The sequence below is a fragment of the Roseibium sp. genome (genome assembly GCF_048261595.1).
In the GTDB taxonomy this organism is placed as follows: domain Bacteria; phylum Pseudomonadota; class Alphaproteobacteria; order Rhizobiales; family Stappiaceae; genus Roseibium.
Map to the genome: position 1 here is coordinate 529,785 of NZ_JBLXFW010000001.1, position 56,690 is coordinate 586,474.

51 protein-coding genes, 1 tRNA gene and 1 pseudogene (2 of these 53 cut by a window edge) are annotated in these 56,690 nt (G+C 60.0%); 29 read left to right on the plus strand and 24 right to left on the minus strand.

Translation table 11 applies throughout. The features are described from left to right. Positions 1-24: the end of a TIGR00730 family Rossman fold protein gene (locus ACN0SY_RS02325; RefSeq protein WP_417684146.1), read on the plus strand. The gene continues 588 nt to the left of window position 1, outside the view; the window shows 24 of its 612 coding nt (coding positions 589-612); its start codon lies beyond the left edge, outside the window; the stop codon is at positions 22-24. On the opposite strand, the gene rarD is transcribed toward ACN0SY_RS02325, so the two are convergent. From rarD to cysS, 5 genes are all read right to left on the minus strand, one after another. Further along, positions 21-968 (minus strand): EamA family transporter RarD, encoded by a 948-nt coding sequence (gene rarD / locus ACN0SY_RS02330; RefSeq protein ID WP_417684147.1) that lies wholly within the window; start codon positions 966-968, stop codon positions 21-23. The genes ACN0SY_RS02325 and rarD overlap by 4 nt on opposite strands. Positions 969-993: 25 nt before the next feature. Continuing rightward, positions 994-2,589 (minus strand): citramalate synthase, encoded by a 1,596-nt coding sequence (gene cimA, locus ACN0SY_RS02335; protein WP_417684148.1) that lies wholly within the window; start codon positions 2,587-2,589, stop codon positions 994-996. Between the two features lie 3 nt (positions 2,590-2,592). After that, on the minus strand, positions 2,593-3,072 hold the full coding sequence (locus tag ACN0SY_RS02340) for a GFA family protein (protein WP_417684149.1): 480 nt from the start codon (positions 3,070-3,072) through the stop codon (positions 2,593-2,595). Beyond that, positions 3,069-3,479 carry an endonuclease domain-containing protein gene (locus tag ACN0SY_RS02345; protein WP_417684150.1) on the minus strand — a complete coding sequence of 137 codons (411 nt, stop codon included), beginning with the start codon at positions 3,477-3,479 and terminating at the stop codon, positions 3,069-3,071. The genes ACN0SY_RS02340 and ACN0SY_RS02345 overlap by 4 nt, the downstream gene beginning before the upstream one ends. 170 nt (positions 3,480-3,649) lie before the next feature. Next, on the minus strand, positions 3,650-5,077 hold the full coding sequence (gene cysS / locus ACN0SY_RS02350; RefSeq protein ID WP_417684151.1) for a cysteine--tRNA ligase: 1,428 nt from the start codon (positions 5,075-5,077) through the stop codon (positions 3,650-3,652). A 344-nt stretch (positions 5,078-5,421) separates the two neighbouring features. Between cysS and ACN0SY_RS02355 the strand changes: the two genes are divergently transcribed. From ACN0SY_RS02355 to ACN0SY_RS02365, 3 genes are all read left to right on the plus strand, one after another. After that, a complete protein-coding gene (locus tag ACN0SY_RS02355) occupies positions 5,422-7,053 on the plus strand; it encodes a L,D-transpeptidase family protein (protein WP_417684152.1) in 1,632 nt (543 codons plus the stop codon). A 139-nt stretch (positions 7,054-7,192) separates the two neighbouring features. After that, positions 7,193-7,381: a sugar transporter gene (locus ACN0SY_RS02360; RefSeq protein ID WP_417684153.1), complete on the plus strand. Its 189-nt coding sequence runs from the start codon at positions 7,193-7,195 to the stop codon at positions 7,379-7,381. A gap of 97 nt (positions 7,382-7,478) precedes the next feature. Continuing rightward, positions 7,479-7,823, plus strand: coding sequence for an ArsR/SmtB family transcription factor (locus ACN0SY_RS02365; RefSeq protein WP_417684154.1), 345 nt, complete (start codon positions 7,479-7,481; stop codon positions 7,821-7,823). Positions 7,824-7,908: 85 nt separating this feature from the next. Here the strand turns inward: ACN0SY_RS02365 and ACN0SY_RS02370 are convergent, their stop codons facing one another. Both ACN0SY_RS02370 and ACN0SY_RS02375 read right to left on the minus strand, forming a co-directional pair. Next, positions 7,909-8,427 carry a CreA family protein gene (locus ACN0SY_RS02370; protein ID WP_417684155.1) on the minus strand — a complete coding sequence of 173 codons (519 nt, stop codon included), beginning with the start codon at positions 8,425-8,427 and terminating at the stop codon, positions 7,909-7,911. A gap of 387 nt (positions 8,428-8,814) precedes the next feature. Next, positions 8,815-9,762 (minus strand): annotated as a pseudogene (locus ACN0SY_RS02375) (MBL fold metallo-hydrolase); the annotation flags it as partial. Here ACN0SY_RS02375 and ACN0SY_RS02380 point away from each other — a divergent pair. The 3 genes from ACN0SY_RS02380 to ACN0SY_RS02390 all read left to right on the plus strand — a co-directional run bounded on the left by ACN0SY_RS02380 (position 9,761) and on the right by ACN0SY_RS02390 (position 12,213). After that, entirely contained in the window at positions 9,761-9,910 is a 150-nt protein-coding gene (locus tag ACN0SY_RS02380) for a hypothetical protein (RefSeq protein WP_417684156.1), read from the plus strand. The pseudogene ACN0SY_RS02375 and the gene ACN0SY_RS02380 overlap by 2 nt on opposite strands. Before the next feature lie 274 nt (positions 9,911-10,184). Further along, positions 10,185-10,688: a MarR family winged helix-turn-helix transcriptional regulator gene (locus tag ACN0SY_RS02385; RefSeq protein WP_417684157.1), complete on the plus strand. Its 504-nt coding sequence runs from the start codon at positions 10,185-10,187 to the stop codon at positions 10,686-10,688. Between the two features lie 130 nt (positions 10,689-10,818). After that, on the plus strand, positions 10,819-12,213 hold the full coding sequence (locus tag ACN0SY_RS02390) for a DUF2865 domain-containing protein (RefSeq protein WP_417684158.1): 1,395 nt from the start codon (positions 10,819-10,821) through the stop codon (positions 12,211-12,213). Here the strand turns inward: ACN0SY_RS02390 and gltX are convergent. The 5 genes from gltX to ACN0SY_RS02415 all read right to left on the minus strand — a co-directional run bounded on the left by gltX (position 12,173) and on the right by ACN0SY_RS02415 (position 18,828). Beyond that, on the minus strand, positions 12,173-13,537 hold the full coding sequence (gltX, locus tag ACN0SY_RS02395) for a glutamate--tRNA ligase (RefSeq protein ID WP_417684159.1): 1,365 nt from the start codon (positions 13,535-13,537) through the stop codon (positions 12,173-12,175). The genes ACN0SY_RS02390 and gltX overlap by 41 nt on opposite strands. 68 nt (positions 13,538-13,605) lie before the next feature. After that, positions 13,606-14,853, minus strand: a complete 1,248-nt coding sequence (locus ACN0SY_RS02400) for an MFS transporter (RefSeq protein WP_417684160.1) — start codon at positions 14,851-14,853, stop codon at positions 13,606-13,608. Between the two features lie 155 nt (positions 14,854-15,008). Then, complete coding sequence (locus ACN0SY_RS02405) at positions 15,009-16,703, minus strand: NAD+ synthase (RefSeq protein ID WP_417684161.1); 1,695 nt, start codon at positions 16,701-16,703, stop codon at positions 15,009-15,011. 48 nt (positions 16,704-16,751) lie between these two features. Beyond that, positions 16,752-17,294: a response regulator gene (locus ACN0SY_RS02410; RefSeq protein ID WP_417684162.1), complete on the minus strand. Its 543-nt coding sequence runs from the start codon at positions 17,292-17,294 to the stop codon at positions 16,752-16,754. 151 nt (positions 17,295-17,445) lie between these two features. Further along, positions 17,446-18,828 carry a class II 3-deoxy-7-phosphoheptulonate synthase gene (locus ACN0SY_RS02415; protein ID WP_417684163.1) on the minus strand — a complete coding sequence of 461 codons (1,383 nt, stop codon included), beginning with the start codon at positions 18,826-18,828 and terminating at the stop codon, positions 17,446-17,448. Between the two features lie 426 nt (positions 18,829-19,254). On the opposite strand from ACN0SY_RS02415, the gene ACN0SY_RS02420 reads away from it, so the two are divergent. Further along, positions 19,255-19,977 carry a VIT1/CCC1 transporter family protein gene (locus ACN0SY_RS02420; protein WP_417684164.1) on the plus strand — a complete coding sequence of 241 codons (723 nt, stop codon included), beginning with the start codon at positions 19,255-19,257 and terminating at the stop codon, positions 19,975-19,977. Positions 19,978-19,979: 2 nt separating this feature from the next. On the opposite strand, the gene ACN0SY_RS02425 is transcribed toward ACN0SY_RS02420, so the two are convergent. Beyond that, entirely contained in the window at positions 19,980-20,576 is a 597-nt protein-coding gene (locus ACN0SY_RS02425) for a gamma-glutamylcyclotransferase family protein (RefSeq protein ID WP_417684165.1), read from the minus strand. A gap of 64 nt (positions 20,577-20,640) precedes the next feature. Between ACN0SY_RS02425 and ACN0SY_RS02430 the strand changes: the two genes are divergently transcribed. The 4 genes from ACN0SY_RS02430 (at position 20,641) to ACN0SY_RS02445 (ending at position 26,570) form a co-directional block, all read left to right on the plus strand. After that, entirely contained in the window at positions 20,641-21,861 is a 1,221-nt protein-coding gene (locus ACN0SY_RS02430; RefSeq protein ID WP_417684166.1) for an aminotransferase class V-fold PLP-dependent enzyme, read from the plus strand. A 111-nt stretch (positions 21,862-21,972) separates the two neighbouring features. Then, positions 21,973-23,460, plus strand: coding sequence for a diguanylate cyclase domain-containing protein (locus ACN0SY_RS02435; RefSeq protein ID WP_417684167.1), 1,488 nt, complete (start codon positions 21,973-21,975; stop codon positions 23,458-23,460). Then, a complete protein-coding gene (locus ACN0SY_RS02440; RefSeq protein WP_417684168.1) occupies positions 23,450-24,817 on the plus strand; it encodes a flavin monoamine oxidase family protein in 1,368 nt (455 codons plus the stop codon). The genes ACN0SY_RS02435 and ACN0SY_RS02440 overlap by 11 nt, the downstream gene beginning before the upstream one ends. Before the next feature lie 217 nt (positions 24,818-25,034). After that, positions 25,035-26,570 carry a diguanylate cyclase domain-containing protein gene (locus tag ACN0SY_RS02445; RefSeq protein WP_417684169.1) on the plus strand — a complete coding sequence of 512 codons (1,536 nt, stop codon included), beginning with the start codon at positions 25,035-25,037 and terminating at the stop codon, positions 26,568-26,570. Positions 26,571-26,667: 97 nt separating this feature from the next. Here ACN0SY_RS02445 and gor read toward each other — a convergent pair whose 3' ends face one another. The 3 genes from gor to rpiA form a co-directional block, all read right to left on the minus strand. Then, entirely contained in the window at positions 26,668-28,044 is a 1,377-nt protein-coding gene (gene gor, locus ACN0SY_RS02450; RefSeq protein WP_417684170.1) for a glutathione-disulfide reductase, read from the minus strand. Positions 28,045-28,199: 155 nt separating this feature from the next. Then, positions 28,200-28,709 (minus strand): DUF2059 domain-containing protein, encoded by a 510-nt coding sequence (locus ACN0SY_RS02455; RefSeq protein ID WP_417684171.1) that lies wholly within the window; start codon positions 28,707-28,709, stop codon positions 28,200-28,202. A 73-nt stretch (positions 28,710-28,782) separates the two neighbouring features. Beyond that, positions 28,783-29,478, minus strand: coding sequence for a ribose-5-phosphate isomerase RpiA (rpiA, locus tag ACN0SY_RS02460; RefSeq protein ID WP_417684172.1), 696 nt, complete (start codon positions 29,476-29,478; stop codon positions 28,783-28,785). A 365-nt stretch (positions 29,479-29,843) separates the two neighbouring features. On the opposite strand from rpiA, the gene ACN0SY_RS02465 reads away from it, so the two are divergent. The 7 genes from ACN0SY_RS02465 (at position 29,844) to neuC (ending at position 37,465) form a co-directional block, all read left to right on the plus strand. After that, positions 29,844-31,598 (plus strand): methyl-accepting chemotaxis protein, encoded by a 1,755-nt coding sequence (locus ACN0SY_RS02465; protein ID WP_417684173.1) that lies wholly within the window; start codon positions 29,844-29,846, stop codon positions 31,596-31,598. A 94-nt stretch (positions 31,599-31,692) separates the two neighbouring features. Then, complete coding sequence (gene gph / locus ACN0SY_RS02470; protein ID WP_417684174.1) at positions 31,693-32,361, plus strand: phosphoglycolate phosphatase; 669 nt, start codon at positions 31,693-31,695, stop codon at positions 32,359-32,361. Positions 32,362-32,500: 139 nt separating this feature from the next. Next, positions 32,501-32,575: transfer RNA gene (locus ACN0SY_RS02475), tRNA-Val, on the plus strand. A 173-nt stretch (positions 32,576-32,748) separates the two neighbouring features. Beyond that, positions 32,749-34,608: a tetratricopeptide repeat protein gene (locus tag ACN0SY_RS02480; RefSeq protein WP_417684175.1), complete on the plus strand. Its 1,860-nt coding sequence runs from the start codon at positions 32,749-32,751 to the stop codon at positions 34,606-34,608. A gap of 4 nt (positions 34,609-34,612) precedes the next feature. Then, entirely contained in the window at positions 34,613-35,299 is a 687-nt protein-coding gene (locus ACN0SY_RS02485; RefSeq protein WP_417684176.1) for a cytidylyltransferase domain-containing protein, read from the plus strand. Then, positions 35,299-36,330, plus strand: coding sequence for an N-acetylneuraminate synthase family protein (locus tag ACN0SY_RS02490; RefSeq protein ID WP_417684177.1), 1,032 nt, complete (start codon positions 35,299-35,301; stop codon positions 36,328-36,330). The genes ACN0SY_RS02485 and ACN0SY_RS02490 overlap by 1 nt, the downstream gene beginning before the upstream one ends. Positions 36,331-36,346: 16 nt before the next feature. Then, positions 36,347-37,465 (plus strand): UDP-N-acetylglucosamine 2-epimerase, encoded by a 1,119-nt coding sequence (gene neuC, locus ACN0SY_RS02495; RefSeq protein ID WP_417684178.1) that lies wholly within the window; start codon positions 36,347-36,349, stop codon positions 37,463-37,465. A gap of 21 nt (positions 37,466-37,486) precedes the next feature. Here neuC and ACN0SY_RS02500 read toward each other — a convergent pair whose 3' ends face one another. Both ACN0SY_RS02500 and ACN0SY_RS02505 read right to left on the minus strand, forming a co-directional pair. Then, a complete protein-coding gene (locus ACN0SY_RS02500) occupies positions 37,487-38,191 on the minus strand; it encodes a class I SAM-dependent methyltransferase (RefSeq protein WP_417684179.1) in 705 nt (234 codons plus the stop codon). Then, the gene (locus ACN0SY_RS02505; RefSeq protein ID WP_417684180.1) at positions 38,192-39,892 is read right to left on the minus strand and encodes an MBL fold metallo-hydrolase; all 1,701 of its coding nucleotides are present in this window, start codon (positions 39,890-39,892) and stop codon (positions 38,192-38,194) included. A 299-nt stretch (positions 39,893-40,191) separates the two neighbouring features. Here ACN0SY_RS02505 and ACN0SY_RS02510 point away from each other — a divergent pair, with 299 nt between their 5' ends. Next, positions 40,192-40,863, plus strand: a complete 672-nt coding sequence (locus ACN0SY_RS02510; protein WP_417684181.1) for a TylF/MycF/NovP-related O-methyltransferase — start codon at positions 40,192-40,194, stop codon at positions 40,861-40,863. Between the two features lie 67 nt (positions 40,864-40,930). Here the strand turns inward: ACN0SY_RS02510 and ACN0SY_RS02515 are convergent, their stop codons facing one another. Further along, complete coding sequence (locus ACN0SY_RS02515; protein WP_417684182.1) at positions 40,931-41,743, minus strand: ferredoxin--NADP reductase; 813 nt, start codon at positions 41,741-41,743, stop codon at positions 40,931-40,933. Between the two features lie 439 nt (positions 41,744-42,182). Here ACN0SY_RS02515 and ACN0SY_RS02520 point away from each other — a divergent pair, with 439 nt between their 5' ends. Further along, entirely contained in the window at positions 42,183-43,205 is a 1,023-nt protein-coding gene (locus ACN0SY_RS02520; RefSeq protein ID WP_417684183.1) for a GlxA family transcriptional regulator, read from the plus strand. A gap of 35 nt (positions 43,206-43,240) precedes the next feature. Here the strand turns inward: ACN0SY_RS02520 and ACN0SY_RS02525 are convergent, their stop codons facing one another. After that, entirely contained in the window at positions 43,241-43,990 is a 750-nt protein-coding gene (locus ACN0SY_RS02525) for a sulfite exporter TauE/SafE family protein (RefSeq protein WP_417684184.1), read from the minus strand. A 98-nt stretch (positions 43,991-44,088) separates the two neighbouring features. On the opposite strand from ACN0SY_RS02525, the gene ACN0SY_RS02530 reads away from it, so the two are divergent. The 8 genes from ACN0SY_RS02530 to ACN0SY_RS02565 all read left to right on the plus strand — a co-directional run bounded on the left by ACN0SY_RS02530 (position 44,089) and on the right by ACN0SY_RS02565 (position 53,229). After that, complete coding sequence (locus ACN0SY_RS02530) at positions 44,089-45,321, plus strand: winged helix-turn-helix domain-containing protein (RefSeq protein WP_417685851.1); 1,233 nt, start codon at positions 44,089-44,091, stop codon at positions 45,319-45,321. 150 nt (positions 45,322-45,471) lie between these two features. Further along, entirely contained in the window at positions 45,472-47,142 is a 1,671-nt protein-coding gene (locus tag ACN0SY_RS02535) for a formate--tetrahydrofolate ligase (RefSeq protein ID WP_417684185.1), read from the plus strand. A 149-nt stretch (positions 47,143-47,291) separates the two neighbouring features. Then, positions 47,292-47,993, plus strand: a complete 702-nt coding sequence (locus ACN0SY_RS02540) for a corrinoid protein (protein WP_417684186.1) — start codon at positions 47,292-47,294, stop codon at positions 47,991-47,993. 78 nt (positions 47,994-48,071) lie between these two features. After that, positions 48,072-48,683, plus strand: a complete 612-nt coding sequence (locus ACN0SY_RS02545) for a DUF1638 domain-containing protein (RefSeq protein WP_417684187.1) — start codon at positions 48,072-48,074, stop codon at positions 48,681-48,683. Positions 48,684-48,787: 104 nt separating this feature from the next. Next, positions 48,788-49,099, plus strand: coding sequence for a virulence factor (locus tag ACN0SY_RS02550; RefSeq protein ID WP_417684188.1), 312 nt, complete (start codon positions 48,788-48,790; stop codon positions 49,097-49,099). Then, complete coding sequence (locus ACN0SY_RS02555; RefSeq protein ID WP_417684189.1) at positions 49,096-49,992, plus strand: methylenetetrahydrofolate reductase; 897 nt, start codon at positions 49,096-49,098, stop codon at positions 49,990-49,992. The genes ACN0SY_RS02550 and ACN0SY_RS02555 overlap by 4 nt, the downstream gene beginning before the upstream one ends. Next, complete coding sequence (locus ACN0SY_RS02560) at positions 49,989-50,942, plus strand: methyltetrahydrofolate cobalamin methyltransferase (RefSeq protein ID WP_417684190.1); 954 nt, start codon at positions 49,989-49,991, stop codon at positions 50,940-50,942. Before ACN0SY_RS02555 ends, ACN0SY_RS02560 begins: the two co-directional genes overlap by 4 nt. A 253-nt stretch (positions 50,943-51,195) precedes the next feature. Then, positions 51,196-53,229, plus strand: coding sequence for an ASKHA domain-containing protein (locus tag ACN0SY_RS02565; protein WP_417684191.1), 2,034 nt, complete (start codon positions 51,196-51,198; stop codon positions 53,227-53,229). A gap of 23 nt (positions 53,230-53,252) precedes the next feature. Here ACN0SY_RS02565 and ACN0SY_RS02570 read toward each other — a convergent pair whose 3' ends face one another. The 4 genes from ACN0SY_RS02570 to ACN0SY_RS02585 form a co-directional block, all read right to left on the minus strand. Next, positions 53,253-54,485: an APC family permease gene (locus ACN0SY_RS02570; protein WP_417684192.1), complete on the minus strand. Its 1,233-nt coding sequence runs from the start codon at positions 54,483-54,485 to the stop codon at positions 53,253-53,255. An 83-nt stretch (positions 54,486-54,568) separates the two neighbouring features. Further along, positions 54,569-55,393 carry a DUF1194 domain-containing protein gene (locus tag ACN0SY_RS02575; RefSeq protein ID WP_417684193.1) on the minus strand — a complete coding sequence of 275 codons (825 nt, stop codon included), beginning with the start codon at positions 55,391-55,393 and terminating at the stop codon, positions 54,569-54,571. 96 nt (positions 55,394-55,489) lie between these two features. Continuing rightward, positions 55,490-56,497 (minus strand): betaine--homocysteine S-methyltransferase, encoded by a 1,008-nt coding sequence (gene bmt, locus ACN0SY_RS02580; RefSeq protein WP_417684194.1) that lies wholly within the window; start codon positions 56,495-56,497, stop codon positions 55,490-55,492. Between the two features lie 62 nt (positions 56,498-56,559). Next, on the minus strand, positions 56,560-56,690 hold the end of the coding sequence (locus ACN0SY_RS02585; RefSeq protein ID WP_417684195.1) for a GcvT family protein. Its footprint extends 2,431 nt past the window's final position; only the last 131 of its 2,562 coding nucleotides appear in the window; the start codon falls outside the window, past its right edge; the stop codon is at positions 56,560-56,562.

A 56,690-nucleotide genomic window follows, 5' to 3' on the forward strand; every position in this document is an offset into this window, starting at 1 on the left:
GGCGCTCCACTCGCCAGGTTCTAGGGCTTTGCCATAACTGCCGCGTTCCTTGCCTCGCGCCGGCCCTTGCGCCAGCGCGACAGGGAATCGAAGCTGAAGATCGCCAAGGCGCACCAGATGATGACGAAGGTCACCAGCGTGGCCGAATTGAGCGGTTCACCCCAAACGAACACGGCCATGATGAAATGCAGCGACGGTGCGAGGTACTGCATCAGGCCGATCAGCACCATCGGCAGCCGCCGCGCAGCTGCTGAGAACATCACCAGAGGCACCGCGGTGACAGCACCTGTTCCGACCAGCGCGGCGAGGACGAGAGGCTCCTTGAGCGAAAACGTGTCAACGCCCCAGGACAGGGTCAGCAGAAGATAGCCGACCGACAGCGGCAGGAGCAGCAGCGTCTCGACGAAGAGGCCGGGTGTCGCCCGCACCGGCGTCACCTTCCGGACATAGCTGTAGCCGGCAAAGGTAAAGGCAAGGAACAGCGACACCCAGGGCAGCCCTCCGGCAAGTCCCGCCTGGATCGCAACGCCAAGCGCGGCAAGGCCAACGGCGACACCCTGCAGCCGTGTCAGCTTCTCGCGCAGGACCACGAGCCCAACGACGATGCTGACCAGTGGATTGATGAAGTAGCCGAGCGAGACGTCCAGGACCTTGTGCTCGTTGATCGCCCAGATGAAGACCAGCCAGTTGGCGGCGATCAGACCGGCGGATAGCGCCAGAAAGCCGACGATCCGCGGCTTGCGGACAATCTCCACGACCTCACCGAAACGGCGCACCACCACCAGGAACAGCGCGACAAGCACGACAGACCAGACGATGCGATGGGCAACGACCAGGTCCGCACTGACCGTATCGGTCAGCTTGTAGTAGGCCGGCAGGAAGCCCCACATGCCATAGGCGCCAAGCGCCAATAGCAGGCCGCCCTTTACATCGCCGGTTTCGCCGGAAGTCTGCGGCTCCTGGCTCATGGTCACTGCCTTTCGCGGGTGCGCGTCAGGCGACTTTCGCCTTCAGGAGCGCATAATTGATTGAATCGACCAGGGCCTGGAAGGATGCATCGACAATGTTGCTGGACACACCGATGGTGAACCAGCGCCGATGGCTCGTCGTGTCATGGCTCTCGATGAGAACCCGGGTCACAGCCCCTGTGCCGCCGTTGAGGATTCTCACCTTGTAGTCGATCAGCTCCAGTCCGTCGATGGCTGCCTGGTACTTTCCAAGATCCTTGCGCAAGGCCGTGTCCAGTGCGTTGACCGGGCCGTTGCCTTCGGCGACCGACATGCGGGTCTCGCCGTCGATGTCTACCTTCACGACCGCTTCCGACATGGTCACAAGTTCACCGATCGCGTTGTGACGCCGCTCGACCATGACGCGGAAGGAGTTGACCTCGAAGAACTTCGGCACTTCACCGAGCGCCCTGCGCGCCAGAAGCTCGAACGATGCATCGGCCGCCTCATAAGCATATCCCTCGGCTTCCTTCTGCTTCACGTCGGCCAGCAGCCGGTCTAGCCGGGCATCGGATTTCTCGACCGAAATGCCGAGGCGTTCCAGTTCGCCCAGAAGGTTGCTCTTGCCCGCCTGATCTGAGACGAGGACACGGCGGCGATTGCCGACGGCTTCAGGCGGAACGTGTTCATAGGTCTGCGGATCCTTCAGGATCGCCGAGGCATGAATGCCCGCCTTGGTCGCGAAGGCCGTTTCGCCGACATAAGGCGCATGACGGTTGGGCGAGCGGTTCAGGATCTCGTCGAAGGCGTGGGACACCGACGTGATTTCCCTGAGTTGCTCGAGGGTGACGCCGATCTCGAAACGGTCGGCATAGGACGGTTTGAGAAGAAGCGTCGGGATCAGCGTAATCAGGTTGGCGTTGCCGCAACGCTCGCCGATGCCGTTGAGCGTTCCCTGGATCTGGCGCACGCCCGCATCAACCGCTGCCAGGGCGTTGGCAATCGCGTGGCCCGTGTCGTCATGGGTATGGATGCCGAGATGATCGCCTGGAACCACTTCCCTCACCTTGGCGACGATCTCCTTCACTTCGTCCGGAAGCGTGCCGCCATTGGTATCGCACAGGACGACCCAACGGGCTCCCGCTTCATATGCCGTCCTTGCGCAGGCGAGCGCATATTCGGGATTGGCCTTGTACCCGTCGAAGAAGTGCTCGCAGTCGATCATCGCCTCGGCGCCGGTCGCCACCGCCGCCTTCACCGTGTCCTCGATGCTTTCCAGGTTTTCCTCGTTGGTGCAGCCGAGCGCCACGTCCACGTGATAGTCCCAGGACTTGGCAACGAAGCAAAAGGCATCGACCTCGGCGGCCAGGATCTGCTGAAGACCCGGATCGTTGGAAACCGAGCGCCCCGCCCGCTTGGTCATGCCGAATGCGGTGAACTTCGCCTTTTTCGTCCGCTTCTCGGCGAAGAACTCCGTGTCAGTCGGGTTCGCGCCCGGATAGCCGCCTTCGGCATAGTCGACACCGAGCCGGTCCAGCAGCTCGGCAATCACGATCTTCTCGGTGACGGAAAAATCGATGCCGCTGGTCTGGGCACCGTCGCGAAGGGTCGTGTCGAAGAGGTAAAGGCGTTCCCTGGTCATTCTTCAGTCCTTGTCACCGGCGTCTTGAACGGGCCAGCTTTCGGTATCGCAATCGGGATGTTGATTGGAAACGAGTGTTGCGTAGAGCGCCTCGGCAGCTCCGTCTTCCTCGCTTGTGCGTGATGGCATCGTCGCAATCGCCTCGCACCATGGCAAACGCCCCTCGGTTCCGACCTGGATAACCGGCGGCGCAACCGAGGGATCGTCGAGGGTGCAAAGAGCTATCTCGGTCCCCAGCCCCTCGAATTCATAGGTCAGCGGAGTGCCGCAATCGGCGCAAAATCCGCGCTGCACCTCGTTCGAGCTCTGGAAACGCTTCGGTTCACCGCGTGTCCAGTTCAGTCCCTTCGAGGTCACCAGCGGTGCAAAGGCGTTGCCGAAGGCCTTCTGGCACATGCGGCAATGGCAGATCGATGCGCGGCCGAACCCGCTGAGCGAATAGCGGACAGAGCCGCACTGGCAACCGCCTGAATAGGTCGTCATGCTTGGACCTCCCGCCCACAGGCGCTCATGATCTTCCGGCACACGCCATCGAGATCCAAGACAACTTCAGAGTTCCAGAAACGCAGGACATTCCAGCCAAGTCGAGACAGTGTCACGTCACGTTCGCGGTCGAGCAGCATACCTTGTTCTGCGCCATGCTGTGATCCGTCCAGCTCGACGATCAGCCGATGTGCGGGTGCTGCGAAATCCACGATATATCCGGCAATCGGCATTTGGCGGCGAAACGCGATGCCATCAAGGCGATGAGCCCTGATGACCTGCAACAGGCGCTTTTCCTCCGGCGTCATATCCTTGCGCAGGCGCTTGGCGTAGTTGCGCATGTAGCCGGGCTGACGGTGCCGGGGCATTGCGCCGTACTCCCCCCCTCTGTCAGCTGACGCTGACATCTCCCCCTCCAGGGGGGAGACAGGAGTATGTTGCAACGGCCGAATTTCTTCAACTTTCGAGCGCATTTGACGCTCAGATAGACCACACGGCACAGCCCCCTCTCCCCCCGGGAGGGGGAGATGTCCCTTCAAGGGACAGAGGGGGGGAAATGCTGCGAGGGCCAGATCCATCAGCGCTTCACTTCCCAGGTCGTGACGCGCTTGCCGGTTTCGGAGTCTTTTGAATCCTTTAGCAGAATTCCTTCAGACGCCAGTTGATCGCGGATTGCATCCGCGCCGGACCAGTCCTTGGCCTCCAGCAGCGCCAGGCGCTCGGCCACACGGGCGTCGATCGACGCCGTGTCGATATCGCTCGTATCAACAGCCACCGGCGCAAGTCCCAGCAAGGTAGCGCTGGCCGAATAGGCCGCCGCCTTTGCCGCATCGTTGGCAGCATCGCCTGCAAGCTGGTGGATCGCCTGAATGGCCGCGACCGTATTGAGATCATCGCCGAGCGCATCCAGAACTTCGGCCGCCGGGGCAGCTCCGGTCGATTGAACCTCAGGCCACTTCGCCAGCATGCGCTCAGCCTCTTCGAGCTTCCGGACAGAAAAGTCGATCGGCTCGCGGTAGTGAGTCATCAGCATGGCAAGGCGCAGGACCTCGCCCGGCCATTTCCGGCCGCCGAAGACATCCGTCTCCAGCAGATCGTGGATCGTGACGAAGTTGCCCTCGGATTTGGACATCTTCTTACCTTCCACCTGAACAAAACCGTTGTGGAGCCAGTAGGTCGCCATCTTGTCAGTGCCATGGGCGCAGCAGGACTGGGCGATCTCGTTCTCATGGTGCGGGAAGATCAGGTCCAGCCCGCCGCCATGGATGTCGAAGGTCTCTCCCAGATGCCTTGCGCTCATGACCGAGCACTCGATGTGCCAGCCCGGACGGCCACGGCCCCATGGGCTGTCCCAGCCCGGCTCCTCCAGTGACGACAGCTTCCAGAGCACGAAGTCGCCCGGGTTCTTCTTGTGGCTGTCGACGGCAATGCGGGCGCCCGCCTTCTGGTCCTCCAGCTTGCGCTTGGACAGGCCGCCATAAGCCGGCATGGAGGCCGTGTCGAACAACACCTCGCCGCCCTGTTCCGTTGCGGCCTCATAGGCATGGCCCTTTTCGATGAGAGTTTGAATCATCGAGATCATGCCGTCGATATGCTGGGTCGCGCGCGGCTCGACATCCGGCTCAAGGCACCCGAGCGCCTTGACATCGGCATGGAACTGGTTGGCGGTCTTTTCCGTCACCTTCGCAATCGCGTCGTTCAGCGGCAGGTCCGGATAATCGCGCAGGGCCCGGGCGTTGATCTTGTCATCCACGTCGGTGATGTTGCGCACATAGGTGACATGGTCGGCGCCATAAAGATGGCGCAGCAGGCGGGCGAGCACGTCGAAAACAATCACCGGGCGGGCATTGCCGATATGGGCGAAGTCATAGACCGTCGGACCACAGACGTACATGCGGACGTTGCTGTCATCGGCAGGAACGAAATCCTCCTTCTGACGCGTCAGCGTGTTCGTCAGCTTCAAGCCCTTGAAAGTGCCGGTGCTTGCTGTGTCGGCGGCGCTCATGTCAAACGGTCTCCTGGCCGGCTGGCCGGGCGGTCCGTCTTTAAGATGCGGTGAGCAAAGAGGGAACGGCCACAGCCAGCGGTGTCGCTAGCTGCAAATAATGGTAATCGCGATGATGTTCACGTTGGCCGTCATCATGGTCGATGTTTTGACCGCTTTCCGGAACCCGGTCAAGTCCGCTGTCCCGACAATCGGAGGTTCGCGGACAACCGACCTGATTTTTGGCCAGCTTCCATGCCCTTTGGTCTTGGAGTGGAGTTGCCAACACCGTACCCTTGCGGAACGAGATTCGCCCGCGCCGGTTGGGCCGGGCGGCAGCATCATCCGTGATGGGGGGAACCAGGATGTTGGGGTCAGGTTTTGGGACTGCCGCAGTGCGGCGGATCGAGCAGTTCACCGTCGTCGCAATTGCGATGCTGATGGTCCAGGCCGCGCTTGTTCAAACAGCGATCGGTCAAGCGCCGGGCAATCCGCTTCACCTTGCGATCCTGGGCCAACTTCAAAACGATTCACGCCTTGGCAAAGTCGCATCGTTCTACGAGCAAAGAGGCTATGCGCCCATCTGGCTCAACGAGAACGGCCTGACCGAGCAGGCTCATCTCACCCTCGCCGCCTTTGCCGATGCCAATTCCCACGCCCTTAACCCGGAGAACTATGATCCGCTCGGCTTCGCCCGTCGCAGCGAGACTGCGGCGACCATCGAGGACTGGGCAAGCCTGGAAACGGATCTGTCCCGTCAGTTCGTCCGGTATGCCACCCATCTGTCCTCAGGACGCGTTCAACCAAACGAAGTCGACAAGGCGCTCAACATCTTCCCGCATGTGCCGGATCCCGATGACCTTCTGGCTGCCGTCACCGATAGCGCAGATTTCAGCACCTTCCTTGAAGCCCTGTCGCCCAACACGCCGAATTACGCCCGGCTTCAGCGCCGCCTCGCCCAGTACCGGGAGAAGGCTGCGAACGGTGGCTTCACCCCCATCCCGGAGGGCGATGCCCTGAAGCCCGGCATGGAAGACATTCGCGTGCCTCTTCTTCGCCAGCGGATGACCGAGGAAGACTACCTTCAGGTCACGGATCATTCAGGGGGCGCCTACGACGGTGCACTCGTCGAGGCAGTGAAGACCTTTCAGGAGTATCACGGTCTGGCCGTTGATGGTGTCATCGGCGCCAATACGCTTGCCGAGATCAACGTGCCGATCGAGCAACGGCTTATCCAGATGGAGCTCAACATGGAGCGCCGCCGCTGGATGCCAGACTATCTGGGCCACACCTATATCTTCGTCAATCTGGCGGATCAGAACCTCAAGTTCGTCAAAAACGGCAAGACCTGGCACACTACGCGTGTCGTCGTCGGCAAACCGTATTACGCAACGCCCGTCTTTTCCGACGAGATGACCTACGTCGAGATCAACCCCTACTGGAACGTGCCCTACTCCATCGCCACGAAGGAGTATCTGCCCAAACTGCACAAGAATGCGAACATCCTCGCCAAGGACAATATCCGCGTCTTCAATGGCGAAAGCGAAGTCGCGCCCACGCAGATTGCCTGGAACAGCTACTCGTCTGGCAACTTTCCCTTCAAGCTGCGGCAGGACCCTGGCGACGGCAATGCACTGGGCCGGATCAAGTTCATGTTCCCCAACAGGTTCAACATCTACATCCACGACACGCCGTCCAAGGGCCTGTTCGATCGGGTGCAACGCGATTTCTCTCATGGCTGTATACGGGTCTCAGATCCCTTCGCCCTTGGTGAGGTGCTGCTGGCAGACGAGGGCTATGACAGAGCTCGCCTTGAACAGATCCGGGACAGCGGCGAACGTCAGGTCGTGACCCTCAAGGAACCGGTCCCGGTCCACCTGACCTATCTCACGGCCTGGATGAACAAGGATGGCTCGACGCACTTCCGGCGGGATATCTACGACCGCGACGAGGTCCTGCTGAAGGCCCTTGCGCGCGCGATGACAGACAACCTTTGACAGAGCACAACATGGTTTGCAGGCGTTTACGACCCTGAACGCCTGCTGAATGCCCCTCTCAGAACAGGTTCAAGCGCTCTCTCCTATGGTCCTCTTCACCGGGTCAATGTTCCCGGGCGAGATGTCTGGAGAGCCTGAGATGTTGAACCGTTTGTTTGCAGTAGCGTTCGTATCCGCCATTTTCCTGGCACCTTTTGCGGGCATGGCCAGCATGGCCGGCGGCGGGATCAGTTCGGCGAGCCAGAGCCAGCAGAAAAGCCTGTGCATTGTCGCCGGCGTCGGCTGCGGATCCGGTCACGTGCTGCTGCCTGCCATCGGCCGCTTCTAGTCGATTGGGCAGGTCGCTGCTGCGATGTTTTAAATCGATTTACCGTGTCAAAGATCTGTAGTTGCGATTTCTTGAATTATTTGACATATTGCGACGCATGAACAAGCAAGCTCTTGAATACAAGGCAGAAGATGCCGCCCGCTTCCTGAAGATGCTGGCTTCCGGTCCGCGCCTTCTCCTGATGTGCCATATGTTCGACGGCGAATGCAGCGTCGGCGATCTGGCAGAGAAAACGGGTATGCGCATGCCGACCGTCTCGCAGCAGCTCTCGCTCTTGCGGGCGCAGGGGCTCGTGGAAACGCGCCGCGAAGGCACCACGATCTACTACCGCCTCGTCAGTACAGCTGCCCAGGAAGTGATGGGTGTGCTCTACAAGCATTTTTGCGCAGAGGATGCGGACCAGGCGGCAACAGGTCTTCTGGCGATGGCCGGAACGGACTGACCCCAACTGCCGGGTTGAACGCAAAAGGGCCGCGCGAGCGGCCCTTTGTCATTTCCGGTAAGGTTGCAGTGGTACGAATACCCGCCTAGTCCTTCATGAAGTCTTCGCAGCGCGGGGGCATCTGGTCTCCCCAGGGCATGAGCGGCACCGTCGAGGTCGAGTTCTTGGGGCTGCCCTCTACGAGCCTGTCGGAATAGACCAGATAAACCAGCGTGTTTCGCTTGGCATCGCAGCCACGAACGATCTGCATCTTCTTGAAGAAGAGCGAGCGGCGCTGGCGGAACATTTCGTCGCCCTGCTCAAACTTTTCCTTGATGGTTACGGGGCCGACCTGCCGGCAGGCGAGAGAGACGTCCGAGACTTCCTCAGCGACCCCGATCCAGCCGGAGATGCCACCCTTCTCGGGAACGGTAAAGTGGCAGGCGACACCGTCCACGACCGGATCATCTATGGCATATGTCGCAAGCTTGTGGTCGGGCGTCAGGAACTTCCAGACGGTAGATTTCTTGAAGATCAGATCCGGTTCGTCCGCAGCCGATGCCGCGATCGGCATCAGGACCGCAAGCGACAGCAAGAAGGAGGAAGCTAGAGACGCGAAGCGCATTTGGACAATACCGTTTTCAGTTGGTTGCAAATCCCATTTGGGAGTTCAACGCGGCAATGTCCAGTACGTTCCGGCTCAGACGGTCTCGGGCTGACGTTGCACTTCCTCGTTCTCAGACCTTTCCTCATCACCCTCGCCAGGTTCCGAAATCGCATCGGCAAGGGCCGCCAGATCGATCACGTCCTCTTCGTCCTCGGCTTCACCTTCGAGAGTGGCCTCTGTATCAGCAGAAGGCTCAAATGCACTTTCCGCATGCGTGTCCGCATCCGTCTGCACCTGCTCGTGCTCTTCAGCTTCCGGCACTGCTTCAGCGACAGGTTCCTCGGCTTCAGGCTCTTCGAGGACGTCCTCCACAGATGAGGCCTGTGGTGCCGGGGCCGGCACCCGCCCATGGATTGCGTCCCAGAGATCGCTGTCCCGTTCCGCCGTCCAGACCTGCGGAATATCGAGGCCGTGGGCTTCGTCGTAGGCGCGCGCCACGTTGAACGGCAGACAATGCTCGTAGATGGCATAGTCGGCAAACAGCGGGTCCATCACCTCCTTGACCGCACGATAAGTCTCCCGGATGCCCATTCCGTTGGAAACACAGTTGGCAGTCGTATCGCGCAAGGTCGTGAGGAACTGCTCGGTCAAGGCAAGTGCTTCACTGACCTTTTCGCGGCCGATCAGGGCGTCGCCACGCCCCGGCATGAGGGCCTCCGGCCGGAAGGCGGAGATCCGGGTCAGCGCTCTTGGCCAATCCGCCAGATGCGCATCGCCGCAATAGCAAGCGGATTTGTACTCGACCAGATCGCCGGAATACATCACGGCCGCATCGGGAACCCAGACCACGGCATCGCCCATGGTGTGCCCCCGGCCCAGATGCATGATCCGGACTTCGCGGTTGCCAAGATTTACGGACATTGACGAGGCGAAGGTCATCGTCGGGCGTGTCAGGCCAGGGATCGTGTCGGCATCACGGAAAAGACGCGGGAAGCGCGCGTATTCGGACTGCCAGTCAGCCTCTCCCCGCTCGTCGATGAGCCGTCTTGTCAGATCGGATGCAATGATTTCGCTGGCTCCGTAGGCGCTAGCACCCAGAACGCGCACTGCATGGTAGTGAGTAAGGACCAGATGCTTGATCGGCTTGTCCGTGACGGAACGGATTTTTTCAATCACCTTCCCCGCCATTGCCGGGGTTGCCTGGGCGTCAACGACAAGGACGGCATCGTCTCCGATGATCACGCCGGTGTTGGGATCGCCTTCCGCCGTAAAGGCATAGCATCCACGGCCAATTTCAGTGAATGAGATCTTCTTGTCTTCGGTGTCTGCAACAGAGGCGAAGTCGTGACTCATGACAGCACTTTCATCTACCGGGTCCAGCCAGCTTCTCGTGGCCGTCACCTCGCGGTTGGGACGGACTTCTCTCCGTCAGCTGCGCAGCGATCTGCTGCGAGGTCTTTGCCCGCTCTGGCACCGGGCCGCGATCGTAAATACGCCCTGAAACGGTCGCAGCTAATCGGTGCGATTCGCAAATTTTGCGCGCATCCGCGCGTCACAATTGCCTGCTTTTCAACAGATTGATGACGAATTCTGATCAAATACAATATATTGTTGCCGGTGCAGTGAAAATCATCCGGAACTCCGGCCATGAAATTCATTGCCGGGACTGATAAGTCTTGGAGCACACTTCGCTGGACGGGTCACAAGCTACTCATCAGTGACAGAGCGGAACAGTACAACGGGCACCAAGAGGCAGCCGCCGGGAAAGAAATGAAATGACCAGACAGTCGGATCAAACGACCCAAATGGCTGAAGCTCCGGCCAATCCAGCGTCGGAGGGCACCCTCGTGCTGGATCAGTTCCTGCCCTATCGGCTCAACCTTGTGTCGGAAACCGTCAGCCGTTCCTTTGCCCGTCTCTATGCGCAACAATTCGCCATGGACAGGCCGGAGTGGCGTGTCATTGCCATCGTCGGGCAATTCGGCCGTGTCACCGCCAAGACGGTGAGCGAACGCAGCACGATGCACAAGACCAAGGTAAGCCGTGCGGTGGCAGCTCTCGAGAAAAAAGGCTTCATCGAAAGAACACCCAATCCCGAAGATCTGCGTGAGATCTTTTTGGACCTGACGCCAGAAGGCCGCCGGGCCTATGACACGCTCGTCCCGCAGGCGCTCACCTTTTCGCGCCACCTCATGGACACGCTTTCGCCGACAGAACGCGCACAACTCGAAACAATCCTTGGCAAATTGACAGAAGCAGCGGCGACTTTCGACGTCTGATCGCTTGCGCATTAACCCCAATTCAGCGGTTTCCTTGCTAAACTCCGCAGCTGAGTAATAGTGACGATGTCAGGCTGCATCTGTTCAGCTGGCATAAGGATGCGGCGGGGGCCGTGTCAGGGGATTTCGAATGAGCCGGGAAGTCTGGGTCGAGGCGGCAATCACGCAGGTCTGCAGTGTGGTATTCGCCGCTGCACTTGTGGCGCTTGTGCCTTCTGCTGCCCTGTCTGCAACCTGCTCGTCGATCGAGGCCGAACTCGCCTCGCTGCGCAACGCCAGTGCCTCCTCCGGGGGCGGCAAATGGCAGACCGCCCGCAGCCAGCAGGAGCAGGCGATTTCTGCTGCAGAACGCGACGCCCGCTATTTCCGTTGCTCATCTGCACCCGGTTCCGCAAAGTGCCAGGGGCTCGTCGCCAAGATCGAGCGCATGCACAAGAACCTGCGGGCCATCGACCGCAAGATTTCCCAGCAATCTGGTGGCGGAAACCGCAGTGCCAAACGGATACGCCAGCTGGAACAAATGCGGCAGACCCAAAACTGTGGTGCGGTTGCTGCAAGAACCGATAACGCCTCCTCGTCAGGAGGGTTTTTCGCCAAAATACTGGATGGTTCCAGATCGCACGGGGAAAGTGACAGCAATGTTCAATACAGGACATTGCCCAATGGCCTGGTCGTTCAAGCTCCGCGGACCAACCTGATTTCCGCACGCTCCGGCGACCAACAGCTCGCATTGCTAAACTCGCAGGCAGGGCTGAGCGGAAAGCGCATGACGCGCAGGAGCCAGATCCCAAGCGGCGGGACGTTCAGAACCCTGTGCGTGAGAACCTGCGACGGGTACTTTTTTCCGGTCAGTTTCTCGACCGGCCGTGACCAGTTCGCGGACGATGCGGCGAGATGCGGCGAGATTTGCCCGGCCGCACCGACAGAGCTTTTCGTTCACCGCAATCCCGGCGGCCTTCAGGAAGAAATGGTATCGCTCCAGGGCGTGCCCTATCTTGAAACCGAAAACGCTTACCGGTTCCAGACAGAGTTCGTGCCCGAGTGCACCTGCAGACAAAGCCGGACGGCCGAGGGCAACGGTTCGGCTATGACACCGGTCGCTCTCAGCGGAGAACTGGCCCCCGGTCCAGACGGCCGCTTCCGCGTGTCGCTCGCCCCTGTGGGGCCCTCACCGTTCTTCCAAGATGACAAGGCAGACCGCTATGGCTGGAGCCGCACGCCGATGCGTCCGGACCAGCTGCCGGAGGGCGCCGATCCTGCGTCCCGGCATGACCTTGTCGAAGGCTTCAATGCCGATCTTGAGGAACTGCCCATGCAGGAGCCGACGATTGCGGAGACCTCCGAGACCACCGTCCATCAATCCGGGATTACGCCTGGAATAACGCAGGAAGGCCCGAACGCGGGTATTGCGTCCGGGCCTTCCGAAGATCCTGTCTTTGCCAAGGCAGATGACGGTGGCTTCAGGCCACGCAGTGACAGCGGCTCTATCCGGGTAGTCGGTCCAGAATATTTTGTCGCCCAATAAGGGGAAGCAGAGCCTTCATGTCCGGTCCGTGCTCAAGGCCAGTCAGCGCCTTGCGCAGGGGCATGAACAGAGATTTTCCCTTGCGTCCGGTCTCTGCCTTCAGTGCAGAGGTCCATGAGCCCCAGGTCTCCAGGTCGACGTCGCCCTCGGGCAGCATTTCACGTGCCTTGCCGACAAACTCGCGATCGTCGTCGTCAATCGCGCCCTCCAGCGGGCCAGTCACGATGTGCCAGTACTGACAGGCATCGGAGACCTTGCTGCAATTCTCGCGAACGGTTTCCCAGAAGATCTGCGTCGGACGAATGCCCATTCTCGACAGGCGGTCGGAGACGGCGTCAAACGGCATGTCATGGACAAGTCTGGCGTTCAGCCCCTCCAGATCGCACGGATCGAACTTGGCCGATGAGCGCGACACCGTCGACAGATCGAATCTTGTCGCCAATGCCTCCAGGCTCGGGACAGGTTCCACTGCCTGGCTGGTGCCGGTCAACACGGCCAAAGAGGATACGGCCATCGGCTCCAGCCCCGCGTCGCGAAGCGATCCGATCGAGAGCGCACCCTTGCGCTTTGACAGGCCTTCGCCGTCACGGGTCGTCAGGAGATTGTGGTGCGCAAAGACCGGCCCGGCTGCACCGAGTGCCTGGAAGATCGCGTATTGGACGCCGGTGTTGGCAACATGATCCTCACCTCGAATGACATGGGTTACCCCCATTTCGATGTCATCGACAATCGATGGCAAGGTGTAGAGGTAGGATCCGTCCTCGCGTATCAGGATCGGGTCAGAGAGTGACGCCAGATCGACCGACTGCTCACCGCGGCAAAGGTCATTCCAGGTCACTTCCGTACGCTTGGTCTCGAACGGATCATCATCATAGTTAGGCAACAGAAAGCGCCAATGCGGCCTGCGCCCTTCGGATTCGAGGGCAGCCTTTTCCTCATCCGTCAGCTTCAGCGCAGCCCGGTCATAGACTGGTGGACGCCCGAGGGCACGAGCGCGCGAACGGCGGCGCTCCAACTCGTCGGGTGTTTCGAAACAAGGATAAAGCAGCCCGTCCGCTTTCAGCTTCTCCGCAGCCGCGTCGTAAAGGGCGACACGATCGGATTGCCGTTCGACCCTGTGCGGGCGAATTCCGAGCCAGGCGAGATCGACCTTGATGGCCTCCGCAAACTCGTCACGGGACCGCTCGCGGTCCGTGTCGTCGAACCTGAGGATGAACTCGCCATCATGTTGATGGGCGAACAGCCAGTTGAACAGGGCGGTACGGCTGTTGCCGATGTGAATATGGCCAGTCGGGGACGGCGCAAAACGGACAGTAACTTTCATGCGAACCACCTACCCCCGTGGCAACCAAGCTTCAAGTGCTTAGTGTGCATTTGCCCCACAACAAAAGTTTACGTAGCGTCTTCAATGCCATATTGCAACACCTGCGCTTCGTTCCGCTTTCTGATTCCGCCTGACACACGCATCAGAATCAACGTGACAGCTACGCAGTAGAGCGCCATGCCGATCACCTGCGCATCGAAGGGCACATCCGCATCGATCAACAGCCCCATCGTTCCGGGTCCCGCCGCAGAGGCAAAGACCATCATTGCAAAGGCGACGCTACGGATCGCGCCGATGTGCCGGCTGCCGTAGATCTCGGGCCAGAGCGCCCCGGACAGGGTTGCAGTGAAGCCGTTGCCGACGCCGAACATCGCCATGAAGACGAAGGGGGCCCAAGGCGTGTGAACGAACGCCAGGACAAGGCAGGCGCAGGCAAGCGGCACAATCGCATAAGGAAGTAGCGCCCTGGCCGAGAAACGGTCGATCAGCGACCCAAGCGTCAAGGAGGACATGACCGCGAATCCGGCCATGACAACGAAGGCACCGGCAAAATGCTCGAGCGTCCATCCGCGCAGATTGACCAGATAGACCTGGTTGAAGAGGATCGCTGTATTGATGAACGGCGGGGCCAGAATACCCGCCGATGCCAACCAGAACACCGGATCGCGTAGAACTTCGGCACGGGTCCAGTCGCGCACGCTCGTTGCACGGACTTTGCCGTCCAGCTCTCCGGGTTGACGCTCCCGGCTGAACAGGAAAACGATCAGTGGCAGCGCCAGAAAAACCAGCAGACCCGCGCCGATCGCCCATCCCGTTCTCCAACCGGCAAGCCCGGACAGCATCACGAAGGCGGTCGGCATGAGACTTTCGGCGACAGGGAAGCCCATGGCCGCAAAGGAAACCGCCCTGCCCCGCTGCGCCGAGAACCACCTGGCCATGGCAGTCATGGAGGTGTGGGTCATCATGCCCTGCCCGCACAGACGCAGCCCGACAATGGTCACGAACAGCATCGGAACGGAGATGACGCTCGCCATGGCCGCACAAAATGCGGCAAGCGAAACGATCACCGCAGCGGCCACCTTGTGCGGCGGAAAAATGTCCACTGCCTTGCCGACCCAGGGAAGCAGCGTCGCCGACGTAAGCGTAGCCAGCATGTAGAGCAGTCCGAATTCGCCGTGGCTGAGTTCGAATGCGGCACGCAGGTCCCCGGACGAAAGCGCGATGAAGAACGTCTGCCCGAAACCGGAAAACGTGGTCAGCAAAATACCGCCGGCCAGCCACCGACGATTGTCACGCAGGAACCTGAAATAGGACAAGGCAGTATCCAGACGGATAAGAGGCAGGATCGCCCATCGGCACCTGATGGGCGGAAACTCAGAAATCAATGTCGGATAGGCGCCAGGTCGCGTCAAATGAACGCGATCCCGGCAATCGCGGCTTCAGTTAGCTTACGTCCGCCCGGAACCCGGGGTCAAGTCCGGTCGCGGAAGCGGTTGGTGATCGGATAGCGGCGATCGCGGCCGAAATTGCGCTCCGTAATCTTCACGCCCGGAGGCGCCTGACGACGCTTGTATTCGGCGATGTAAAGCAGATGCTCGATCCGGTGGATCAGCTGCCGGTCGTGACCGCGTTTCTCGATCTCGCTGACAGACATCTCCCGCTCGACGAGACAGGCAAGGATATCGTCCAGAACATCGTAGGGCGGCAGGCTGTCCTGGTCAGTCTGCCCTTCCCGGAGTTCGGCGCTCGGAACCTTGGTGATGATATTGCGCGGAATGACCTCGCCACCCGGCCCCAGAAGGTCGGCCGGACGATGCCCGTTTCGCCATGCCGCCAGATGATAGACCTGCGTCTTGTAAAGATCCTTGATCGGGTTGAAGCCCCCGTTCATGTCACCGTAGAGCGTCGCATAGCCAACCGACATTTCCGACTTGTTGCCGGTCGTCACCACCATCGAGCCGAACTTGTTGGAGATGGCCATCAAAATGACGCCCCGGGCACGCGATTGGAGGTTTTCCTCGGTCGTATCCTGCTCGCAGCCGGAGAACATGGACGCAAGTACCCGTCCGAACCCCTCCACCGGCTCGGCAATCGGCACCGTGTCGTGGCGGATGCCGAGAGCACGCGCGCATTCATCGGCGTCGACGATGCTTTCACGGGACGTATAGCGATACGGCAGCATGATCGCATGGACCTTTTCCGGTCCCAGCGCGTCAACTGCCATCGCAGCCACAACCGCTGAATCGATGCCACCAGACAGGCCGAGGATCACCCCCGGGAAGCCGTTCTTCTCGACATAATCGCCAAGACCCATGACGCAGGCGCGCCAGTTGGCCTCATCGATCCCCGGCAGGACGCTAACGGGACCGTTCTCGCAGACCCAGGCTTCATCGTCATTTCGGACCCAGTCCGAAATCCCGACCCCGGTCTGGAATTGGCCCATCTGGAATGCGAGGGTCCGATTTGCCTGCAACGCGAACGAACCACCATCGAAGACAAGTTCGTCCTGGCCGCCCACCTGATTGCAGTAGACCATGGGCAGATCGGTTTCGACGACCCGCGCGACCACGACCTGAAGGCGTTCGTCTGCCCGGTGTTCCCAGTAAGGTGAACCATTCGGCACAAGCAGGATCTCGGCGCCTGTCTCGGCCAGGCACTCGCAGACCTCGTCCTTCCAGATGTCCTCGCAGATCGGCACCCCGATGCGAACGCCGCGGAAATCGATCGGACCCGGAAGCGGTCCCGCCTTGAAGACACGCTTTTCGTCGAAAACGCCGTAGTTGGGCAGGTCATACTTGAACCGGACCGTCTTGACCTCACCACCATCGAGCAATGCGACAGCGTTGTAGACATTGCCCTCGTCGTCCTTCCATGGAGACCCGACAAGCATTGCCGGACCGCCATCGGCCGTTTCGCTCGCCAGGTCCTCGACCGCCTTCATGCAGCGACGGACAAAAGCAGGCTTGAGGACGAGGTCTTCGGTCGGATACCCGGCGACGATCAGTTCCGAATAAAGGACCAGATCGGCGCCCGCAGCAGCGGCCTCATGGCGCGCAGCGCGGATCAGCCCGGCATTGCCGCTGACATCGCCAACGGTCGGGTTGAGCTGGGCGACCGCAAGACGGAAGCGGCCATCGACAGAATCTTTTGAGGCAGGACGTGTCATACGGCTGATTTACCCCGCCTCCGAAAGACTGGCAATCAGAACCGGCGCCTAAAGCAGCGCCATCGACAGTGCATCTTCTTTCCGGCCCATTGAGGAAGGCGCAGGACGGCTCAAATCCGTCACGGAGACATTGCCCTTGCGCTCGGTTGGCTGCGTGGTGCCGAACACCCCCTTGCAGCGGCCATGAAGTGACTGCTTGTAGAGGATATCTCCGATGTGATTATAGAGAACGGAGGGAGAAACGGGCTTGGCGATGAAACCGTGAACCCCGAGCTTGACCGCCTCAAGAATGGTAGCCTTGCGCGAATGTGCGCTGACGACAATGACAGGGGTGGTATTGATCATCCGGTCGGCCTCCGAACGCAGGATCTTGATGAAGTCCGCTCCGCTGACTGGTGCCATCGCCCAGTCGACCAGGATGAAATCCGGAGTTCTGTCCAGAACGATCTCAAGCCCGTCGGCGCCGTCGGCAGCCTCATAGATCTGCCGAACGCCAAACCCGCTGAGCACCGAGCGCAGGATGCTGCGCATGTGCATGTTGTCCTCGACAACAAGGAAAGAGACCTGAGACAGGTCCCAGCGCTTGTTCATTTCGTTGTCCCCACAAACAACTCACACGAGTGGTATTGCGGATGCGCCGTTAAAGGTGACTTACCAAATTTATCGATAATCGGATCATCCCGGGCAAAGAAAAAGGGCGGCTAAAGCCGCCCTTTGAAATCATCGCCCTGATCAGCGAGGATCAGCCGTTCACGGCCACCGGCGCCGCCTGGCGGCCGTCGCGTTCCTTCTTCAGGTTTTCCGCGACGAGGAAAGCCAACTCGAGCGCCTGGTCCGCGTTGAGGCGCGGGTCGCAGTGGGTGTGATACCGGTCGCCGAGCTGGTCGGCGGTGAGCGCATGGGCACCGCCGGTGCATTCGGTCACGTTGCGGCCGGTCATTTCCACATGGATGCCGCCAGCATGGGTTCCCTCGGCCCGGTGAACCGCGAAGAACGCTTCCACTTCCTTCAGGATGCGATCGAACGGACGGGTCTTGTAGCCGCCGGCCGAGATGGTGTTGCCATGCATCGGGTCACAGGACCAGATGACAGACTTGCCTTCCCGCTCCACCGCCCGAACAAGCTGCGGCAGATGGTCGAAGACCTTGTCCGCACCGAAACGCGCGATCAGGGTCAGGCGTCCCGGTTCGTTTTCCGGGTTCAGGATGTCGATCAGTTCAAGCAGACCGTCCGGAGACATGGAGGGGCCGCACTTCAGACCGATCGGGTTCTTGATGCCGCGGAAGAACTCCACATGGGCATGATCGGGCTGGCGGGTCCGGTCGCCGATCCACAGCATGTGGCCGGAGGTGGCGTACCAGTCACCAGAAGTGCTGTCGACGCGGGTCAGCGCCTGCTCGTAGCCGAGAAGCAGGGCTTCATGGCTGGTGAAGAAATCGGTCGAACGCAGCTGGGGAACCGAACCGGAGTCGATGCCGCAAGCACGCATGAACGCGAGCGACTCGGTGATCCGGTCGGCCAGTTCCTTGTACCGATGGCCTTGCGGGCTATCGGAAATGAAGCCGACCATCCACTGGTGCACCTGGTCGAGGTTCGCGAAACCGCCCTGCGCGAAGGCACGCAGCAGGTTGAGTGTCGCCGCCGACTGGCGGTACGCCATGCTCAGACGGGCAGGATCGGGAATACGGCCCGCCTCGGAGAACTCGATATCGTTGATGATGTCGCCGCGGTAGCTCGGCAGCTCAACACCGTCCTTGGTTTCCGTATTGGACGAGCGCGGCTTGGCGAACTGGCCGGCGATGCGGCCCACCTTCACAACCGGCTGGCTGGCGGCATAAGTGAGCACGACGGCCATTTGCAGGAAGACGCGGAAAAAGTCGCGAATGTGATCGGGATGATGCTCCGCAAAGCTCTCCGCGCAATCACCACCTTGAAGGAGGAACCCCTTTCCGGCCGCGACATTGGCAAGCTGGCGCTTCAAATCACGCGCCTCACCTGCAAAAACCAGCGGCGGATAGGTCGACAGACGCTGCTCAACGTCCGCCAGGGCCTGTTCGTCGGGATATTCCGGCACCTGCAAGATCGGCTTGGATCTCCAGCTGTCCGGTGTCCACTTGTCCGCCATTTCAACTACTCCTGAAAGGGGCCGTCTGCCCCATCAACACTTCAATGATCCCATTAGATACAAGAACCCAGCCGCCTGACCCTGAAAGGCTCAAAACGAACTGGAATGGCGGGTTATACACTGCCGACCCAGTCAAGACCACCGCCAGAACATGAAGAAATCGGCCCGACTAAGCATTTGATCAATTGAACTAATTAGTTCATTTCGTATTTGACAATATTCGTTGAGCAAACTTCATCAATGCATCCCCAGGATCGGGATTTCCGGTCCGCCTGCCGTATCGGCACTCATGCTCTTGCGAGTATGAAATCGAGATCTCCCTGTATCCGTGGACAGGTCCATTCAGGTTTCCCCCTATTGCGCGGGGGCGCGAACCCTGAAACGCTCGCCTCAGACGGAGCCAAGACCAGCCAAGCACAGGACGCCATGCCCCTGGAACATAGCCACGCACCCGACGACATCGCCGACCGCCTGCGCGATGGCCCCAACATCAGCTATCTGCGCGACTGGGTCTACGGCGGCATTGACGGTGCAGTGACCACGTTCGCGATCGTCGCCGGCTCTCTTGGAGCCAACCTTTCATCGACAATCGTCCTGATCCTCGGCCTTGCCAATCTTCTTGCGGACGGCTTTTCGATGGCTGCCGCCAATTACTCGGGGACCAAGACCGAGGAAGCGGACTATCACCGGCTTCAGTCTATCGAGGAGAAGCATATCCGCCTCGAACCTGACGGAGAGCGGGAGGAAATCCGGCAGATCTACAAGGCCAAGGGATATGAGGGCCAGGAACTTGAGTCCCTTGTTGCGATCATCACCTCCCGCAGGCAAACCTGGATCGAGACCATGATGCAGGAGGAATATGGTCTTGGCTCAGCCCAGCGCTCGGCCATGAAAGCTGCAATCGCCACTTTCGCAGCCTTCATCATCTGCGGCAGCCTACCGCTTCTTCCCTTTGTGTTCGGCTGGCAGGCCTCTGGGCTGATCACCTCTCTCTCGACGGCCTGCGCGTTTTTCCTGATCGGCTCGATAAAGGCAAAGTGGTCAACTCAAAGTTGGTACATGTCCGGTCTGGAGACCACGGCCATCGGCATGGCGGCGGCAGGCATCGCCTGGATTGTCGGTTACCTGCTCCATGGTCTGGTCACCTAACGTCAGGCGGACGGTTTCAGGTGGATGACACCCTGCTCCGAGAGCAGCGTGTCGATCAGCTCTCTCACGTCACGGCGAAGTTTGACCGCGCGCGGATACCGAGGGCAGTCCCGATCTGCGAGGATCGGCACGTGCCACCCACGGGTCGTCCCGATGAAGTTGGCCACCCCCTCTTCCCCCCAGAAGGCATGAAAACCCGCCAGCACACAATCGACATAGCTTTGGAGGATTGGGTGGTCCTCGTCGCCCCAGTCCGTGAACTCCGGCTTTGAGCGAAACAGGAACATACCCTCCGGCCCCGGTTTGCCTGACGCGTCGCAACGGAACGCCCGGCCGATATCCTGGACCCGATCGTATTTCCATTCACGCCGCGAAAGCGCCTCTAAACCTTCCTTCGGCTCGACAACGGCAACACCGCGGATGGACGCACCAGCTTCAGGTGCGACCGTCAGTGAGCAGACGCCACCGGTCTGCGGGCTGTGGCCGCGAATTCGCCATTCGCGAACCCACCCGTCAAGCGTGCCTGGCCGGACACTCGCCCCGCGATTCAAGGTCTCGACATTGACCAGGGAGCCGTAACCAAAATAGGAGATTGTCATGGGACCTTTTTAGGGTTCCGAGCAGCCCGCCGTAAAGACCGACCTTGCACAACGGATCCAGCGCATGTCTTCTTCCAAGTCCGCCGCCTCTGTCCTTTCAACAAGTCAGGTGGAGGCGCTGCGGCGAGATACTCCGGGCTGCACCAAACGCATCCATTTCAACAACGCGGGCACCGGTCTTGCCCTGGCTCCTTCTCTTGAGGCCGTCAAGAAACACCTGGATCTCGAGGCGGAGATCGGCGGCTACGAAGCCCACGACAAGCATCTTCCCGAGCACAATGCGTTCTATTCCAGCATCGCAGCACTGCTGAATGCCAAGACGTCGGAAATCGCGTTCATCGAAAATGCCACGCGTGCCTGGGACATGGCTTTCTATGGCATCGACTTCCGCCCGGGTGATCGCGTCATCACAGGCCGGGCGGAATATGTCTCGAACTTCGTCGCCCTCCTGCAGATGAAGAGGCTCAAGGGCATCGAAATCGATCTGATCGAGGACGATGAGCATGGCCAGATCGACCTCAAGGCCCTGGAAGCCGCGATCACACCCAAGACACGACTTATCGCACTGACCCACATTCCCACTTTCGGCGGACTGATCAACCCGGCCGAGGAGGTCGGCGCAATCGCTGGCCGGCACAAGATTCTCTATCTTCTCGACGCGTGCCAGTCGGCAGGACAAATCCCACTCGATGTTCAAGAAATCGGCTGCGACATGCTCTCGGGAACGGGGCGCAAGTACCTGCGCGGTCCCCGTGGTACCGGTTTCCTTTATGTCAGCGACGCTGTTCTTGATCAGCTGGAGCCGCCCTTCGTCGACCTGGAGGCAACGTCCTGGACCGGCCCGGACAGCTACGAGCTGAAGCCAGGTGCGCGGCGCTTCGAGAACTGGGAACGCTATTTCGCCGGGCAGATCGGGCTTGGCGTTGCGGCAGATTATGCGCTCAAGATCGGCATGAAGCAGATCTCGGAGAGGATCATCGACCTTGGCGCACAGCTTCGCGAGGGCCTTGCCGCCCTACCCGGCGTCTCGGTGCATGACAAGGGCCTTCGCAAGGGCGGTATCGTCACGTTTGCGATCGAGGGCGAAGACCCCTTGGCTACAAAGCAGCGGCTATCCGCAAACGGCATAAATGTTTCGGTCTCAAAAGCGACATCGGCGCAGATCGACCTGCCCTCCCGAGGCCTCTCCGCGCTGGTGCGAGCATCCGTCCATGCGTTCAATACAGAGGACGAGATCACGGAAGTGCTGACAGTGGTAAGCGCGGGCAAAGCTCGAACGATCTAACGAAACACTAATAATCCTGTTCGGAGTCGCAATATCCGCTCTCATTCGGAATTAAGGATTTTTCGCTAGTCTTTCATCGTCATCGGTCAAACCCGTGGGGATGAGGGAACAGTGACGCCAGGAAATGGAAGTTCGTTTGAAGTCGCTCGGCCGCGACTGAAGCTCAACCACTGGGTCTTCCTGCTGGCCGCGCTTCTGATCGGCCTTGCATCGGCCTCGCTCGTGTTTGTCGGGCATATCTCGTCACGGGAAGCGGATCGCCAGGCTCTTGATAACGAACGTCAGCTTTTCGAGAACGCCTTGCGCGAACGGCACACGGATATCGCCCAGGAACAGCTGACCGTGACACAGTGGGATCGCTCGGTCTCCAAGATCAGCCGTGGCTTCGATCGTTCCTTTGTGCGCGACGAATTTCTCAGTTCGCTCTGGTACGATTTCGAAATTGAGTACAACATCCTGCTTGCACCTGACAACACCGTGCTTGCATCCGCTTCCAGGGACAGCGTTTCCTTCTCAAGGAAGACACTCTCCGACAGGGATCCTTTGGTGGTGATTGCCGAGCGCAGCCGCCAGACCTACTTCGACAACCGCATCGAAATCGACGGTGGCTTTGCCCAGCGCACGGTCACGCCGTCGCAGGCCCATCGGGTGGGGGCATTCTCGTTTGGCCTTCTAGAGGGGCGCCCCGTGCTCATGAGCGCGATGGCAATCGTTCCGGACGATGGGGATGTCACGCTTGAAGGAGGTGCACCGATCGTGTTGATCTCGGCCCGCTTCATCGATGCTGCCTTCCTTGCCGATCTCAACGCTCAGCTCTCCTTCCCAAATCTCAGATTCGAACAACGCGTGCCCGAGCGCCCGCATCCCACGGACTGGCTTGTGAAGGATTCTGCCGGATCTGCTTTCGGCGTCTTCAAGTGGGATGGCCAGAAACCCGGTCCGCGCATCTTCCGCACCATCGTTCCGATCGTGATGCTTCTGGCAACCGTCCTGGCAATTGCCGCCTACCTGCTGGTACGCAAAATCGGAAAACTCTCGAATTCACTGGAAGAGAGTGAAGAGCGCAACCGCTATTTTGCCCAGCACGACCCACTCACCGGCCTTGCAAACCGTCGCCATTTTACCGACCACCTTGCCTATGCCATCGACCAACTACCGGAACGCCCCTTCGCCCTGCTGTGTTGCGATCTCGACCGGTTCAAGGCTGTCAACGACACGTATGGACACTCAGCCGGCGATATGGTGATCAGAACCGTCGCGCACCGGCTTCAGGACGCCGTGGGAAACCTCGGGATCGTGGGACGTATCGGCGGCGACGAGTTCGTCATTCTGATCACCCGCGCCACGGCAAACCCGTCGTTGTCCAGACTGTGTGACATCATCCTGAAGTCAATCATTCTACCGATCGAGATCGAACCGGGTGTCAGCACCGATGTCGGCATCAGCCTCGGCGTCGCAGTGGCTCCGGAGGACGGGGCGAGCGAGGCGGACCTGTTCACGGCGGCGGATGCCGCTCTCTACAAGGCCAAGCATGGCGGGCGCAACCAGGCTGTCTTCCACGCCCCTGCCGACGAGAATTCCAAGACCGATGCCGCGTGAGATATCACGCCGTCAGCTCTGTCAGATGCTGACGCTCGCGACGCTGACCCAGTCGCTCGGCAAGCCCCCTAAGGCCCTGGCTGCGACTTCCGCTTCTGCAAAGTCGGCGATCGTCATCGGCGCCGGGATTTCCGGACTGGCCACCGCACGGACGCTGGCCGACGCTGGTTGGGATGTCACGATCCTTGAGGCTCGCGACAGGATCGGCGGGCGGATCGATACCTTCCGTTCGTTCGGACAGGTTCTGGAGCGCGGAGCAAACTGGATCCACGGCATCAACGGCAATCCGATTACCGCACTTGCCAGAAAGGCCGGTGCGAACTTCGCCCGGACGGACTACGACAGCCTTATTGGCTTTGGTCCAGATGGACGCGTCCTGACCGATACAGCGCTTGTCGATGCTGAAGACACCTATGCGGAACTCCTCGAGCGCATCGATGAAACGTATGACGCAAATGACGATCGCCCGCTTGTACGAGCAATAACCCTTCTGGAACGCGATTTTCTGGACGATCCCCTGCTCCGCGCCATTGCGGCCGCGGATACCGAGGCCGACACGGGCGGACGTCTCGAGGATCTCTCGGCCCATGCTCTCGACGAAGATGATGCCTTTGGTGGTCCCGATGTCATCCTGCTGCAGGGCTACGACCAGATAACTCAGCTCCTGGCACATGGCCTCGCCGTCCGGCTCGGCGAACCTGTGCTCGAAATTCGCCATGACGACGTCAAGGCGACCGTCGTAACCGCGAAGGCCAGCTACACAGCCGATCATGTCATCTGCGCGGTACCGCTGGGCGTCCTCAAGGCCGGGTCCATTGCCTTCTCGCCAGCACTTCCGAAATCCCACGAGAAAGCAATCAAACGGCTCGGGTTCGGACAGGTCGCAAAGCTGGCCCTGACGTTCGATCATGTATTCTGGCCCGAAGAACCGCACTTCCTGTTTCATGCCAGTCGAAGGCGCGGTGAATGGCCGACGATCGTCAACCTGAATGCACTGACCGGTCAGAAGACGCTGATGATGATCTGCGCCGGAGACGCCGCAATTTCGGCGGACCGGCAGTCCGACGACGATCTGGTCGCCGGAGCAATGACAGTTCTGCGACGTCTTTTCGGCACGGACATCCCGGCGCCAGACAACTTTCTGCGCTCTGCCTGGTCGCAGGATCCGTTTTGCCGCGGCGCCTACTCCTTTGCGGCTTATGGCAGCCGTCCGAAGGATTTCGCAAACCTAGGAAGTTCCGCAAGCGCGACGCTCCATTTTGCAGGAGAGCATACGAGCGCCGATTATCGGGGAACTGTTCACGGCGCCTATCTGAGTGGGCTCCAAATAGCAGAAAGACTCCTGACCGCGCGTTGACAACCGGGTTCGCGCCCTGCTGTCAGCACCGAGAAAAATTCCCACGCAACCGACCCTACGCAGGCTGCGCAAACCGCTAGCGCTGAAGAACAGGACCTCCAGTAGATTTTGTTAGCGTTAATGCAAAGACCCTTCGTTTCGCAACGGCAGATGACCGCGTCTTAACCCGTCGAAGCCTATAAGGGGCCTTGGAAAACTTCAGACAACAAGGCGCATTGTGGCAGAGCAGAGAAATCGCAGATATTCGGACAAGGAACTTGCTGCTCCGCGCCATCACATTTCGCGGCTCGCATTTCTCCTTGCCGCGCTTCTGATCGCCGTGTCCGCGGTCTCTCTGCTGTTCGTCGGATACATCGCTTCCCACGCTTCCAACCGCCAGGCGGTCCTGAACGAGGAGCGCCTGTTCAGCAATGCGCTGGAAGATCGCATGCGCCTTGTCGTTCGCGAACAGCTTGCCGTCGCGCGCTGGGACGAGGCGGTCAATCGCATCGTTCTCGACTTCGACTACGAATTCGTTCGCGAGCATATCGGCAGCCTTTGGACCGACCACGGCCACAACCGGACACTCGTGGTTTCAGGCAAGGACATGATCATTGCCGAGACCTTCGCCGACTACACTCACATCACACAGCGTCCGCTCGCGGAGACGCCTGAAGTGCTGCCGGTCCTTCAGCGCGCGCGGGAATTGTTCGAGCAAAACCGGGTACGGGTTCCCGGTGGCTACAGCTATCGGTCCATCCAGGGTCTCGACCCTTCGGAGTATGCCGCCATCGGATTTCTCAGGATCGACGGAAAGCCGGCGATGGTCGGCGCGATGCCAATCATTCCCGATCAGGAAAAAGTGCGCCTGCCTGAAGGGCCTCCCACGATCCTGATCTCGGCAAAATTCATCGATCAGCGCTTCATTGCAGATATCAATTCCCAGCTCTCTTTTGGCGAGATGGAGTTTCATGCAGGTGGCCTGCCGACGGGCGCGGGTCCAATCCATTCGGTAACGGACATGACGGGATCGGCACTCGGCGATTTCCGATGGATCAGCGAAACGAGATCAGAAACAATCTGGCGGACGGTGGTCCCTGTCATTCTGGTTCTGTCGATCCTGCTTGCGATCCTCGCTTTCGGGATTGCTTGGCGGATCGGGAAGCTCACCAGCTCGTTGCAGGCAAGCGAACGTCAGAACCGTTACCTGGCGCTGCACGACACGCTCTCGGGTCTTGCCAATCGTCTCCAGTTCAACCGGGTGTTGGACACGTCCGTCAAGGCGCTCCCCGACAAGTCCTTCGCCGTGATCCATTGCGATCTCGACAAGTTCAAGGCCGTCAACGATACCTACGGCCACGCGGCCGGGGACGAGGTCATCAAGGCCGTTGCCCGGCGCATGACGAAGGTAGTCGGACGCGGAGGGCTGGTGGCACGTGTCGGAGGTGACGAGTTCGTGGTAATAATGCGCACCGTGACGGACCGCGCCGGCCTCACCAAGCTCTCAGATACTCTCATCGCCTCGATCAGCGAACCGATCCCGCTGCCCGACGGCATCGACGCTCATATCGGTCTCAGCATCGGAATCTCGCTGGCGCCTGATCAGGGCGTAGACGGAGAAAGCCTCGTCGCGGCCGCAGATGCTGCACTTTATCACTCCAAGGAAACCGGCCGCGGGCGGATGTTCTTTGCCGAGGATCTTCCCGACGCTGACGATCTTGAAAAGCCGCGCCTCAAGCCAGGTGTTTCATCCTCCTTTCAGGAAGCGTCCTGAGCGGTCAACTTCATCCAATCGCCCTGCAAGAAACAAAAATGCCACCGGGAGATCCTCCCGGCGGCATGCTTTCAAGTTCAATGTTAGCCGGGTTCCATCACCCCCGCAGCTGCTCCGTCGGCTCCCGCATGGTGACGAGTTCCTCTGCGGCTGTCGGGTGAACGGCTATCGTGCGGTCGAAGTCGGCCTTGGTCGCTCCCATTTCGAGCGTGATCCCGAGTACCTGGGCCAGTTCACCGGCATCCGGCCCCATGATGTGAACACCCAGGACCTTGTCCGTGTCCGCATCGACGATGATCTTCATCAGCATCTTCTCATCGCGGCCGGACAGCGTGTGCTTCATCGGCCGGAAGCTGGACTTGTAGATATCCAGGTTCGGCGTGCGCTTGAGAGCCTCTTCCTGGCTGAGACCGACAGTGCCCAGTTCCGGCTGCGAGAAGACTGCCGTGGCGATCAGGCTGTGGTCTACGGTCCATGGCTTGTTGCCAAAGACGGTGTCGGCAAAGGCATGGCCCTCGCGGATGGCGACCGGCGTCAGGTTCGCGCGGTTGGTGACATCACCGACAGCATAGATCGAGGGAACGGATGTCTGCGAGGCAGCGTCGACCTTGATGGCGCCGATGCGATCCATCTCGACACCGGCACTTTCCAGGCCCAGACCGACCGTGTGGGGCCGGCGGCCGATTGCATGCATGATCTGGTCGGCATCGATACGAACACCCTTGTCCGTCGTTGCCGTGAGGCTGCCGTCAGCGTTCTTGACGATCTGCTTCAGGTTGTCGCCACAAATGACCTTGATACCCTTCTTCTCCATTTCCTGACGCACGGCAGTGCGCAGGTCCATGTCGAAGCCGCGCAGGATCTCCTCGCCGCGGTAGAGCAGAGTGGTCTCGACGCCGAGACCGTTGAAGATACCGGCAAACTCCACCGCAATGTAGCCACCGCCGACTACGACGGCCCTCTGCGGCAGTTCTGCCAGGTTGAAAGCCTCGTTGGAGGTGATGACGTGCTCGCCGCCCTCCAGGCTTTCATCCACATTCGGTGATGCACCGACGGCGATCAGGATGTACTTCGCGCTGATCAGCTGACCGGTTGCCAGAAGACGAACCGAATTGGGCCCCTCGACCACCGCCCGGCTGTCGTGCAATTCGACATTGGTGCGCTCAAGGTTGCGACGGTAGATACCTTCCAGCCGCGTGATTTCCTGATCCTTGGCGGCAACCAGCTTCTCCCAGGAGAATGCGCGTTCGCCAACGCTCCAGCCGAACCCTTCCGCATCCTCGAACTCTTCCGAGAACTTCGAGGCATAGACGAACAGTTTCTTGGGAACGCAACCGCGGATGACACAGGTACCGCCGTATCTGAATTCTTCGGCAATACCGACACGGGCACCATGGGTCGCTGCGATGCGCGCGGCACGAACGCCGCCCGAACCGCCACCGATTACAAAGAGATCATAGTCGAATTCGCTCATGGAAACCTCGGTCCCTGCCGCCTGTCCGCAGGCGGTATTTCTCTTCTTTCGTTCGTCGCCCATGTCGGTCGGGCGCGGCATAAAAACAAGGCCGCATACGCGGCCTTGTAAAACACCTTGGATCACGTCGAGGTGATCCGGCCCTCAATCGGACCTTACTGTGCGGCCCGCTTGTCCAGCTCTTCGCGCACCAGAGCGACCATTTCGGTCGAGATCGTGTCCTGCCACTGGCGCGCGGCACCGATCGCCAGCGCGGTGATGGACGGACCGGTTTCGGCAAGCTTGGTGCCGAGCGGCGTGCGGTAGAAATCGGCCAGCTGCAGCAGCTCCTCTTCCGAGAACCGACGTGCCCAGACTTCATAGATAATACGGTTCAGATCGGCCCGGCGGGGAGCGAGTTTCAGTGCCACCTCAGTCGATACATCCACCACTTCCTGCGTGCGAGAGGGATCGGACTGAATGAACAGAGTCCGGGTCTGCTCTGCGAGCAGCGGAAGGATGTCATCGAAAGAGCTCAGAGCCTTGGTCGCTGTCACGACCTGACGGGCTGCGTCGATGTGGCTTTCGGAAAACTCCTTTTCCTGGGCCTGGACCGGAGCAAGGCCGGCGACGAACAGAGCAGCACCAACGACAGGGCCGATGGACAGCAGGGACTTAAGTTTCATAATCGAACTCCATAACGGACAGGTCGTTTTACGCCACCTGCCATCAAATTCCAAAACTCAATTTCCGGGAATTTCAGCTTTTGGCCTCGACGGTCTTCACTCCATCGGGCCCGGCAACATATGCCTTGCTGGCGAGACCGATAAACAGACCGTGTTCCACAACGCCCGGAATCGCAGCCAGATCATCGGCAAGGCACGCCGGGTGCGGGATCTTTCCCAGATGAGCGTCGATGATGTAGTGGCCGCCATCTGTGACAAAAGGATGTTCTTTACCGCCGCGAAGAACCAATTCACCGGAAAGATCGTTTTCTGCGAGGCAGGTCTCGATTGCCTTCCACGTTGCACCCAGACCAAAGGAATTCACCTCGATCGGCAGCGGAAAAGCACCCAGCACGTCCACAAGCTTGCTGCCATCGGCGATCACGATCATGCGGCCGGATGCAGCTGCGACGATCTTCTCGCGCAGCAAGGCGCCGCCTCCGCCCTTTACCAGCACGAGGTTCGGATCGATCTCATCCGCTCCGTCGATGGTCAGATCAAGCTCAGGTTCGTCTTCAAGCGTCGTGAGCGTAATGCCTTCCGCCTTGGCCAGTTCATGAGTGCGTTCGGATGTCGGCACACCAATGACCTTCAGCCCGGCACGCACCCGTTCGCCCAGGGCGCGAACGAAATGCTCGGCTGTCGACCCGGTCCCGATGCCAAGCTTCATGCCGTCTTGAACATCCTGAACCGCACGTTCGGCAGCAAGGCGCTTCCAGTCGTCGCTCATTCCTGTATTTCCCTTCAGTACCTCTGATCCGGCTCGCGTGCGATCCGTGAGGCGTTATACGCTTGTGGCTGCCGGAATGACATTCCGGACCATTCATGCGCGCTGATTAACACGGCTTCGCGGGAGGGCAAAGCTCAAAGCCCACCTTTCCAAAGACCGCCAGCAACGGAAATTCCCCTGCCCACGCCATTCGTCTGGGGGCGCGAATGAAAAGCATTTGGTCCGGTTTTTCTACGCCTCTCTGAAATTCACTTCAGAGGACGTTAAGGCACTAGCAATCATCGTGGTTAATCATTTGACCATTATTTTAAAATTATCTTGGAACCTGCAATTTAACGACTGCTGGTCAAAGGGGCCATTATTAAATGAACTTGCTTCGACTGAAACGCAGCATTCGAGACGATATTCCTGAAGTAATTGAAGAGGTTGCGCCTACGCCCGCACAACACCACGACGCTGGTGAAGACCGGGCGATGATGTCCTTCGCGCTCGATGCCATCGAGGATGACCTGCACGTCGCTGCGAAAGACATCAGCAAAGTAGCCAACGCCGTCCAGCAAAAGATTTCCGAACAAATCCAGCTTCTTAGCCACATTCAGTCGGAAAGCAGTGCTCTTCGTGAGCAAAGTTCATCTGCTTCGGCCAACGCCTCCGGCCTGGCTAACTCGATTGCCGAGCTTGCGGAATCAAGCAACGAGATCGGCAAGCAGGTCGATCTATCCAACCGGCTGGCCGAGCAGGCACGGGAGGTCGCAGACGAAGCGAATACCGGCGTCATGGACCTCAAGAACGCGATCGAAGACATTGCCAATGTCGTGCGACTGATTTCCGATGTGGCGAAGCAAACGAACCTGCTAGCGCTCAACGCGACCATCGAAGCAGCGCGCGCGGGCGAAGCGGGCAAGGGTTTTGCGGTCGTGGCCAACGAGGTCAAGTCCCTCTCGGTCGAGACCCAGAACGCCACGGATGAAATCGTTGCCAATATCGATCGGCTGAAAGTGTCTGCCGAAGCCAGCATCGGCTCGGTCAACCGCATCATCGACGTCATTGGCCAGATCAGGCCAAATTTCGCGGCGGTCGAGGCTGCTGTCCAGGAACAGATCGGCACGACCAGCCAGATCGGGGAGCGTGCCAGCGAAACCGCCGAGTTCATCAAGGATGTCACAACGCGCGTCGACGCAATCGACGCATCAACCAATGATGCCGTCGAAGTCGCACGCGAAGCTTCGGAAGTTTCCACGGAAATGGAAGCCTCTGCCCAGAACCTTGGCAATCGCTTCACGATGATGATCCGGCAAAGTGCACTGGGTGACCGCAGAAAATCCGACCGGCTGCCCGTGAAGCTGCGCGGTCAGGCTGTTGCGTCGGGCAACAGCTACAGTTTCGAGACCATCGATATTTCGGAAGGCGGCGTCCTCTTCAAGACCGCAGAGGCCGTCCCGGTTTCTCCGGGTCACCTGCTCGAGCTGAGCATGGCCGGCCTTGGAGCCTGCAATGCAACAGTCGAGAATGTCTCCCAGCACGGAGTGCATTGCTCCTTCACCAACCCAAGCGAAGACTTCATGGAAGCTGTCGGACGAAAGCTCCGGGAAATTCATGAAGCCCACGAAATCTACGTGGAAAGAGCCCAGACAGCCGCGGCGAAGATTTCGGAAGCGCTGGAAGACATGGTCGCGAAGGGCAAGATCTCGCAGGATGCCCTGTTCGACACCAACTACCGGCCGGTCAAGGGTTCCAACCCGCCTCAGTTCGACACCAACTACATCGCCCAGCTGGAAGCGTTTCTGCCGGAGATCCAGGAGCAACTGCTCGCCACAGACACGAGCATGGCCTTCTGCGCAGCGGTTGACCGCAACGGCTACCTGCCTGTTCACAACAAGGTCTATTCCCATCCGCAGCGACCGGACGATCCGGCCTGGAACGCCGCCAATTGCCGAAACAAGCGTATTTTCGATGACCGCGCGGGCCTAAGCGCCGGACGCAATACCCGGCCTTTCCTGATCCAGTCCTATGCCCGCGACATGGGCAACGGCAATTTCATCTGGATGCGCGAGATTGATGCTCCGATCGTGATCGGCGGCCGTCACTGGGGCGGCTTCAGAACCGCTTACAAGCTCTAGTACGCTATAGCTCGACGGAAGAGCTTGTTGCCGGGCAGCGAAGCAGATAATCAGCCGGGAGGCGCTTCGACGCGCACCAGCTGAAGGAAGCAATATGTCCGTGCTCGTGTTCGATCTCGATGGCACCCTCGTGTCTTCGATGGATGACCTGACCGCCACTCTCAACGCGGTGCTCGTTGAAGAAGGTCACAAGGCAATCGCGCCGGAAAGCGTGCGCTCCATGGTGGGGCACGGGGCGAAGGTGCTCTTGCAGCGCGGGCTGGAAGCGAACGGCGTCACCTGGACGGAAGAAAGCCTTCAGCCGCTCTACACCCGCTTTCTCGACTACTACGAGGCTCATATCGCCGATTTCACCCGCCCATTTCCAGGTGTGATCGATGCGCTTGAGGACTTCCGGGCACAGGGTTGGCGTCTCGCCGTGTGCACCAACAAGGTTGAAAGGCTTACGCTGCCCCTGCTTCAGGCACTCGATATGACGCAGCACTTCGACGCTGTCGTGGGAGGCGATACGTTTGCGCGCCCCAAACCGGACGCTGCCCCTGTGCTGGGTGCTATCGAACGGGCCGGCGGTACGCTCGAAGGCTCGGTGATGATCGGCGACTCCGTCACTGATATCGACGCCGCCCGCGCCGCGGGCATCCCCGTCATTGCCGTTGACTTCGGCTATACGCCTGTGCCGGTCGAACAGCTCGGCCCCGACAAGGTGATTTCCCATTTCGATGAACTGGCTTCGGCCATCGCAACTGTCGGTGCGCGCGCCTGAACCATAGCATGGTCCGGTTCAACTCCGCGGATCCGGGCGCTGTAAACGGGGTGTCTGCCCAAGCCTCCAAATCATATTCGAAGCGCTTGCATCTGCTCCATTGATCCAGTAAACACCCGCAACCAGCCGAAACGGCCACGGGCGATTAGCTCAGCGGGAGAGCACTCCCTTCACACGGGAGGGGTCACTGGTTCAATCCCAGTATCGCCCACCATTTCCTTAGAAATTACAGTTCCTGCCGTCGACCCGATGTCTGCCTGCAGCGAAATGCTCCGAAATCTGCGGAAACCTGATTGGTTTTCGTGGATGGCGCCACGATGGCAGCCGTGTGCTGCTAAACTGTGCGGCAAGTGATTCTTGTTTGAAACGAACTTGCTCGGACGGACCATGGCCCTCAAAACCGCTGCCAACCCCTTGCGGGAGAAGATGGAGAAGGCCCTTGCCTTCCAAAAGGCGGGCGAGATCGAAAAGGCGCAGCGGCTATACAAGCAGGTTCTGAAAAAACTGCCGAACAATGCGGACGCCAATCATCTTCTGGGCGTATGTTACCGGCAACTCGGCTTTCCTCATCGCGCCATTGAATACATTCAGAAGGCGATCAAGATCGCCAATGACCGGGGCCCTTTCTACGCGAACCTTGCGCGGGCGATGTCCGACATCCCGAACTCGGACACCACAAGTATCCTGGCACTGACACAAAAGGCGCTCAGCTTAAGCCCCAACCTGATCGAGGCCGAAAATCTGCAGGCAATAAGCCTGTCGAAGCTCGATATGAAGGAAGAAGCCGAGGCGATTTTCCAGAAACTGATCGTCCAGTATCCCAACTATGTCGAGGCGTACCGCAACTACGGCATCATGCTGCGCGACAACAAGGACCACGACAAGGCGGTCGCACTGTTCTTCAAGTGCACCATGCTGGAACCCAACAACCCGGAAAATTACCTGCAGCGGGCGCGATGCCGGTTCGAAGCGCAGCAGTTCGACCGCGCCGAAGAAGAACTGAATGATGCCCTGGCGCGGTTCCCGGACAACGGCGACCTTCATCACGAGATGGCAAGGCTGATGTTCCGGCTCGGCGAATCCTTCCGGGGGCTGGAAGCGGCACAGCGAGCGGTTCGGGAAGACAACAGCAACAAGCATCGTCTCGTCACGCTGGGGGTCATACAGCACGCCCTTTGCCAATATGACGACGCGATCAGCAGCTTCCGAAGTGCTCTTGCCCATTCCACCACGCCACTGCCGGCGGCGGAGTGGAACCTGTCACTGGCCTATCTCGGCAAGGGGGATCTGAAGCAGGGGTGGAAATATCACCATGCCCGTTTCTTCGAAGGACATACGTCCGTTCTGTTGAGAAAGTTCGATCGCCCGATGTGGGACGGGTCCGACATTTCCGACAAGACGATCATGGTGTGGAACGACCAGGGCGTCGGCGATGCGCTGCGTTGCGGCACACTGATACCGGAGATCATCGAGCGGGCGGGCAAGGTGATCATCGAGACGTCCGAAAAGCTAATGGCACCTTTCCGTGACAGCTTCCCGGAGGCGACCGTCAGGCTCGCGACGTTCGAAACCGGCACGATGCTCCCGACGGCAGACGACTATGACGTCCAGATAAGCATGGCGGATCTGGCTTCTCATTTGAGACCCGACACCGCCTCGTTCAAGCGGATCAAACACCCGGTCTACAAGGTCTCACCGGAACGGGTGCGTGAGTTTTACGGCCGCATTCCCGAAGCGGACAAGAAGCCGATCGTCGGCGTTTCCTGGCGGTCGCGGAACCTTGCGCCTCACCGCGCGAAGAACTACCTCTCGGCGCCCGATTTTTCCCCTATCGTCGAAGTCGAAGACGTCATCTTCCTGAACCTGCAGTATCTCGCGATCAAGAAGGAAGTCCGCTTCATGCAGGAGGCCAAGAAGGCGAACTTCATTCATTTCGATGACGTGGATCAGTTCAACAACCTTCAGGATGCGGCTGCGCTGGCCAACTGCTGCGACCTGATCATTTCAGCCAATACGAGCGTGGCAGAAATCGCAGGCTGCCAGAACGTTCCCTGCTGGACGTTCGGGGAACCGGCAAGTCACTTCCTCCTCGGTGAGGAATTGCCGCCCTGGTACGACCAGATGATCTACACCGTCGTCCAGCCCGGCCACTTCGTTGCCGAGCTCGTGCCGCAGCTTGTCAGCCGGCTCGAAGCCTGGAAGGAGACATGGTCTCCCGAGGCCCGGTTCAAGCGGGTCGGGCTATAACGCCATGACGGAAGGCTCCGACGTCGTTGCCATCATTCCGGCGCGATCCGGTTCGAAGGGACTGCCGGGAAAGAACACGCGTCTTCTTGATGGCAAGCCGCTCTACCGGCACAGCGTCGACGCAGCGCGCGAAGCCGGGATAACTCGTATCGTCATCACGACGGATATCGAGGAAATCTTCCGCCACGACCTGCCGGCAGGCGTCGAGATCGTTCCACGCCCCGAACACCTTGCCGGCGACCAGGTCACGATGGCTCAGGTTCTGAACGATCTGCTCCCCCGCCTCGGACCGGGCATTGCAACCGTTGTGCTGCTCCAGCCCACATCGCCCCTGCGCACCGCGGAGACAGTGCGCAAGGGATTGGCCCTATTCGATGCGCGCACCACCTCGCTGGTGATGAGCGTTTCGCCGGCCGACCGGGGAGTCCTGAAATGGGGACAGCTTGAAACCGGGCGCTTCGTTCCGCTGTCGAAGCCCGAATATTGTTTTGCCAACCGGCAGTCGCTTCCGGAGGTCGTGCGTCCCAACGGTGCACTCTACGTATTTTCAGCAAGCCGTTTTCTGCGCGAGGGCGATTTTTCGGCCGAGAATGTTAAGGCTATCCAGATTTCCGAGCAGGAAGCCATTGACATCGACACCGAGACGGACTTCTTGCATTGCGCTGAAACTATCTCCGCAGGAAAAACATAATGAAAATCGCTCACCGGGAGATCGGCCCCAACAATCCGCCGCTCGTCATCGCCGAAATCGGCATCAATCACGGCGGGAATCTCGACGTTGCCAAGGCAATGGTACAGGCCGCAGCTTCGAGCGGTTGCGAGATGGTCAAGCACCAGACTCATTTCGTCGATGACGAGATGACTGCGGAAGCAAAGGACATCTATCCGCCGAACGCCGATGTCTCCATCTACGAGGTCATGCGCCGCTGCGCCCTGCCGCCCGATGCCGAAATGGAGCTGAAGACCTTCACCGAGTCCCTCGGCCTGATCTACATTTCGACGCCGTTTTCTCGCGCGGCCGCAAACTTCCTTGCCTCGATCGGCGTTCCCGCGTTCAAGATCGGCAGCGGCGAATGCGACCACCTGCCCCTGATCCGCCATATCGCCCGCCTGGGCAAGCCGGTCATCATGAGCACCGGCATGCAGACGCTCGAGAGCCTCCAGCCGTCGGTCGACATTCTCGACCAGTCGGGCCTCGACTACGCGCTGCTTGAGTGCACTAATCTCTATCCGTCCCCGCCGGAAATCGTTTCGCTGCGCGGCGTGACCGATCTCCAGAAGGCCTTCCCCAATGCCGTCGTCGGCTTTTCCGACCACAGTATCGGACCGGAAATGGCGCTGGCGTCCGTCGCTCTCGGCGCCTGTATCCTGGAACGTCACTTTACCGATACCCGTTATCGCAAGGGCCCGGACATTTCGTGCTCGATGGACCCGGCTGAGCTGCGCTTTCTGATCGACCGCTCGCGGGAAATCCATACGGCGCTCCACAACGAGAAGAAGCGGACGTCGCCCGAAGAGGACGTCTATCGTTTTGCCCGCGGCTCGATCGTCGCGGACCGGGATCTGGAGGCCGGCCAGATTATCGCTCCTGACGACATCTGGGCACGGCGACCGGGCAACGGGGAAATTCCGGTCGGCGATTTCGACAAGTTAATCGGGAAGACCCTCAAGCGGGCGCGCAAGCGGAACGAACAACTGCGCTGGGACGACTTCGAAAGCTGAAACCGGAGGGAGGCGCATGGGACGAAAGCTGCTGTTTTTGACCGGCACACGGGCCGACTTCGGCAAGCTGGAACCGCTTGCCGTCGCCGCACGCGACGCCGGCCATGACGTCACCTTCTTCGTTACCGGAATGCACATGCTCGAGCGCTACGGCTCCACCCGCCTGGAAGTCGAACGTGTTGCAGGCGTGAAGCGCCAGGAATTCATCAACCAGCGCATCGGCGACCCGCAGGACGTTATTCTATCGAAGACCATACTCGGTCTTTCCGACTGGGTGCACGAGTACCGCCCAGACCTTACCGTCATTCATGGCGACCGTATCGAGGCCCTTGCTGGGGCTCTGGTCTGCGCGACCAATTACATTCGCTGCGCCCATGTCGAAGGTGGCGAGGTGTCCGGCACGATCGATGAGGTTTACAGACACTGCAACACCAAGCTGTGCACGTATCATTTCGTCAGTTCACAAGACGCGCGCGAGCGCGTCATCACACTTGGTGAAGAGCCTTCGGCCGTCTTCACCATCGGGTCCCCTGAGCTCGACATCCATCTGCAGGGAACGGGCATTGCCATGGCCCAGGTGCGCGAACGCTACGAGATCCCTTTCAAGGAGTTCGGCATCGCGGTTTTCCACCCGGTCACCTCCGAGCGCGACACGATCGGCGAGCAGGCACGCAATCTCTTCACCTGCCTGAAAAACAGCGGCCGCTGTTTCGTAGTGATCCTGCCCAACAACGACCCGGGAAGCGAAGAGATCTTCGCGGAAATCGAAAAGCTGCCCAAGGACAGGTTCCGCTGCCTGCCCAGCATGCGCTTTTCCTATTTCTCCACGCTGATGCGAGAGGCAAGCGTCATGGTCGGCAATTCCAGTGCCGGCGTGCGAGAGGCTCCGTTCCTTGGAGTACCGAGCCTCAACATCGGCTCGCGCCAGCACCTTCGGTCGAGATCCTTGACGATCACCGACGCAACCGCCTTTGATGTCGAAACAATCAAGGCGTTCCTGAAGGACCGCTGGGGACAAAGGTTCGACGCTGACGTGTCCTTCGGCGCAGGCAACGCGGCACAGCGTTTCGTTGAGGTTCTGGAAAGCGAGGCCTTCTGGACCGCCAGCCAGCAGAAATATTTCTATCAGGGCTGACCGGGGCACCCAGTGTAACTGTCAGATACGGCTCGCGATGAGGTGATAGCGACCGCCCCGCGTATTGGCCGTGATATCCCGGCGTTGGACGTGGACCTTTTCGATCAGATCAAAGCTATTGCCAAGCAGACGGTCGATCTTGGCCTCATCGAAGTAGCTCTGGATCGTTCCGATCTCATGCTGCTTCTCTACAACGACCTCCGAGGAAAAACCGGGTTCGACATCCGTGTCGTCATTGCTGATCAGATCAAGGTAAAACAGGCTACCGGGTTTCAGGACCCTACTGATTTCGGCCATACACTCCAGCGCGATTGCAAAGGGCATCGAGTCGAGAACTCCGTGGGAGACGGCAATGTCGAAGGAACCGTCGTCGAACGGCAGTGCCCCGCCCTCCCCCTGGACAAGAAGATCTTCAGCGGCCTCGAAGCCGCACCCGGAGAGCCACTCCCGTCCGGTCGAAATGGCATGAACGGAGAGGTCGATACCGCAGGCGTCGAGCCCCAGTTCCTTAGCGAACTTCACATGCCGCCCGATACCGCATCCGAAATCGAGAACACGTGTCTGCGTACCAAAGCCTGAGTGATAACGGATTTCGTTGATCCCCGTGCGCTTGGCGACCTTGCGCGCGAAGAAGCGGATGACCTCCTCGTTCGGGTAGAACAGGAAGTTGTCGCCGCGCTGGTAGGCGTCGTCCCACTCGCTCTGCCGCGTGTCAGCGCTCGTCATTCATACCACCAGCTGTTGTTGGAGCCGAACGCAGGCATCGCAATTCAATGACTCGCGCCGCACCTTGTCGTTCACATAGACATTGGAAAAGTGATACCAGAAATCAGAGTGATAGATGTTCGGCTTGCGCTGGACGCGGCACTGGAAGCCGATCGACAGATCCTCCCAGGGCAGGCCCAGACGAATGACCCTGTTGAACTCGGCCTTGCGAATGCGAATGGCAAGAAATCTCTCCAGCTCGCTCATGGCAGTTTCGAACCCAAGCTTGTCCAGGGAGACCACGTCGACCGGACCGCTGTCGTCAAAGCTGATCGAAAACGCCTCTTCCCCCGCCTCAAAGTCATCTTCAGTCAGGCGAATGAGCAGATTGAGGGGTTTGGCGAAACCCGATTCGAGGAAATAGGCCCGAACCTCCTCAAGGTCCGTGCTACCGAACTGCTCTTCGACCGCAGCCAGATAGGCATCAGGCTCGATTTCCCTTATCGGTTCGAGTTCCAGCCTCTCCTGGCGCTTGAATTCCGCTCCCTCAAAGACAAACCGGTCCGAGTTCGTCACATCCAGGAGATGGACACCCCGCTCGGCACAGCCTTCAGCATAGCTATCAACGCTGTTCTTGCGATTGTTCTGCTTGATGTAGGCGTCGCGCTTCGCAGCCTCGGTGAAGAAACCGGCATAGGGCAGAAACGCCGTTGGTTTCATCTTGTCGAGCGCCTGGAAATTGATGTGACGGACAACATTGCAGTTGCGCGTCATGATCCGCTTCTTCTCGTCTTCCCCGTATGTCTCGAAGCACAGGGGAAACCCGCTGGCGCCGGAAGCGAAGGCCGAACAGAAGAGGGTCAGGTTCGTCGGGAAGCGATGGAAGTCGACGAAATTCGCGTCGACGGACAAGAGCGCACTGAAGGCACCGATCTCCACCAGCAAGCCGCTGTCATCGCGAAAGTCACCGCTCTTCAACACCGATAGCGCGATCTGTCTTTCGCGGTCCTCGAGCCGCGTATCGAATCCGGCTGCGCGTATATCCGTAAAGCCGATTTCCTTCAAATAGCGAACGGTCGAACCGGTCTCGAAGGCGGCAGTCAGAATCGGCATATCCTTGCGAACGTGTTCGAGCGTTTCCCGGTGAAGGTGATCCGGGTGATTGTGGGAAATGAACAGGAAATCGCAGGCGTTGAGCCGCTTGAAGGCGTCTTCCGGCGTTGGCAGGCTGAGCCACCATCCGTTCGAAAAGGCTGGCCCGATCAGCCAGGGATCCGTTGCGAACTGCAGGCCTTCCGTGCGTATCAGCAGGCAGGCGTGGTTGAGAAACTCGACTTCGACATGCTGCTCGGCATCGAACCCGGCAAGGTCCCTCCTGCTGTCCGGCAGCGAAAAGCGGATCTGGCCATTCTCGATCTCGGATTTGCGGCAGACCTTGAGAGGCGCCTTGGCGCAGTTGACGTTGACATAGCTGCCGATAGAGGGATCAAGGGTCCAGCCATGCATGGGGCAGGAAATCCGGCCATTGTTTGAAATGAGCCGTCCACCGGCATGATCGCAAACGCGGTCGTAGATCCTGATCTCGTCGCCACCTTGAAAAACGAACCAGTCGTCGAAGTTGGTCAATCCCGGACCAATGTCCGACAATTGCACCGTTCGCTCGCTCGCACCGGCGGTAAACGTCGCCCCTGCCTCTACAAATCTTTGCCAGATATGTCCCATGCGGAGACCTCTGATACTCCGTTCCAGCTGTGAATGGCACAGGAAACAGATTCGTTCCTGCTGGGAGTATGTCACGTCTTGCTCGCGTCGTCCGCACACGGGGCGTGGTAGCACCCGTCTTTGCACCGATACAGCACCATCTCGAAGAACTGCGCCGGCCTGCCTGAAAACAGAAGGCCTTCGGGCCAATCGGACGGGGACAATCTGGAATGTGAGGGCCTATCGCGCTTGCAGCATGTTGCCCTTCTCATGAGCGCGTAGGACTATCGCGAAATCGGCAACGGCACTCGGGAAAAGCAATGCTCACGGTCAACGGTCTCAACAGTGCAGAGGTTTGGGACCACGAGAACGCGTTCTACTGGTTCTCCGACGCCACCCGGATGGGGAAACTGCTTGCCCAATACGAACTCTATTGCAGGATCGTTGAGCTGCCGGGCGACATTTTCGAGCTCGGTGTGTTCAAGGGGGCTTCGCTCATCAGGTTTGCCCAGTTCCGCAGCTTTCTGGAAACGGCGACATCCAGAAAAATCGTGGGCTTCGATGTTTTCGGGAAGTTCCCGGCCGAGGGGCTGAGCAATCCCAACGACCATGCCTTTATCAAGCGCTTTGAGGCGGGCGTCGGCGATGGTCTCGCGCGCGACCAGCTTGCCAAGATTCTCAAATTCAAGGGTCTTGACCAGAACACCCGACTGATCGAGGGCGATGTTCTTGCTACCGTCCCCGCTTATCTGGAAGTTCAACCGCAAACACGCCTCGCCCTGCTGCATCTCGACATGGACGTGAAGGAACCGACGGCGTTTGCTTTGGAACAGCTATGGGATCGGGTCGTCCCGGGTGGCCTTGTTGTCATTGACGACTACAACGCCGTCGAAGGGGCTACCCAGGCGGTCGACAGCTTCATCGAAAAGACCGGTCAAAGGCTGCAAAAACTGCGCTTCAACCACGCACCGGCATTCATCGTAAAAGAATAACAGCAACAACCGCCGCCCGGGGAAAACCTGGACGGCGGTGCATTTCAATCGAATTTGCTCTGACGGATCAGCCTACAAACGCCCGCTCGACAACGAATTCGGCAGGCTTGTTGTTGGCGCCTTCGTTAAGGCCTGCCTTTTCAAGCAACGCCTTGGTATCCTTGAGCATCTCCATGGAGCCGCAGATCATGCCGCGGTCGATCGCCGGATCGAGCGGCGGAACGCCGAGGTCGGTGAACAGCTTCCCGCTCTCGATCAGGTCGGTGATGCGGCCCTTGAACGGATAGTCCTCTCGGGTCACCGAGGTGTAGTGAACCAGCTTTTCCTGTGCCAGTTCACCGATCAGCGGATCGTTCTTCGTCTCCTCGACGAGATCCAGACCGTATTTCAGTTCGGCAACTTCACGACATGTATGCGTGACAATCACCTGGTCGAACTTCTCGTAGGTCTCCGGATCGCGGATCAGGCTGGCAAAAGGCGCCAGACCGGTACCGGTGGAGAACATGTAGACTCGCTTGCCCGGGATAAGGGCATCGTTGACGAGGGTGCCGGTCGGCTTCTTCTTCATCAAAACCGCGTCGCCCGGCTGGATCTTCTGAAGGTGCTGAGTCAGCGGACCATCCGGCACCTTGATTGAAAAGAACTCCAGCTCTTCGTCCCAGGACGGACTGGCGATGGAATAGGCGCGATAGAGCGGCTTGCCGTCGATCATCAGGCCGATCATGACGAATTCCCCGGAACGGAAGCGGAAGCTCGCCGGGCGGGTCATGCGGAACTTGAACAAGCGGTCCGTGTAGTGCTGAACCGATGTGACTTCCTGGACGAAGGCACCTGCGGGTGCGGCTGCTTCCAGGTCTGCTGCCTTGGCAAGGACGTTCATGTGCTTCGTTTTCCGTTCTCAATAAGCGCGATCAGGTCGAAGGAAGAATTCTCAGGCTCGGTTTCTATCACTGCCTGGGCATTGATATGAAGCAACCAGATGGCGGCAAAACGACCGAAACCAGAAAATTTGACCGAATGTTGCGGCCGAAGGCAACGCTTTTTCCGGCAGGGTGGCGTTTGGCTGCCCTGTCACCAAAGACGATTCAGGATCGCAGGTCGCGCGCTGGATTCCTCGACATCGGCTTTTGGCGGCTTTTCCGCTCCGGGGCAAGCCCGCGAAGAACGCACTGCAGCAAATATATGCAGCGCAGCACAAGAAAACGCAAACACTATACGCACTCTAAGCCACCGATTGTTTGACAAACGGAGATTCCCCAAGCAACCTTGAAGCAACAAGAGAAGATAAGCTTGCCAGACACTTCACGGGAATGGACGCGATGTCGAACAGCAATCAGTATTCGGAAGGCAAAAGAATAGCTTTTGTCCTGTTCGACCGCTTCTCAATGATAGCATTCTCATCAGTGATCGAGCCGCTGCGGTTAGCAAATCGCCTTTTGGGGTCAGAATATTACGTTTGGTCAACTTACTCCATAGACGGGAATCCTGTCTGCGCCAGCAATGGAGTTTCCGTCGGTGCGGATTATTCTATTTCTGATCTAGGCGACGCTGATGTAACTCTTTTGTGCTCCGGCATTGACGTCGAACGCCTTCCGCTGAGTGCGGAGCTCGGAAAGCGCCTGAGAAAGCTCAACGCCATGGGACGGACCTATGGCGCTGTCTGCACCGGCGCCTATCTTCTGGCGCGCTATAACCTCCTGGATGGCCGTCGCTGCACCATTCACTGGGAGAACCTGCGTTCCCTGGCCGAAGAGTTTCCGGATATCGAAGTCAGCCAGGACATATTCACGATCGACCGCAACTGCATCACGAGTGCGGGTGGAATGGCCGCCCTCGACATGATGCTGCGCCTGATCGCGATCCAACATGGCGCGGCCCTGGCGCACGACATTGCCGAGGTTTCGCTCTACCAGAACATCCGTACCGGTGAGAGCGTTCAGCGCCATGACGCAGAAGCAAGGACCGGTATTGCCAACATCAAGATCCTTGATGCCGTGCGGATCATGGACCTCCACATCGAGGACCCCTTGAGCTGCCAGCAACTGGCACTGACGGTAAACCTGTCTCCGCGCCAGCTCGAACGGCTGTTCCGCCGGCATTTCAACTGCACTCCGGGCCAGTATTACCTGCGCCTGCGGCTCGAAACGGCACGCGACCTTCTTCGCCGCACCGGCCGTCCGGTCCTTGACGTTGCCATTGCCTGTGGCTTCGCATCAACGTCACACTTCACCAAGTGCTACCGTGAGCGGTATGGATGCACGCCGACGGAAGAACGGCGAACGTACCAGTGGGGTGCAGTTCCGGAACCTGTCCAGGACATGGCGCAGCCGGCAGTGATCTGACGCGCCTTGCCCGGGGCGTTCTGCAAGAGGCCGGTTCAACCGAGAAGCAGCACCCGCACGACGATGAAAAGACCGAGCGCGAGAATGCCGCAGTAGAACAAGGTGCGGAACAAGGCCTCGGACAGCCGCTTGCGAATAGCCTGACCACAGAAGAACCCGGCAATCGCCGGCACGGTCGCTGCCGCGGACATCATCCCCATCTCACCATCCATCAGCCCCGTACCCGACAGGCTTGCGCCAAGCGCGATGGTGGAGCCCAGAAACAGGAGGCCCATGGCCTGCACGAATGGATCTCGCGCCAGACCCAGGCTTTGCAGATAAATGACCCCCGGCACCGCATAGGAGCCGACCATTCCGGTGAGAATGCCGTTGATGCTTCCAAGCAAAATGCCGAAGGGCTTCTCGCGCGCGCTCGGTGTCTGGAAGGAAAAGCCGGAAAACCCCATCAGCGCGTAGATCACCAGTACCGCGCCAAGCAGCGCCGACATGAGCGACAGGTTTGCGTCCTTCAACACCAGTGTGCCGAGCCATACAGTGACCGTCGCGCAGACCAGAAACAACCAGATCCGCTTCAGAACGACGGCAAGGTGGCCGCCTGTAACCGCCTGAAGAAGGTTCGTGGTGAACGTCGGCACAAGCATCAGCGCCATGGCCGTCGGGAGATTGGTCGTCACCGTCATCAGGCTGAGCGCAACGGTCGGGAGGCCAAGGCCGATAATGCCTTTGACGAGACCTGCCAAGAAGAAGACACCAATAATGAGGGGAATGAGAATCGGACTGTCCATTGCCTCACACTAGACAGTTTCACGGGCACGTGGAAAGCATGCTTGCCGGTCCGATTTCGGGTTTTGCGATCGTCCCGTCGCCTGCTACCACTGACAGCATGACCGCCATCCGCCCCCCTTCCCTGCCCGTTCTGTCCAACACCACCGCCCGCCGCCTGTTCATGAAGCGGCACGGGTTGCTGGCAGCACCGAAGGGCACCGGCAAGGGCGCCGATCTTCTCGGCGTGATCGAGGATCTGGGCTTCGTTCAGGTCGACAGCATCAACACCGTTTCCCGCGCTCATCACATGATCCTGTCGTCACGGCGGAATGCCTATCGGGACAAGCACCTCAAACCCCTGCTCGAGACCGACAGGCACCTGTTCGAACACTGGACCCATGATGCCTCGGTGATCCCGACCCGCTTTTATCCGCACTGGAAGCTGAAGTTCCGGCGGGATGGCGAACGCCTGCGCGGTCGCTGGCGGAACTGGCAGGGCGAGAGCTTCGAGGAAAAATTCGAAGCGGTGCTGAACCGCATCGCCGCGCATGGGCCCGTCACGTCCGGAGAGGTCGGCGAAGACGAGGAACGCGCGAACGGTGGCTGGTGGGACTGGCATCCGTCCAAGACCGCGCTGGAATACCTGTGGCGCTCGGGCCAGCTCTCTGTCAGCGGCCGAAATGGCTTCCAGAAAGTCTACGATCTGACCGAGCGTGTAATTCCGGATCAACATCGCCATCATGAGCCCGACACGGACGAGACAGTCGACTGGGCCTGCAGCGAAGCGCTGAGCCGGCTGGGATTTGCCACCTCCGGCGAGATCGCCGCATTCTTCGACCTGATCACTCCGGCAGAAGCGAAGACATGGTGCGAAGCCAAATCCAGGAACGCCGCAATTGTCGAGGTTCTGGTCGAGGGTGCGGGCGGGCAGTCTCCCCGCAAGGCCTTCGCCTATCCCCGGACACTTGCGGAAGCACAAGACCTTGGAGCGCCTCCTTCGAGCCTGCGTATCCTGTCCCCCTTCGACCCTATGCTGCGCGACCGCAAACGCACCGAGCGACTGTTCGGCTTTCACTACCGAATTGAGGTATTCGTTCCCGAACCCAAGCGCAAATATGGCTACTATGTCTTTCCAGTGCTTGAGGGTGAGAAGCTGATCGGACGGATCGACATGAAGGCCCATCGCGCGGAAGACCGGCTGCATGTTACGGCGTTCTGGCCCGAACCCTCCATCCGAATGACCGCCGGCCGCCTTTCCAGGCTTGAAAGCGCGCTCACCCGGTCCGCCCGGCTTGCCGGCGTGTCCGCCATATCCTTCGCCGCGGACTGGCAACGTGCACCGCTCGACTGAAAAACAGGCTTCGGCTAGCGTCGCATTTGGACGCAGGCACGTCGCGCAACCGCATCCTGCTGCGCCGCACAGCTCTCTAGTGTATGACACTGAGCAAGAGCCCGCCTGAACGGCACAAGAGCAAGAAGATCACAACCGAGGTAGTTCCGAATGACCACCGACATCGAGATTGCCCGCGCTGCGAACATGCGCCCCATCGCGCAGATCGGCGAACGGCTTGGCATTCCGGAGGACGCTCTCATCCCCTATGGCAGGACCAAGGCCAAGCTGGATGGAGCCTTCCTGTCGACCCTTTCCGAACGACCGAACGGCAAGCTTGTTCTTGTGACGGCAATCAATCCGACGCCCGCCGGCGAAGGCAAAACCACCACCACTGTCGGTCTGGGAGACGGCCTCAACCGGATCGGCAAGAAGGCCGCCATCTGCCTGCGCGAGCCGTCGCTCGGTCCCTGCTTCGGCATGAAGGGCGGGGCTGCGGGCGGCGGCAAGGCCCAGGTCGTGCCGATGGAGGACATCAACCTCCATTTCACGGGTGACTTCCACGCGATCACCTCGGCGCACAATCTGCTGGCCGCGATGATCGACAACCATATCTACTGGGGCAACAAGCTGGATATCGATCCACGCCGGATTACATGGCGCCGGGTCATGGACATGAACGACCGAGCGCTGCGCTCGATCGTCTGTTCCCTCGGCGGGGTGTCGAACGGGTTCCCCCGTGAAGGCGGTTTCGACATCACCGTCGCCTCGGAAATCATGGCCATCCTCTGCCTGGCGACGGATCTTGACGACCTGCAAAAGCGTCTCGGCGACATCATCATCGGCTACCGGCGCGACAAGACCGCCGTCACCGCGCGCGAGCTTGAAGCCGACGGCGCGATGACCGTCCTTCTCAAGGAGGCAATCCAGCCGAACCTGGTCCAGACATTGGAGAACAATCCGGCCTTCGTTCACGGCGGCCCGTTTGCCAATATCGCCCATGGCTGCAACTCCGTCGTGGCGACGACGTCCGCCCTGAAGCTGGCCGATTATGTCGTCACCGAAGCCGGATTTGGCGCCGACCTTGGCGCGGAGAAATTTTTCGACATCAAGTGCCGCAAGGCCGGCCTTGCGCCTGATGCCGTCGTGATCGTCGCGACGATCCGCGCCCTGAAGATGAATGGCGATGTCGCAAAGGAGAACCTCGGCACGGAGAATGTCGGAGCGGTCATCAAGGGCTGCGAGAACCTCGGCCGTCACATTGAGAACGTCAAGCAGTTCGGCGTGCCTGCTGTCGTCGCGATCAACCACTTCACCTCCGACACGGTTGCCGAAGTCGCTGCCGTGAAGCAGTTCTGCGCCGATCATGGGGTGGAAGCCATTCTCGCAACCCACTGGGCTGACGGCTCGAAAGGGACCGAAGCTCTGGCCCTCAAGGTCGTCGAGATGGCAGAAAGCGGGCAGGCACAATTCGCCCCGCTCTATGACGACCACCTGTCGCTCTTTGCCAAGATCGAGCAGGTTGCAAAGCGGATTTACCGGGCGAACGAAGTGTTGGCGGACAAGTCGGTCCGTGACCAACTGCACAGCTGGGAAGCACAGGGCTTCGGCCATCTTCCAGTTTGCATGGCAAAGACCCAATACTCCTTCTCGACCGATCCGGACCTGCGCGGTGCCCCGACCGGGCACAGTGTTCCGGTTCGCGAGGTGCGTCTGTCCGCCGGTGCCGGCTTCATCGTCGTGATCTGCGGTCAGATCATGACAATGCCCGGCCTGCCGAGCGTCCCCTCCGCCACGCGGATCGGGCTGGACGACCGAGGTCAGATCGAGGGCTTGTTCTGACAAGCCCCTCCTGCCCCTGACCTTTTCGCTCTGAGGGAGATGCCCTTGTCGCAGGTGCGACTTGGCGCGTCGCATTGGTGATATCCGCGTTCCAGCCCCGGTCTCAAAGTCGATGGAGACAGCGACTTTCAAGGGGTGCATACGCAGCCATGTCCGACGACGATATCGATCTTGCCGCCCTTGCCGACGATGAACTCGTCGAGCAGATGCACGATGACCTGTATGACGGCCTCGGCGAGGAAATCGTCGAAGCCGTCAACATCCTGCTGGGACGTGGCTGGGCGCCCTATGACATCCTGACCAAGGCATTGGTGGAAGGGATGCGCATCGTCGGCGTCGACTTCCGGGATGGCATCCTCTTCGTTCCGGAAGTCCTTTTGTCGGCCAACGCCATGAAGGCCGGAATGGGCATCCTCCGTCCGCTCCTCGCCGAGACCGGCGCTCCGAAGATGGGCAAGATGGTGATCGGCACGGTCAAGGGTGACATTCACGACATCGGCAAGAACCTGGTCTCCATGATGATGGAAGGGGCCGGCTTCGAGGTGATCGACATCGGGATCAACAACCCGGTCGAGAACTATCTGGCCGCGCTCGAGGAGCACAAGCCGGACATCCTCGGCATGTCGGCGCTCCTGACCACCACCATGCCCTACATGAAGGTCGTGATCGACACGATGGTCGAGAAAGGCATCCGGGACGACTACATCGTTCTTGTCGGCGGAGCGCCGCTGAACGAGGAATTCGGCATGGCCGTCGGTGCCGACGGCTACTGCCGTGACGCGGCTGTCGCGGTCGAAACCGCCAAGGAGCTGATGTTGCGCAAGCACAATCAGCTGGCCGAAACGGCCTGAACCGCAATGCGCCGGGGCGCTAACTTGCGAAGGCGGTCGCCGCGGGCGTCAAATCCCGCCGGCTTTCCGGCTCGTGCCTTGCCGGGAAATCCGGACAATGTGCTGGTGATCGCCTGCGGCGCGCTTGCACGTGAAATCCTTGCCATCTGCAGCGCGAATGGCCTCGGCCACATCGAACTTAGATGCCTGCCGGCCCAACTGCACAATCAGCCCCGGAACATTCCGGACGCTGTGCGGAAGGTGATCGATGAGACCCGCGGAAGCTACGCAGACATTCTCGTTGCCTATGCCGATTGTGGCACAGGTGGCGCACTCGACAAGGTTCTGGCCGAAACCGGCGCAAGGCGGATTGCTGGCGCCCATTGCTATGCCTTCTTCGCCGGTCTCGAAACCTTCGACGACCTGGAAGCGGATCACCTGGGTACCTTCTACCTGACCGACTTTCTGGTCCGCCATTTCCGCACGATGGTAGTCGAGCCACTTGGTCTGGACCGCGCGCCGCAGCTACGGGATACCTATTTCGCCCACTATTCCAGAGTGCTTTACCTGGCCCAGACCGCGGACCCGGAGCTGGAGGCTGCCGCAAAAGATGCAGCGCGTGAACTGGGACTTGCGTTCGAGATGCGCCACACCGGCTTCGGCCTGATGACCGATTTTCTGGGTGACGCTCCAGAGCATGTCCCAACCTGATTTCACCGCACGGTCATGACGTCGCTTTTGGTCTTTGCGGTGACGCAAATTCCGTCTCCGTCCGACTGATCCGGCCGCAGTCTGGGGGCAGAAAGGAATCCTCCATGGCCCAGAAAATCATTGTCCTGTGGCGCGATATTCCGGCTCAGATCCTGATCCGGAAAGGGCGGAATTCCGCTCGCCGCGAATTGCCGGAACTGTTCATGCAGGCGATTGACTCCTGCGCGATGAAAGTGGGCGCGAAGGATAGCGAAGCCTATCTCGCCGAATGGCGGCGCGCAGAGGCCGTAGATGTCTCTGACGACCTGGAACTGGAGGCCGACGCGGCGCTCGCCGATTTGTTGGCAGCCTACCCGAAAGAGCGGGTCCTGGCGCTTGTCGCAACGGACGGCTGGATCACGGAGGACGCCGCATGACGCTGGCTGCAGTGCAACTCCCCCTGCCCGCCTCGACGGAAATGTCTCCCCGGCAGGTCATGGAGAAACCCGAGCTTCTCGATCTGATACCCGCCGGCACTCATGTCTACGTGACAGATCTCGGCAACGCGCCGGAGGACCAGATCGTCGCGGCGGCGGGAAGGTTGTCGTCCACCGGTCTCGTTCCAGTCCCGCACATGGCAGCGCGGCGATATCAGAGCCGCGAAGCGTTTGAACGCCGTATCCGCCGGCTTGTAGAGGAAGGCGGCGTTCGTGACGTGCTTGCCATCGCCGGAGAAACGGATGCGCCGGGCCCCCTGACATCTTCCGTCGCCTTGATCGAGACCGGCCTCTTCGATGAACTGGGGATTCGGAGCATCGGCGTCGCCGGTCATCCGGAAGGCGCTCCTGACATTCCTTCTGACGTCATTCGCCAGTTTCTACAGCGCAAACATGAGCTCTCGGCGCAGAGCGATGCCTCCTTCCACATCGTCACCCAGTTCGGCTTCGACCCGGTGCGCCTCAACCAGTGGCTGGACGAGTTGGCCTCATGGGGCAACCGGTTCCGGGTTCATGTCGGCATCGCCGGACCTGCCAAGATGACGACCCTCCTCAAGTATGCCGCCTTCGCGGGCGTCGAAAACTCCCTGAAATTTCTCAAGAAACGCGGCGGTTCTGTGGTGTCCCTGCTTTCCGGCTACGATCCGGAGACCATGGTCGGCCCGCTCGAAGCCCGTCTCCGGCGGGATCCCAGGACTCCGCTTGTCAAACTCCACGTCTATCCTTTTGGCGGCATCGCCAAGACATCCTCATGGCTGAACGAACGCGGCAGTTGGTCCTTTCGAGAGACCGGAGTGAGCGCCCCGCAAGCCCCTCAGGAGATCGCCCAATGACCCGTACCGTCGTCGCTTCCGCGACCAAGGAAATCATCATCGGCTTCGATCAGCCGTTCTGCGTCATCGGCGAGCGGATCAACCCGACCGGACGCAAGAAGCTCGCGGCCGAGATGATCGAGGACAATTTCGAGACCGTGGAAAAGGACGCACTCGCACAGGTCGCCGCGGGTGCCACCATGCTCGACGTCAATGCCGGCGTTACCGCCGTCAATCCCAACGAGACCGAGCCCCCCCTCTTGGTGAAGACACTGGAGATCGTGCAAAGGCTCGTCGACGTTCCCCTGTCCATCGATTCCTCGGTGACCGCCGCCATCGAGGCCGGGCTGAAGGTCGCCAAGGGACGTCCGCTGGTCAATTCCGTGACGGGTGAAGAGGAAAAGCTGGAAGCCATCCTGCCCCTGATCAAGAAATACGACGTGCCTGTGGTCGCGATCTCCAACGACGAGACGGGCATTTCGGAAGATCCGGACGTGAGGTTCGAGGTGGCGAGGAAGATCGTCCAACGCGCTGCGGACTACGGCATTCCTGCCCATGACATCGTCGTCGATCCGCTGGTCATGCCGATCGGGGCCATGGGCTCCGCCGGTGATCAGGTGTTCAAGCTGCTGCGCCGCCTGAAGGAAGAGCTGAAGGTCAACACGACCTGCGGCCTGTCCAACATCTCCTTCGGCCTGCCCCATCGCCATGGCATCAATTCGGCCTTCATTCCGATGGTGATCGCCTCGGGAATGACAAGCGCAATCATGAACCCCTGCCGCCCGCAGGAAATGGAAGCCGTTCGCGCCGCAAATGTGCTCGCCGGACATGATCCGAATTGCCAGGAATGGATCATGAGCTACCGCGATCACACGCCTGCAGCACCGGGCGTAACACCTAGCGCCGAAGCAACGGCTCCATCGTCCGGGCGGCGACGCGGTGGCCGTGCAGCCCGACGCGGTGCGGCATAGATGAACGAAAGTAAGGTCAAATCGTTTGTACCCTCCCGTCCCTCTCCCGCCTTGAGGGGGAGATGTCTCCGCAGGAGACAGAGGGGGGGACTGGTGCCCCACAGCTTACGCACGGCTCTGCGGCAAGACCGCTCCCCCCCTCTGTCGGCAAGAGCCGACATCTCCCCCTCCAAGGGGGAGACGGGAGTGTGTGGATATTTCTGCGATCTGAAGCACCGACGAAACTCCGGGTATCAAGGGCCGAGGCTCAACCATGTCTGAGCTGCGACAGACAGCCAAGGTCGTGTTCCAGCCAAGCGGACGGCGCGGAACCTTTGCGATCGGAACACCGCTGCTCGATGCGGCACGCTCGCTCGGTGTTTACGTGGAATCGGTCTGTGGCGGGCGCGGCATCTGCGGACGCTGTCAGGTTTCCGTATCCGAAGGGCAATTTGCCAAGGAAGCGCTGACCAGTGCGGCCAACCATCTGGACAGTGAAACCGATGCGGAACGCCGCTACCGCTCCTTGAGGTCTCTGGACCCCGCGCGCCGTCTGTCTTGTCAGGCAAAGATCCTGGGCGATCTGGTCGTGGACGTGCCTACCGAGGCCCAGACCAACCGGCAGGTCGTGCGCAAGCGCGCCGAAGCGCGCGCGATCGAGCCGAAACCTGCCATTTCACTGGTCACCGTGACGCTGGAAGAGCCGTCAATGGAAACGCCGCGCGGGGATGCAGACCGCCTGCGCGAGGCTGTCGCCGGGAAAATCGCGGCAGATCAAATCGCACTCGATCCAACCCTTCTTCCGCAGATCCAGACGATCTTGCGCAAGGGCAGCTGGACGGTGACCGCGGCCCTGCACCATGATGGACAACACCCCTCGGAAATCGTCGCTCTATGGCCTGGAAAGCATTCCAGAGCCTATGGCCTGGCGGTCGATATCGGGTCCACGACCATCGCCGCCCATCTGTGTGATCTGGCGACCGGACGCACGGTTTCTTCCGCGGGCACATCGAACCCACAGATCCGCTTCGGTGAAGACCTGATGTCTCGGGTCTCGTATGTCCAGATGAACCCCACGAAGCTGCCGGATCTGACGCGAACGGTTCGCGAGGCGATCAACGCCCTCGTCGGCAAACTGGTCGCGGATGTCGGGGCCGAGCGCGCGGACGTTCTGAATGCGGTCTTTGTCGGCAATCCGGTCATGCATCACCTGTTTCTCGGCATTGATCCGGTGGAACTGGGTGGCGCGCCCTTCGCCCTCGCCGTATCCGACGCTTTGCACCTGAAGGCCCGTGACCTCGCTCTGGAGCTGAACCCCGGTGCAACTGTCTACATGGTGCCCTGCATCGCCGGTCATGTCGGGGCGGACGCGGCCGCAGCTACGCTTTCGGAAGCACCGGGCAGATCCGAGGAAATCACCCTTCTGGTGGATGTCGGCACCAATGCCGAGATCATTCTGGGCAACAAGAACCGGCTGCTCGCTGCCAGTTCGCCCACGGGACCGGCGTTTGAAGGGGCGGAAATCTCCTCCGGGCAGCGGGCAGCGCCCGGGGCCATAGAGCGGATCCGGATAGACCGGGAAACGCTGGAACCGCGCTTCAAGGTGATTGGACTGGACGAGTGGTCCGACGAGAAAGGCTTTGCCGACAAGATAGATCAGGTCGGTGTCACCGGCATCTGCGGCTCCGGCATCATCGAGGCCGTTGCCGAGATGTATCTTTGCGGCCTCATCACGGAGGACGGCGTGATCAATGGCGCGATGATGGAGCGAACGCCCCGCATAGTCGCGAACGGCCGCACGTTTTCCTATGTCATCGCCTCGGAGGGTATCGATATATCGATCCTGCAGACCGATATCCGCGCGATCCAGCTGGCCAAGGCTGCACTCTATGCCGGGGTCAAGCTGTTGCAGGACAAGCTCGGGACGGACCGGATCGACCGGATCCGTCTGGCTGGCGCTTTCGGCAGCTATATCGACCCGACCTATGCCATGGTGCTGGGGCTCATTCCCGACTGCCCGCTTGAGGGGGTCGCTGGCGTCGGCAATGCAGCGGGAACCGGCGCGCGCATGGCCCTGCTGAACACCGACCATCGCCGGGAGGTGGAACGCACGGTGCGCGACATCGAGAAGATCGAAACCGCGCTGGAGCCTAAGTTCCAGGAGCATTTCGTCAATGCCATGGCATTGCCCAACAAGGTTGATCCCTTCCCCAACTTGCGCGCTGCCGTCGTCCTGCCTGAAAGTTCTGGCGGTGCGTCCGGCGGACCGGAGGGCGGCCGCCGCCGTCGGCGACGGGAGGGCCGCTAGGCGCAGATACACGAGCCACGGTCTTAATGGCCGCCGAAGGTTCCGCTGAGGATCTGGAACCCGGCGATTGCCACGCAGATCCCGGCACCGAACAGTCCGACCCAACGGTAGCGCTGGAGCTGTTGGTGCTCTGGCCGGCCGCCGAGGCAATAGAGGGACAGATTGACGAGCGCGAAGACCGAGAGCGTCACCAGGCTTGTCAGCTCTGCCAGACGGACCAGCGGAAATACGAGAGCGAGCGCTAGAATGACCACTGTTGTCGTCAGTGTCGCTCGTCCGGGTGTCCGGCGACGTTCTCCGACCTTGGCGAACCAGATCGGGGCCAAACCCTCGCCGGCCATGCCATAGAGAACCCGGCTGACCATGACGATCTGGACCAGAATTCCGTTGATCATGGCGATGGCTGCAGCAGCGGCAACCGGTTTGCCCGACAGCCCGCTCAGCTGTTCGAACAGGACCGCCATGGGCGCGGGAGAGCCGGTAATCGCGGCCCGGTCCGGGGCCAGCACGGCCAGCACCGATATCAGCACATAGATCAGAACCGTAATGGCCAGGGTCCAGTAGATCGCCCGCGGAACGGTCCGTTCCGGTTCCACGGTTTCTTCGGCCATGTTCTCAATGTCCTCAAAGCCGATGAAGGCGAAGAAGGCAATCACCGATCCCGACAGGATGCCGGCAAGAACGACCCCGTCCAATGAAGGGACGAAGGACGCCCCCACCCTTGGCAAGTCGGCGAGAAGCGGGGTCCCAAACAGGACGACAACCAGCAGGGTGCCGACTTCCATGATCGTGATCAGGGCCGCGAAGACGATGCTCTCACGCACGCCGAACCAGGCAATCAGCGAAAGTCCGCAGACAACCCCGACCAGCAGCAACTCCTGGGGCAACGGAACGAGCGCCTGCATATAGCCGGAAAAGGCCAGGGCGATGACGGCACTGGAAATCGTGCCGGTTGCCACGACGCCATATCCGACAATATGGCCGAACAGCCGGCCGAGCCCGCGATTGACGAAGACTGCCTCGCCGCCGGCACGCGGAAAACGCCTGATCAAAAGGGCATAGGAGACGCCGGTGATGCCGGCAATCAAGCCGGCAAGCAGGAACGATAGCGGCGCCTTGTCCCCGGCCAGGATGAGTATCTCGCCAATGAGAGCGAAGATCCCCGCGCCGACCGTGACCCCTACACCGTAGAACACAAGCCAGGGCAAGGTGAGCGAACGGCGAAGGGTTGCCCGGTCTGATCCAGTGTCTGTCATGGCAGCATTGAAGCCGACCGATGGCCTGCCTGTCGATGACAAAATCGATCGGCACCGGGCTCTGCGCCCGAAAGCAACGGGGTTTAGCGGTCGAAGTCGTCAAACTGCCACTGCCGCTGCTGGCGGATCTTCTCGCCGATCAGGCAGTCATAGGGCTTGGAGAATGTGATCTGCGCACGCCAGAGCTTCGGCTCGGCGGCGTAGTTGCCGATTTCCAGCACGAGCTTGCGCCGCACGGCTTCGGGAAACTGCGGCCAGTCATTGACGGGCAGGACGAAGCTTCCCGGTCCGCCGATGACGCAACGCCGGTAATATTCGTCAAGGTCATCAATGTTGTACTGGGAGCCGAAGCCGCCTCTCGTCATCAAGGGCAAACCGTTGATGATAATGCCTTTTGCGACCGCCATGTCCCGTGCTTCGGTGACCGGCAAGCCCTGGTTGTTCGGTCCGTCGCCGGAGATGTCGATCACATGCCGTTCTGCCTGAAACGGCACTTCGTCAATCAGGTAGGCTCCCGCCTCGATCGCACCGGAGATCGACGTGCGCCGCGCGCCGACACTACTGCCTTCGAGCAGTTTCGCGGCAACCGCCTTCGCATCCGCGGCGGTTTCGATGATGGTCCAGTCGATGATCTGGGCAAAGTGGGAATTTCCCGCCCATTCAAAGAAGGTCACGCCGATCCGGCCGTAAACGCCCTGCCCGATCGCACGCAAGACCTCCGGGCTGGCGATTGCCGCGGCATAGCCTTGCCGCTGGATGCGCAGCTCTTCGTAGGACATGGATCTGGAGACGTCGACCGCCAGAACCAGCGCAACGTCTACCTTCTCCTGGGCCTTGGCTGGAACGAGCCACGCAAGAGCCAGGCAGATTTGGATGGTCAGGAAGCGGCAAAGACCATGCATCTTCATGGCCACAGGATATCGCAAAAATCCTGCACGCCAAGAGGCGCCAATCCCGTTCCGATCAAGCTGTCGTTACGGCTGCACGGCCTTCCGGGCACCACCTCAGGCCGAGCGTTCACGCCGCCGCCGGCCACCCCGCCCGTCGGCGGAAGCATTGCTTGGCGGTGAAACGAGAGGACCGATCCGCTCGATCACGTTTTCGGTCGTTGGCCGCGTCTGTTTCTCATGGAAATCCAGGGCACTGCGCATGGCGGCAAGGTGCTGCGCCGAAGTCCCGCAGCAGCCGCCGATGATGCGGGCCCCCGCATCCACCGCAAGGCGCGTGTAGTCCGCCATAAGCTCCGGCGTTCCCGAATAGATGAGGTCCTTGCCCTTCACCTGCGGAATGCCGCAATTGCCCTTGGCGACAACAATCGCATTGGGATCGGCCTGGGTGATTTCGAGGATCGCCACGAGAAGGTCCGAAGCTCCGACGCCGCAATTGGACCCGATGGCGACCGGCGTGCAGGCAAATTCCCCCTGGAGATCGGCAAGTCCTTTCGGCGGCAGTCCCATCATCGTCCGGCCTGCGGTATCGAAGCTGGCGGTGATGACCAACGGCACGCCCCTGCCGCGTGCGGCTTCGCTCGCGGCTTTCATCTCTTCAACCGCCGACATGGTCTCGACCCAGAGGATATCGACACCGGCCTCGACCATGGCGTCGATCTGCTCTTCAAAGGCCTCGACGGCCTCCTGGTAGGTCAGCTTGCCCAGAGGCTCGAACAACTCACCTGTCGGTCCGATTGAGCCGGCAACAAGCACCTCGCGGCCGCTTTGTTCGACAGCTTTTCGTGCGAGCGCCACGCCGGCCATGTTGAGTTCGCGCACCCTGTGCTCGTCATTGCTGAGCTTCAAACGATGCCGGTTGCCACCGAAGGTGTTGGTCAGGATGATGTCCGCGCCTGCATCCAGAAAGCCCTTGTGCATGGCAAGGATCTTGTCGGGCTCGTCGACGTTCCACAGTTCCGGCGCATCGCCCGACTGCAACCCCATGCCGAAGAGCGTTGTCCCGGTCGCTCCGTCCGCGAGAAGAACACCTTTTTCCGCGAGAAGCTTGTCGAACTTGGTCATTCCAGTCGGTCTTTCTTGTCACTACTCATCGCGGCTCAGGACAGCAGAGCATGGCGGGTCAATCAGCTCCGTGGCTTCAGACTGTCGGGATCATAGAGCGGCCTGTAACCGACCGCGACCACTTCAACCCGATAAGCTTGCGAGAAGTATTCCACCTGCAGCTGTCTCCCGACTTTGGCATAGTCGTGCGGGA

What these genes read in the sequence shown, in the direction of transcription:
- rarD (WP_417684147.1), bottom strand. Translation starts at nt 968, where the DNA reads ATGAGCCAGGAGCCGCAGACTTCCGGCGAAACCGGCGATGTAAAGGGC.
- cimA (WP_417684148.1), bottom strand. Translation starts at nt 2,589, where the DNA reads ATGACCAGGGAACGCCTTTACCTCTTCGACACGACCCTTCGCGACGGT.
- ACN0SY_RS02340 (WP_417684149.1), bottom strand. Translation starts at nt 3,072, where the DNA reads ATGACGACCTATTCAGGCGGTTGCCAGTGCGGCTCTGTCCGCTATTCG.
- ACN0SY_RS02345 (WP_417684150.1), bottom strand. Translation starts at nt 3,479, where the DNA reads ATGTCAGCGTCAGCTGACAGAGGGGGGGAGTACGGCGCAATGCCCCGG.
- cysS (WP_417684151.1), bottom strand. Translation starts at nt 5,077, where the DNA reads ATGAGCGCCGCCGACACAGCAAGCACCGGCACTTTCAAGGGCTTGAAG.
- ACN0SY_RS02355 (WP_417684152.1), top strand. Translation starts at nt 5,422, where the DNA reads ATGTTGGGGTCAGGTTTTGGGACTGCCGCAGTGCGGCGGATCGAGCAG.
- ACN0SY_RS02360 (WP_417684153.1), top strand. Translation starts at nt 7,193, where the DNA reads ATGTTGAACCGTTTGTTTGCAGTAGCGTTCGTATCCGCCATTTTCCTG.
- ACN0SY_RS02365 (WP_417684154.1), top strand. Translation starts at nt 7,479, where the DNA reads ATGAACAAGCAAGCTCTTGAATACAAGGCAGAAGATGCCGCCCGCTTC.
- ACN0SY_RS02370 (WP_417684155.1), bottom strand. Translation starts at nt 8,427, where the DNA reads ATGCGCTTCGCGTCTCTAGCTTCCTCCTTCTTGCTGTCGCTTGCGGTC.
- ACN0SY_RS02380 (WP_417684156.1), top strand. Translation starts at nt 9,761, where the DNA reads ATGACAGCACTTTCATCTACCGGGTCCAGCCAGCTTCTCGTGGCCGTC.
- ACN0SY_RS02385 (WP_417684157.1), top strand. Translation starts at nt 10,185, where the DNA reads ATGACCAGACAGTCGGATCAAACGACCCAAATGGCTGAAGCTCCGGCC.
- ACN0SY_RS02390 (WP_417684158.1), top strand. Translation starts at nt 10,819, where the DNA reads ATGAGCCGGGAAGTCTGGGTCGAGGCGGCAATCACGCAGGTCTGCAGT.
- gltX (WP_417684159.1), bottom strand. Translation starts at nt 13,537, where the DNA reads ATGAAAGTTACTGTCCGTTTTGCGCCGTCCCCGACTGGCCATATTCAC.
- ACN0SY_RS02405 (WP_417684161.1), bottom strand. Translation starts at nt 16,703, where the DNA reads ATGACACGTCCTGCCTCAAAAGATTCTGTCGATGGCCGCTTCCGTCTT.
- ACN0SY_RS02410 (WP_417684162.1), bottom strand. Translation starts at nt 17,294, where the DNA reads ATGAACAAGCGCTGGGACCTGTCTCAGGTCTCTTTCCTTGTTGTCGAG.
- ACN0SY_RS02415 (WP_417684163.1), bottom strand. Translation starts at nt 18,828, where the DNA reads ATGGCGGACAAGTGGACACCGGACAGCTGGAGATCCAAGCCGATCTTG.
- ACN0SY_RS02420 (WP_417684164.1), top strand. Translation starts at nt 19,255, where the DNA reads ATGCCCCTGGAACATAGCCACGCACCCGACGACATCGCCGACCGCCTG.
- ACN0SY_RS02425 (WP_417684165.1), bottom strand. Translation starts at nt 20,576, where the DNA reads ATGACAATCTCCTATTTTGGTTACGGCTCCCTGGTCAATGTCGAGACC.
- ACN0SY_RS02430 (WP_417684166.1), top strand. Translation starts at nt 20,641, where the DNA reads ATGTCTTCTTCCAAGTCCGCCGCCTCTGTCCTTTCAACAAGTCAGGTG.
- ACN0SY_RS02440 (WP_417684168.1), top strand. Translation starts at nt 23,450, where the DNA reads ATGCCGCGTGAGATATCACGCCGTCAGCTCTGTCAGATGCTGACGCTC.
- gor (WP_417684170.1), bottom strand. Translation starts at nt 28,044, where the DNA reads ATGAGCGAATTCGACTATGATCTCTTTGTAATCGGTGGCGGTTCGGGC.
- ACN0SY_RS02455 (WP_417684171.1), bottom strand. Translation starts at nt 28,709, where the DNA reads ATGAAACTTAAGTCCCTGCTGTCCATCGGCCCTGTCGTTGGTGCTGCT.
- rpiA (WP_417684172.1), bottom strand. Translation starts at nt 29,478, where the DNA reads ATGAGCGACGACTGGAAGCGCCTTGCTGCCGAACGTGCGGTTCAGGAT.
- ACN0SY_RS02465 (WP_417684173.1), top strand. Translation starts at nt 29,844, where the DNA reads ATGAACTTGCTTCGACTGAAACGCAGCATTCGAGACGATATTCCTGAA.
- gph (WP_417684174.1), top strand. Translation starts at nt 31,693, where the DNA reads ATGTCCGTGCTCGTGTTCGATCTCGATGGCACCCTCGTGTCTTCGATG.
- ACN0SY_RS02480 (WP_417684175.1), top strand. Translation starts at nt 32,749, where the DNA reads ATGGCCCTCAAAACCGCTGCCAACCCCTTGCGGGAGAAGATGGAGAAG.
- ACN0SY_RS02485 (WP_417684176.1), top strand. Translation starts at nt 34,613, where the DNA reads ATGACGGAAGGCTCCGACGTCGTTGCCATCATTCCGGCGCGATCCGGT.
- ACN0SY_RS02490 (WP_417684177.1), top strand. Translation starts at nt 35,299, where the DNA reads ATGAAAATCGCTCACCGGGAGATCGGCCCCAACAATCCGCCGCTCGTC.
- neuC (WP_417684178.1), top strand. Translation starts at nt 36,347, where the DNA reads ATGGGACGAAAGCTGCTGTTTTTGACCGGCACACGGGCCGACTTCGGC.
- ACN0SY_RS02500 (WP_417684179.1), bottom strand. Translation starts at nt 38,191, where the DNA reads ATGACGAGCGCTGACACGCGGCAGAGCGAGTGGGACGACGCCTACCAG.
- ACN0SY_RS02505 (WP_417684180.1), bottom strand. Translation starts at nt 39,892, where the DNA reads ATGGGACATATCTGGCAAAGATTTGTAGAGGCAGGGGCGACGTTTACC.
- ACN0SY_RS02510 (WP_417684181.1), top strand. Translation starts at nt 40,192, where the DNA reads ATGCTCACGGTCAACGGTCTCAACAGTGCAGAGGTTTGGGACCACGAG.
- ACN0SY_RS02515 (WP_417684182.1), bottom strand. Translation starts at nt 41,743, where the DNA reads ATGAACGTCCTTGCCAAGGCAGCAGACCTGGAAGCAGCCGCACCCGCA.
- ACN0SY_RS02520 (WP_417684183.1), top strand. Translation starts at nt 42,183, where the DNA reads ATGTCGAACAGCAATCAGTATTCGGAAGGCAAAAGAATAGCTTTTGTC.
- ACN0SY_RS02525 (WP_417684184.1), bottom strand. Translation starts at nt 43,990, where the DNA reads ATGGACAGTCCGATTCTCATTCCCCTCATTATTGGTGTCTTCTTCTTG.
- ACN0SY_RS02530 (WP_417685851.1), top strand. Translation starts at nt 44,089, where the DNA reads ATGACCGCCATCCGCCCCCCTTCCCTGCCCGTTCTGTCCAACACCACC.
- ACN0SY_RS02535 (WP_417684185.1), top strand. Translation starts at nt 45,472, where the DNA reads ATGACCACCGACATCGAGATTGCCCGCGCTGCGAACATGCGCCCCATC.
- ACN0SY_RS02540 (WP_417684186.1), top strand. Translation starts at nt 47,292, where the DNA reads ATGTCCGACGACGATATCGATCTTGCCGCCCTTGCCGACGATGAACTC.
- ACN0SY_RS02550 (WP_417684188.1), top strand. Translation starts at nt 48,788, where the DNA reads ATGGCCCAGAAAATCATTGTCCTGTGGCGCGATATTCCGGCTCAGATC.
- ACN0SY_RS02555 (WP_417684189.1), top strand. Translation starts at nt 49,096, where the DNA reads ATGACGCTGGCTGCAGTGCAACTCCCCCTGCCCGCCTCGACGGAAATG.
- ACN0SY_RS02560 (WP_417684190.1), top strand. Translation starts at nt 49,989, where the DNA reads ATGACCCGTACCGTCGTCGCTTCCGCGACCAAGGAAATCATCATCGGC.
- ACN0SY_RS02565 (WP_417684191.1), top strand. Translation starts at nt 51,196, where the DNA reads ATGTCTGAGCTGCGACAGACAGCCAAGGTCGTGTTCCAGCCAAGCGGA.
- ACN0SY_RS02570 (WP_417684192.1), bottom strand. Translation starts at nt 54,485, where the DNA reads ATGACAGACACTGGATCAGACCGGGCAACCCTTCGCCGTTCGCTCACC.
- ACN0SY_RS02575 (WP_417684193.1), bottom strand. Translation starts at nt 55,393, where the DNA reads ATGAAGATGCATGGTCTTTGCCGCTTCCTGACCATCCAAATCTGCCTG.
- bmt (WP_417684194.1), bottom strand. Translation starts at nt 56,497, where the DNA reads ATGACCAAGTTCGACAAGCTTCTCGCGGAAAAAGGTGTTCTTCTCGCG.